At 60.9% G+C, this 57,671-nt stretch carries 47 protein-coding genes, 1 tRNA gene and 7 pseudogenes (1 of these 55 running past the window's edge); 30 read left to right on the top strand and 25 right to left on the bottom strand.

All coding sequences use genetic code 11. From position 1 onward, the window contains the following. On the top strand, positions 1-495 hold the final stretch of the coding sequence (locus AB7535_RS26605) for a peroxidase family protein (protein WP_439037171.1). The gene continues 1,389 nt to the left of window position 1, outside the view; only the last 495 of its 1,884 coding nucleotides appear in the window; its start codon lies off the left edge, out of view; its stop codon occupies positions 493-495. Between the two features lie 87 nt (positions 496-582). Here the strand turns inward: AB7535_RS26605 and AB7535_RS26600 are convergent, their stop codons facing one another. After that, on the bottom strand, positions 583-1,800 hold the full coding sequence (locus AB7535_RS26600; RefSeq protein ID WP_135214161.1) for an SMP-30/gluconolactonase/LRE family protein: 1,218 nt from the start codon (positions 1,798-1,800) through the stop codon (positions 583-585). A gap of 305 nt (positions 1,801-2,105) precedes the next feature. Here AB7535_RS26600 and AB7535_RS26595 point away from each other — a divergent pair, with 305 nt between their 5' ends. The 7 genes from AB7535_RS26595 to AB7535_RS26565 all read left to right on the top strand — a co-directional run bounded on the left by AB7535_RS26595 (position 2,106) and on the right by AB7535_RS26565 (position 16,539). Beyond that, the gene (locus AB7535_RS26595; protein WP_028152088.1) at positions 2,106-2,351 is read left to right on the top strand and encodes a hypothetical protein; all 246 of its coding nucleotides are present in this window, start codon (positions 2,106-2,108) and stop codon (positions 2,349-2,351) included. A gap of 477 nt (positions 2,352-2,828) precedes the next feature. Continuing rightward, positions 2,829-8,132 (top strand): beta strand repeat-containing protein, encoded by a 5,304-nt coding sequence (locus tag AB7535_RS26590; protein WP_439037170.1) that lies wholly within the window; start codon positions 2,829-2,831, stop codon positions 8,130-8,132. A 768-nt stretch (positions 8,133-8,900) separates the two neighbouring features. Next, positions 8,901-10,463, top strand: a complete 1,563-nt coding sequence (locus AB7535_RS26585) for a 2-isopropylmalate synthase (RefSeq protein ID WP_063981681.1) — start codon at positions 8,901-8,903, stop codon at positions 10,461-10,463. Between the two features lie 173 nt (positions 10,464-10,636). Continuing rightward, positions 10,637-14,239, top strand: coding sequence for a beta strand repeat-containing protein (locus AB7535_RS26580; protein ID WP_354115125.1), 3,603 nt, complete (start codon positions 10,637-10,639; stop codon positions 14,237-14,239). 222 nt (positions 14,240-14,461) lie between these two features. Beyond that, positions 14,462-15,475: a TRAP transporter substrate-binding protein gene (locus AB7535_RS26575; RefSeq protein ID WP_354077009.1), complete on the top strand. Its 1,014-nt coding sequence runs from the start codon at positions 14,462-14,464 to the stop codon at positions 15,473-15,475. Between the two features lie 199 nt (positions 15,476-15,674). Further along, positions 15,675-16,283 (top strand): Spy/CpxP family protein refolding chaperone, encoded by a 609-nt coding sequence (locus AB7535_RS26570; RefSeq protein WP_354077007.1) that lies wholly within the window; start codon positions 15,675-15,677, stop codon positions 16,281-16,283. Positions 16,284-16,463: 180 nt separating this feature from the next. Then, positions 16,464-16,539, top strand: a tRNA-Lys gene (locus tag AB7535_RS26565). A 61-nt stretch (positions 16,540-16,600) separates the two neighbouring features. Here AB7535_RS26565 and AB7535_RS26560 read toward each other — a convergent pair. Then, a complete protein-coding gene (locus tag AB7535_RS26560) occupies positions 16,601-17,623 on the bottom strand; it encodes a tyrosine-type recombinase/integrase (protein WP_439035459.1) in 1,023 nt (340 codons plus the stop codon). Between the two features lie 1,223 nt (positions 17,624-18,846). Here AB7535_RS26560 and AB7535_RS26555 point away from each other — a divergent pair. Next, entirely contained in the window at positions 18,847-20,091 is a 1,245-nt protein-coding gene (locus AB7535_RS26555; protein WP_439037169.1) for an IS110 family transposase, read from the top strand. 539 nt (positions 20,092-20,630) lie between these two features. Beyond that, a pseudogene (locus tag AB7535_RS26550) lies at positions 20,631-21,281 on the top strand (ParB/RepB/Spo0J family partition protein); the annotation flags it as partial. On the opposite strand, the pseudogene AB7535_RS26545 reads toward AB7535_RS26550, so the two are convergent. Further along, positions 21,263-21,337, bottom strand: a pseudogene (locus AB7535_RS26545) (SOS response-associated peptidase); the annotation flags it as partial. The pseudogenes AB7535_RS26550 and AB7535_RS26545 overlap by 19 nt on opposite strands. Positions 21,338-21,583: 246 nt before the next feature. On the opposite strand from AB7535_RS26545, the gene AB7535_RS26540 reads away from it, so the two are divergent. The 3 genes and pseudogenes from AB7535_RS26540 (at position 21,584) to AB7535_RS26530 (ending at position 23,728) form a co-directional block, all read left to right on the top strand. After that, positions 21,584-21,931, top strand: coding sequence for an alpha/beta fold hydrolase (locus AB7535_RS26540; protein WP_439037168.1), 348 nt, complete (start codon positions 21,584-21,586; stop codon positions 21,929-21,931). A 73-nt stretch (positions 21,932-22,004) separates the two neighbouring features. Beyond that, positions 22,005-22,362: pseudogene (locus AB7535_RS26535) on the top strand (DUF427 domain-containing protein). A gap of 397 nt (positions 22,363-22,759) precedes the next feature. Then, complete coding sequence (locus tag AB7535_RS26530) at positions 22,760-23,728, top strand: ABC transporter substrate-binding protein (RefSeq protein WP_354112609.1); 969 nt, start codon at positions 22,760-22,762, stop codon at positions 23,726-23,728. 177 nt (positions 23,729-23,905) lie between these two features. Here the strand turns inward: AB7535_RS26530 and AB7535_RS26525 are convergent, their stop codons facing one another. From AB7535_RS26525 to AB7535_RS26500, 6 genes and pseudogenes are all read right to left on the bottom strand, one after another. Next, a complete protein-coding gene (locus AB7535_RS26525; protein ID WP_354112610.1) occupies positions 23,906-25,696 on the bottom strand; it encodes an adenylate/guanylate cyclase domain-containing protein in 1,791 nt (596 codons plus the stop codon). A 330-nt stretch (positions 25,697-26,026) separates the two neighbouring features. Next, the gene (locus AB7535_RS26520) at positions 26,027-29,413 is read right to left on the bottom strand and encodes an AAA family ATPase (RefSeq protein ID WP_439035451.1); all 3,387 of its coding nucleotides are present in this window, start codon (positions 29,411-29,413) and stop codon (positions 26,027-26,029) included. 822 nt (positions 29,414-30,235) lie between these two features. Continuing rightward, positions 30,236-30,559 carry a hypothetical protein gene (locus AB7535_RS26515; protein WP_354112613.1) on the bottom strand — a complete coding sequence of 108 codons (324 nt, stop codon included), beginning with the start codon at positions 30,557-30,559 and terminating at the stop codon, positions 30,236-30,238. Positions 30,560-30,677: 118 nt separating this feature from the next. Beyond that, the gene (locus AB7535_RS26510; protein ID WP_354112656.1) at positions 30,678-30,959 is read right to left on the bottom strand and encodes a hypothetical protein; all 282 of its coding nucleotides are present in this window, start codon (positions 30,957-30,959) and stop codon (positions 30,678-30,680) included. A gap of 60 nt (positions 30,960-31,019) precedes the next feature. After that, a pseudogene (locus AB7535_RS26505) lies at positions 31,020-31,193 on the bottom strand (HEAT repeat domain-containing protein); the annotation flags it as partial. 411 nt (positions 31,194-31,604) lie between these two features. Further along, complete coding sequence (locus AB7535_RS26500; protein WP_354112614.1) at positions 31,605-31,865, bottom strand: hypothetical protein; 261 nt, start codon at positions 31,863-31,865, stop codon at positions 31,605-31,607. Positions 31,866-32,155: 290 nt separating this feature from the next. Between AB7535_RS26500 and AB7535_RS26495 the strand changes: the two genes are divergently transcribed. Beyond that, a complete protein-coding gene (locus AB7535_RS26495) occupies positions 32,156-32,575 on the top strand; it encodes a CopG family transcriptional regulator (RefSeq protein WP_135217238.1) in 420 nt (139 codons plus the stop codon). A gap of 5 nt (positions 32,576-32,580) precedes the next feature. Beyond that, the gene (locus AB7535_RS26490) at positions 32,581-33,756 is read left to right on the top strand and encodes an extracellular catalytic domain type 1 short-chain-length polyhydroxyalkanoate depolymerase (protein ID WP_439037167.1); all 1,176 of its coding nucleotides are present in this window, start codon (positions 32,581-32,583) and stop codon (positions 33,754-33,756) included. 14 nt (positions 33,757-33,770) lie between these two features. Here the strand turns inward: AB7535_RS26490 and AB7535_RS26485 are convergent, their stop codons facing one another. The 3 genes from AB7535_RS26485 to AB7535_RS26475 all read right to left on the bottom strand — a co-directional run bounded on the left by AB7535_RS26485 (position 33,771) and on the right by AB7535_RS26475 (position 36,280). Beyond that, positions 33,771-34,862, bottom strand: a complete 1,092-nt coding sequence (locus AB7535_RS26485) for a sensor histidine kinase (protein WP_439035773.1) — start codon at positions 34,860-34,862, stop codon at positions 33,771-33,773. 29 nt (positions 34,863-34,891) lie between these two features. Then, positions 34,892-35,683: an alpha/beta fold hydrolase gene (locus AB7535_RS26480; protein WP_439037166.1), complete on the bottom strand. Its 792-nt coding sequence runs from the start codon at positions 35,681-35,683 to the stop codon at positions 34,892-34,894. Between the two features lie 369 nt (positions 35,684-36,052). Further along, positions 36,053-36,280, bottom strand: a complete 228-nt coding sequence (locus tag AB7535_RS26475; protein ID WP_041959901.1) for a hypothetical protein — start codon at positions 36,278-36,280, stop codon at positions 36,053-36,055. Between the two features lie 444 nt (positions 36,281-36,724). Here AB7535_RS26475 and AB7535_RS26470 point away from each other — a divergent pair, with 444 nt between their 5' ends. Next, the gene (locus AB7535_RS26470; protein ID WP_354112617.1) at positions 36,725-36,886 is read left to right on the top strand and encodes a DUF2934 domain-containing protein; all 162 of its coding nucleotides are present in this window, start codon (positions 36,725-36,727) and stop codon (positions 36,884-36,886) included. Between the two features lie 758 nt (positions 36,887-37,644). Next, entirely contained in the window at positions 37,645-38,229 is a 585-nt protein-coding gene (locus AB7535_RS26465) for a phosphatase PAP2 family protein (protein WP_041959903.1), read from the top strand. Between the two features lie 774 nt (positions 38,230-39,003). Here the strand turns inward: AB7535_RS26465 and AB7535_RS26460 are convergent. From AB7535_RS26460 to AB7535_RS26450, 3 genes are all read right to left on the bottom strand, one after another. Next, the gene (locus tag AB7535_RS26460; protein ID WP_439035448.1) at positions 39,004-39,867 is read right to left on the bottom strand and encodes a transglutaminase family protein; all 864 of its coding nucleotides are present in this window, start codon (positions 39,865-39,867) and stop codon (positions 39,004-39,006) included. A gap of 236 nt (positions 39,868-40,103) precedes the next feature. Further along, positions 40,104-40,286 (bottom strand): hypothetical protein, encoded by a 183-nt coding sequence (locus tag AB7535_RS26455; protein WP_439037679.1) that lies wholly within the window; start codon positions 40,284-40,286, stop codon positions 40,104-40,106. A 92-nt stretch (positions 40,287-40,378) separates the two neighbouring features. After that, a complete protein-coding gene (locus AB7535_RS26450; RefSeq protein WP_071915852.1) occupies positions 40,379-40,867 on the bottom strand; it encodes a YciE/YciF ferroxidase family protein in 489 nt (162 codons plus the stop codon). A 208-nt stretch (positions 40,868-41,075) separates the two neighbouring features. Between AB7535_RS26450 and AB7535_RS26445 the strand changes: the two are divergent. Next, positions 41,076-41,288: pseudogene (locus AB7535_RS26445) on the top strand (DUF2252 family protein); the annotation flags it as partial. A 93-nt stretch (positions 41,289-41,381) separates the two neighbouring features. On the opposite strand, the gene AB7535_RS26440 reads toward AB7535_RS26445, so the two are convergent. The 3 genes from AB7535_RS26440 to AB7535_RS26430 form a co-directional block, all read right to left on the bottom strand. Continuing rightward, positions 41,382-41,537, bottom strand: coding sequence for a hypothetical protein (locus tag AB7535_RS26440; protein WP_439034296.1), 156 nt, complete (start codon positions 41,535-41,537; stop codon positions 41,382-41,384). Between the two features lie 117 nt (positions 41,538-41,654). Continuing rightward, positions 41,655-42,926, bottom strand: coding sequence for a hypothetical protein (locus AB7535_RS26435; RefSeq protein ID WP_354112621.1), 1,272 nt, complete (start codon positions 42,924-42,926; stop codon positions 41,655-41,657). Between the two features lie 29 nt (positions 42,927-42,955). Beyond that, complete coding sequence (locus AB7535_RS26430; protein ID WP_439034298.1) at positions 42,956-44,134, bottom strand: zinc-dependent alcohol dehydrogenase; 1,179 nt, start codon at positions 44,132-44,134, stop codon at positions 42,956-42,958. A 125-nt stretch (positions 44,135-44,259) separates the two neighbouring features. Between AB7535_RS26430 and AB7535_RS26425 the strand changes: the two are divergent. Then, a pseudogene (locus AB7535_RS26425) lies at positions 44,260-45,012 on the top strand (SDR family NAD(P)-dependent oxidoreductase). Positions 45,013-45,214: 202 nt separating this feature from the next. Further along, a complete protein-coding gene (locus AB7535_RS26420) occupies positions 45,215-45,337 on the top strand; it encodes a hypothetical protein (protein ID WP_354112623.1) in 123 nt (40 codons plus the stop codon). Positions 45,338-46,075: 738 nt separating this feature from the next. Here AB7535_RS26420 and AB7535_RS26415 read toward each other — a convergent pair. Next, positions 46,076-46,414 (bottom strand): hypothetical protein, encoded by a 339-nt coding sequence (locus AB7535_RS26415; RefSeq protein WP_439035446.1) that lies wholly within the window; start codon positions 46,412-46,414, stop codon positions 46,076-46,078. Between the two features lie 204 nt (positions 46,415-46,618). On the opposite strand from AB7535_RS26415, the gene AB7535_RS26410 reads away from it, so the two are divergent. Further along, positions 46,619-47,101, top strand: a complete 483-nt coding sequence (locus AB7535_RS26410) for a low affinity iron permease family protein (RefSeq protein ID WP_085971541.1) — start codon at positions 46,619-46,621, stop codon at positions 47,099-47,101. Further along, positions 47,098-47,628: a DUF1003 domain-containing protein gene (locus tag AB7535_RS26405; RefSeq protein WP_354112630.1), complete on the top strand. Its 531-nt coding sequence runs from the start codon at positions 47,098-47,100 to the stop codon at positions 47,626-47,628. Before AB7535_RS26410 ends, AB7535_RS26405 begins: the two co-directional genes overlap by 4 nt. 907 nt (positions 47,629-48,535) lie before the next feature. Here AB7535_RS26405 and AB7535_RS26400 read toward each other — a convergent pair. Together AB7535_RS26400 and AB7535_RS26395 are read right to left on the bottom strand one after the other, a co-directional pair. Further along, entirely contained in the window at positions 48,536-48,760 is a 225-nt protein-coding gene (locus tag AB7535_RS26400; protein ID WP_259258560.1) for a hypothetical protein, read from the bottom strand. Positions 48,761-48,875: 115 nt separating this feature from the next. Then, positions 48,876-49,130, bottom strand: coding sequence for a DUF2934 domain-containing protein (locus AB7535_RS26395; protein WP_354112632.1), 255 nt, complete (start codon positions 49,128-49,130; stop codon positions 48,876-48,878). A gap of 567 nt (positions 49,131-49,697) precedes the next feature. Between AB7535_RS26395 and AB7535_RS26390 the strand changes: the two genes are divergently transcribed. The 6 genes and pseudogenes from AB7535_RS26390 to AB7535_RS26365 form a co-directional block, all read left to right on the top strand. Continuing rightward, a complete protein-coding gene (locus AB7535_RS26390; RefSeq protein ID WP_354112633.1) occupies positions 49,698-50,090 on the top strand; it encodes a carbohydrate porin in 393 nt (130 codons plus the stop codon). Further along, a complete protein-coding gene (locus AB7535_RS26385) occupies positions 50,045-50,761 on the top strand; it encodes an AAA family ATPase (RefSeq protein ID WP_354112634.1) in 717 nt (238 codons plus the stop codon). The genes AB7535_RS26390 and AB7535_RS26385 overlap by 46 nt, the downstream gene beginning before the upstream one ends. Then, positions 50,758-50,940: a hypothetical protein gene (locus tag AB7535_RS26380; RefSeq protein WP_354112635.1), complete on the top strand. Its 183-nt coding sequence runs from the start codon at positions 50,758-50,760 to the stop codon at positions 50,938-50,940. The genes AB7535_RS26385 and AB7535_RS26380 overlap by 4 nt, the downstream gene beginning before the upstream one ends. A 257-nt stretch (positions 50,941-51,197) precedes the next feature. Then, positions 51,198-51,710, top strand: coding sequence for a hypothetical protein (locus AB7535_RS26375; RefSeq protein ID WP_354112636.1), 513 nt, complete (start codon positions 51,198-51,200; stop codon positions 51,708-51,710). Positions 51,711-52,477: 767 nt separating this feature from the next. Next, positions 52,478-52,627 carry a hypothetical protein gene (locus tag AB7535_RS26370; RefSeq protein ID WP_354112637.1) on the top strand — a complete coding sequence of 50 codons (150 nt, stop codon included), beginning with the start codon at positions 52,478-52,480 and terminating at the stop codon, positions 52,625-52,627. Positions 52,628-52,639: 12 nt separating this feature from the next. Beyond that, a pseudogene (locus tag AB7535_RS26365) lies at positions 52,640-52,972 on the top strand (DUF4142 domain-containing protein); the annotation flags it as partial. A 1,051-nt stretch (positions 52,973-54,023) separates the two neighbouring features. Here AB7535_RS26365 and AB7535_RS26360 read toward each other — a convergent pair. Continuing rightward, positions 54,024-54,449 carry a hypothetical protein gene (locus tag AB7535_RS26360; RefSeq protein ID WP_028154089.1) on the bottom strand — a complete coding sequence of 142 codons (426 nt, stop codon included), beginning with the start codon at positions 54,447-54,449 and terminating at the stop codon, positions 54,024-54,026. A 204-nt stretch (positions 54,450-54,653) separates the two neighbouring features. On the opposite strand from AB7535_RS26360, the gene AB7535_RS26355 reads away from it, so the two are divergent. Then, entirely contained in the window at positions 54,654-54,857 is a 204-nt protein-coding gene (locus tag AB7535_RS26355) for a cold-shock protein (RefSeq protein WP_354112638.1), read from the top strand. A 109-nt stretch (positions 54,858-54,966) separates the two neighbouring features. After that, the gene (locus tag AB7535_RS26350) at positions 54,967-55,134 is read left to right on the top strand and encodes a hypothetical protein (protein ID WP_247458048.1); all 168 of its coding nucleotides are present in this window, start codon (positions 54,967-54,969) and stop codon (positions 55,132-55,134) included. 376 nt (positions 55,135-55,510) lie between these two features. Here AB7535_RS26350 and AB7535_RS26345 read toward each other — a convergent pair whose 3' ends face one another. From AB7535_RS26345 to AB7535_RS26335, 3 genes are all read right to left on the bottom strand, one after another. After that, positions 55,511-55,690: a hypothetical protein gene (locus tag AB7535_RS26345; RefSeq protein ID WP_038960078.1), complete on the bottom strand. Its 180-nt coding sequence runs from the start codon at positions 55,688-55,690 to the stop codon at positions 55,511-55,513. Positions 55,691-55,763: 73 nt separating this feature from the next. Further along, positions 55,764-56,087 (bottom strand): hypothetical protein, encoded by a 324-nt coding sequence (locus AB7535_RS26340; RefSeq protein ID WP_354112639.1) that lies wholly within the window; start codon positions 56,085-56,087, stop codon positions 55,764-55,766. A gap of 1,206 nt (positions 56,088-57,293) precedes the next feature. Continuing rightward, on the bottom strand, positions 57,294-57,626 hold the full coding sequence (locus AB7535_RS26335) for a hypothetical protein (protein WP_354112640.1): 333 nt from the start codon (positions 57,624-57,626) through the stop codon (positions 57,294-57,296). Positions 57,627-57,671: the final 45 nt, after the last annotated feature.

Here is a 57,671-nt window from a genome sequence, read left to right as displayed (position 1 = left end):
GATAAGCAGACCCTGAATGAGATAAAGAACACAACGCTGTCGGACCTCATTCTGCGCGACACCGATACCACTGCGATGCAGAGCGATGCCTTCGTCGCCACCGAGCGGCACAGCGGTACGCTGGGCGGCGTAGACCCGACCGGAGAAGAGGCTGCAGCAGGCATGGCGCAGCTTGTGGTCGGATCTCCCGGCAGGGATACCCTGACTGGCGGAGATCTGGATGACACGCTGGTCGCCGCGGGCGGCCGCATGACCATGACCGGAGGTGCCGGTGCCGACACATTCGAATTCGACCTTGGTGTTCTCGCAGGTAAGCACAACACCGCGGTCATCACCGACTTCGATCCCAAACAGGACAAACTGCAATTTTCGAACGACGTTCACGTCACGAAATCATCTGACCATCATGGCGGAACGCTGTTGCAGGTCGGCTCCGAGACCATCGACCTGCTGGGCGTAAAGCCGCATGAGATGCATCTTCACGAATGGGGATAATGCTGGGTCGCTTCAAACGAGCAATACAGCATCATTCGGCGCCGGCGGGGCACGCCGGCGCCGTGTCGTGATCCTGCTCGTCCCGCGTCAGCCTGGGCCGGCGCCTTGCGTCGCCGTGTACACGGCGTAGAGCGACTGGCTCGCGGCCATGAACAGGCGGTTGCGCTTGGGGCCGCCGAAGCAGACATTGCCGCACACTTCCGGCAGGCGGATGCGGCCGAGCAGCTTGCCCGCCGGCGACCACACCGTCACACCGCTATAGCCGACGGCGCGCCCGGCGTTGCTGGAGGACCAGACATTGCCGTTGACGTCGCAGCGCAGGCCGTCGGGCCCGCACTTCACCCCGTCGATCACGCAGTCGCTGAACTTCTTTCCATTGGAGAGCTTGTTGTCGGCGCCGACGTCGAACACGAAGATCTCGCCCTTGCCGCCGGGCCCGGTGTCGCCCGGTCCCTTGCCGGTCGAGGCGACGTAGAGCTTCTTGTAGTCCGGTGAGAAGCATAGGCCGTTGGGATCGGGCACCTGGTCCTCGGTGACGACGAGGTCGATGCGGCCACTTGGATCGATGCGATAGCAGTTGGTGGGCAGCTCGCGCTTGCCCGGCACGAAGCCGGCCGGCTGTCCGATCCGCGGATTGAGCTTGCCGCCTGCGTTGCTCGGGCCGCCCGCGACGTCGGGCTCGCCTTCATAGAGCTGGCCGCCATAGGGCGGGTCGGTGAACCAGTAGCTGCCGTCGGGATGCGCGGCGACGTCGTTCGGCGAGTTCAGGCGCTTGCCCTGATAGGAGTCCGCGAGCACCGTGGCCGTGCCGTCATGCTCGTAGCGCGTGACCCGCCGGGTCAGGTGTTCGCAGGAGAGCTGACGGCCCTGGAAGTCGAACGAGTTGCCGTTGGAATTGTTGGAGGGCGTGCGGAACACGCTGACGCGGCCGTCGTCCTCGGTCCAGCGCATCTGCCGGTTGTTGGGGATGTCGCTCCAGAGGAGATAACGGCCCTGCGCGCTCCAGGCCGGGCCCTCGGCCCACAACAAGCCGGTGTAGAGGCGCTTGATCGCGGTGTTGGGCTGCGCCAGATCGTCGAAGGACGGATCGACGGTGATGATGTCGGGGTCCGAGAAATAAGTCGTCGGCGCGCCGTTGGGGCCGAAATCGCGCGGCGGGGTGGTGATCGTCGTTGGCGGTGCGGCAGGTCCGGTCTGGGCCAGCGCGGGGCCGGCTACGGTCGCCGCAGCGCCGAGCGCAAGTCCCCGCACGAGTGTTCGTCGTGAAAGCGCAGCATCCTGGTCACGCTGCTCTGGGCGTTTCATCGCGTCCTCCCGGTTATGTTCGGCTGGCCGGTTGATCCGGCCGAGCGGGCGGAGGTTAGTCCGGTCCGCGCCCGGTTGCGAGGGGCAGGTACGCATCCTCCGCGCGATGGCAGGCTTGGGAAGGCTGGAACGCGGCGGCATTGCGGCGAGGCGAGGGCAGAAGCGGCAATTGGTCCCTGTCTCGTCGTTCGGGGCCTGTCGTCGGGCTTTGCGCGGTCAACCGGTGCGGTTTTTAGGACCTGTCAAGCCTTGACCTCACGCGCGATGATGGCAGAACGTTTCCGGGGTATCAGCCGGAGTTCATTGTGTTAGCCGTTGTCGCACTGGTCATTGCGCTCGCCATCGCGTTCGCCGCCGGCTATTTCACCCGCGATCTCGCCTCCCGCAAACGACGCGCGGAGGCGCGCCGCTGGCGCGAATATACCGAGCCGGGCTGGCTCCGCGCCGCCGCACCCGCCAACACCAACGAGGCCGCCCCCGTCGCCACCGGCGAGCTCGGCCAGATGCTGGACCGTTGGGAAAGCAGGGCCCGCGCCCGCCGCGCCGGATAGCCCGGCCGGCGATCAGGCCGGCACTCCACCCGCATTCCGATGAGCGACTTGTCCGCCTTGGCTCGAAGAGCGAAGGCGAAAGCGATATCCGGGACGGCTGATCCCGCAGATCGCTCCGTTTCCGATCACTGCAATCCGTCAAGCTGCCCCCCAAGACAACAGGAGCGCGGTGAGCGTTGTCGCCGCGTGTGCATTTGTGCGGAGTCCGCGCTCGCGGCGACGCGATGGGCCCGTGGATCGTGCGTGCGATGAGAAGGTCGGCGATCCAGCCGCTGGCTTTCCAACAGTCATTGGACGCGCGCTGCCCGGCTTTCATGTAACGGACATATCATTATGCAACATGAATTATGATATCAGGTAAGTTTTCCTAAAATCGGAATTTCTACGCCGTCCGCGCGGCGCTGATCCCCGGAAATCCTGCCTCGTGAATTCTGGATTCTCCGTCCGCGAGCAGGACGGCAACAAGGAAGAACAACCATGACCGATACACTCACCGCCGGCTCCATCGCTTTCACCGGCTTCAACGCGGACGGCGACGACAGCCTTGCCTTCGTATCGTTCTCCGACATCAAGGCCGGCACTGTCATTCACTTCACCGACAATTTGTGGAATGGCACGAGCTTCGCCTCGGACGAGAACGTCTGGAGCTGGACCGCGACCAGCGACGTCGCCGCCGGCACGGTCATCAGCATGACCGGCCTCGGTGCCGGCGGCAGTGCATCTTCCGATGTCGGAACCGTGGCGTTCGACACCGCCAACACGCGCGACATCGCCGACCTCAATGAGGTCGTCTACGCCTACACCGGCAGCGCGGCGGCGCCGGTGTTCCTGACCGCGATCACCAACGCCATATTCAATGCCAGCCTCGGACGCGGCACGCTCAATGGCACCGGCCTCACCAACGGGGTCGATGCCAAGCAGCTGAACGGCAGCCCCGACATCGCCGCCTATGTCGGCGACCGGTCGAGCCTTGCCAGCATCGACGACTACAAGGCCAACATCTACGCCACGGCCAACTGGGTGCTGCAGGGTGGTAACGGCGACCAGAGCCATGACGGCACCGCCCCCGACCTGCCGTTCTCGACCCAGGCCTTCACCGCCGACCCGACCGCGCAGAAGATCGAGTTCGCCTCCGTTACGGCGAGCGTCACTGAGGGCGATAGCGGCGATACGGTGGTGACGCTGACGCTGAACCGCATCGGCTCGACCTCTGGGGTCACCACCTTCTCCGGCACACTGGCCAACATGTCGGGCATGTACGGCTACGCGGACGCCGACGATTTCGGCGGCACGTTGCCGGCGTTCAGCGGCAGCTTCGCCGATGGCGCCTCGACCGCGACCGTGACGTTCCATATCAGCGGCGACACCACGTACGAGCCGGATGAACACTTCTTCGCCCGCCTCGATACGGTCGCGAGCGACAGCGGCCTTGTCTATATCGGCGACAAGGCGACGGCCGACGCCACCATCGTCAACGACGATCCGGTCCAGTTCTTCGGCTTTGCCGAGAACTCGCTGACAATTTCGCAATCGGAAGGCAATGCCGGCGACGTCAAGACCTTCACCTTCGTGGTCGAGCGGACCCACGGCACCGACGGCGATCTTTCGTTCAGCGGCGTGATCTCGTCTGGCTCCACTGACGCTGCTGACTTCGGCGGCACGGTGCCGTTGACGTTCTCCGGCGTCATCAAGGCCGGCGAGAGCACGGCCACCGTCACGATCACCACCACCGGCGATATCACGCTGGAAGGCAACGATAGCTTCAGCCTGCATCTGACCAATGCAAGCTCCAGCAACGGGATCACCATCGTCAACACCTACACCGACGCCACCGGTATCATCGTCAACGATGATCCGCTGCACATCGGCGCCGGCGAGAGCGTCACCTCGCCGCTCACCCTCGCCGACGGCGACCACCTCACGGTCGACCAGGGTGGCGTACTCGCCGTTCCGGAGCCGCAGGACGGTAGTGAGGTCAGCGCGATCCTCTGGTCAGGCGGCACGGTGACCGTCGACAATGCCGGTGGCATCGGTGTCGATGGTACGAACTATCACGTGACGAGCGCCAACGGCGTGACCGGCTCCTTTACGTTCAACAATGCCGCGACCGGCGCCACCTGGGGCAGCATCGGGGTTCGCTACCTTGGTTCCGGGTCGGCCGTCACCGTGAACAATGCCGGCCTGATGAATGGCGGCGTCGGCTACGCGCTGGATTTCACCGACGTCGGCAAGGTGTCCACGGTGATCGTCAACAACCTCGCCGGCGGCATCATCACCAACAGTCAGGCCAATGCCGACGTGGTGCGCGGCGGCGCCAACATGGTGCTCAACAATTCCGGTATCATCCGGTCGGTCGCGGATGACGCTGCCAACGGATATTATGGCGGCGATGCGGTTGACTACAGCGGCAGCGCCGGCGGGGTCGTGCACAATTTTGCCGGCGGCGTGATCGAAGCGTCCCGCCACGCCATCACCAACAAGAAGGGCATCACCGTTATCAACGATGCCGGCGCGACCTTGTTTGGCCGTAACGGCTCCGGCATCAATATCGACAACGATGCGACCGTCGCCAATATCGTCCATGTCACCAACCGCGGCACGATCGTGGGTGCGTCCGCCGGATACGATGACAGCGACGGCGATGCGATCGACACCGACGGTCTCGTCAATCTCGACAATTATGGCCTGGTCCAGGGCATCGGCGCCAACGGCTATCACAACGGCGAAGTCAACGTCTCCGAGGGCGCGGCCATCGGCGGCGGCGTGATCAACAACTTTGCCGGCGGCACCATCTACGGCTACGGGCGCGCCATCCAGGTGGATGATTCCAGCAACGGCGCGGCGCTCGGCGCGACGACGATCTACAATGAGGGCGTGATCCGGGGCGACGGCCATGGCCCGGAGGGTGTCGATCCCGCCGACGCGGCGGCGATGAACGCGAAAATCCTCGGCCGCGAGGCGATCGACATCCTCGGCAGCTTCGCCGACACCATCACCAACAAGGGCACCATCGTCGGCGGCATCTTCACCGACGGCGGCGCCGACACGTTGAACAACAGCGGCCTGATGGTGGCAATGGGCGGTCCCGCGGTCGATCTCGGCGACGGCAACGACAGCTTCACCAACAGCGGCATCGTCTCCGGCGACGTGTTGTTGGGCGCCGGCGACGACACTATCAACCTCGTCGCCGGCTCGACCATCAGCGGCACGCTTGACGGCGGCGATGGCACCGACACGCTCTATCTGTCGGGCAACGGCCTGGGCACACTCTCGAACCGGGTGACCAATGTCGAGAGCCTGGTCGTCGCCGGCGGCATCTGGACTGCGGAGTTGAACGGCGACGGGATTCGCCTTCCGCTGGCCCGGTCATGGAGTGCGGATGCAGGACAGAGCGGCTATACCTCGATCACAGTGAAGAGCGGCGCGACGCTCGGCGTTTCGCGGTCCGAGCTGCTCGAGATGGGCAGCGCGGCCGGCCAGGAGAAAAACGACCATCTCGTCGTCGAGGCCGGCGGCAAAGTCGGTGCTCTTGTCGGTGCCGTACAACTCGGGACCGGTTCCACCACGATCGACAATGCGGGAATGATATCCGGCATTTCGATGGGAACGGACTCGGGGAAGGCCACCTTCGTGGTCAACAACGCAGCCACCGGACTCATCAGCGACACCGTCTCCGGTCCCGGAGACCTCAATGGCGGGAGCCTGACGATCGTCAACGATGGCACCATCTCCGGCGCCAAGGCCATCGACCTGGAGAATACCCGCAACGGTTCGGTCAAGATATTCAACCACGCCGGCGGGATCATCTCGGCGATCGCCAACCAGGACGTCATCCGTGGCGGCACCGGCACCGCGATCGAGAATGCCGGGACGATCAGGTCCCGCGGCGATGACGGCCAAAACATCACGGGTGGTGACGCCATCGACTACAAGAAGAACGGCGGCGGAGCCGTTCATAACCTCGCCGGGGGCGTGATCGAAGGGTCGCACCATGCCGTGACCGGCAAGGTCGGCATCACCGTCGTCAACGACGCAGGCGCGACGATGATCGGCCGCAATGGTTCGGCTGTGAATATCGACAACAATGCGTCCGTCGCCAACACCGTCTATGTGACCAACCGCGGCACGATGATCGGCGCGTCCGCCGGTTACAGTGACAGCGACGGCGACGCCATCGACACCGATGGTCTGGTCAAGCTCGACAATTACGGCCTGGTCCAGGGCATCGGCGCCAATGGCTATCATAACGGCGAAGTCAACGTCTCCGAAGGAGTCGCCATCGGCGGCGGCGTGATCAACAACTATGCCGGCGGCACCATCTACGGCTACGGGCGCGCCATCCAGGTCGATGATTCCAGCAACGGCGCGGCGCTCGGCGCGACGACGATCTACAATGAGGGTGTGATCCGGGGCGATGGCCATGGCCCGGAGGGCGTCGATCCCGCCGACGCGGCCGCGATGAACGCGAAAATCCTCGGCCGGGAGGCGATCGACATCCTCGGCAGCTTTGCCGACACCATCACCAACAAGGGCACTATCGTCGGCGGCATCTTCACCGACGACGGCGCCGACACGTTGAACAACAGCGGCCTGATGGTGGCGATGGGCGGTCCCGCGGTCGATCTCGGCGACGGCAACGACAGCTTCACCAACAGCGGCATCGTCTCCGGCGACGTGTTGTTGGGTGCCGGCGACGACACCATCAACCTCGTCACAGGCTCGACCATCAGCGGCACCATCGATGGCGGCGTGGGTACCGACACGATCAATCTGTCCGGCACCGGCAATGGAACGCTGGGCAAGGCGACCGGTGTCGAGAAGCTCGATGTGCGGAGCGGCGCCTGGGCGATCAACAGTGATGCCAGCTACGCCAACGTCACGGTCGAAAGTGGTGCCGGCCTTGTGGTGCGGGGCGCGGTCACGGCGGTGACGGTGGAGCAGGGCGCCACGCTCTCCGTCTATGGCAGCACGGGCAACACCACCGTGTTCGGCGAGCAGGCCATCCAGGCCGGCGGCGTTGCAACCGGCACGACGATCGGGGCGGGTGGTGAGCAGCGCGTCATCGGCGGCGCTTCGGCGAGCGACACTACCATCGAGGGCGGCACCCAGCATGTCTACGGCTCCGCCGATGACACCGTGATCGACGCCGCCGGGCTCCAGCACGTCCATGGCAGCGCGACCGACACCACCGTCAACAGCGGCGGCGAGCAGAATGTCTACGCGTCTGCGACCGCCACCGGCACGACGGTGAATGCGGGTGGCATCCAGATCGACTGGGGCAACGCGATCGCCACCACGATCGACGGAGGCAGCCAGTATGTCTACGGCACGGCGGCCGATACGGTCATCCTGTCTGGCACGCAGTACGTCGAGGCCGGCGGCGCCACCTACGGCACGATGATCGGCAGCGGCGGCACCGCCCACGCCTTCGTCGGAGCCTCGGTTCACAACGTGACTTTCGCAGGTGCTGATGCCACGCTGGTGCTGGATCACGCCTCCGACTTCAGCGGCTTCCTCTCCGGCTGGCAGGACGGCAACCATCTGGATCTCTCCGATATCCAGTTCGCCGCAGGCACGACGTTGGCCTACACCGCCAATGCCGGCAACAGCGGCGGCAAGCTGACGGTGTCGGACGGCTCGCATACGGCTTCGCTGGCGCTGCTCGGCCAATACACGGCGGCGGACTTCGCGCTGTCCTCCGACGGCCATGGCGGCACCATGATCAGCGATCCCGGCGCCGGGGTCCAGCAGAGCGCGCTCGCGTTGCCGCACGCGGCGTAAGGATCGGTCGGGATCGGTGAAGCGGATGCGCCGGGTGCCAGTTGGCGCCCGGCCTTCCTTGCGCCCTCTCTGTTGAGGGCGTGAAGCGGAGAGCAAGACTCGGGCGGACCACGCCGCGAGCGGGTGGGTGTGTGCCTGCTGTTTGGCATGCAGAGCTGATGCCGCCGCGCGCGTTTATCGATCTCCGTCACCCTGATGAAGTGGCCGCTTCTTCAGAGGCCCTCGAAGGGCGGCGTCCCCGCGGCACCAGCTCGGCCGTGCATCCTTCGAGGCTCCTCGTGTGCTGCTTCGCACCGCACGCCTCGCACCCCCAGCGACAACCGCTTCGCGGTTGTCGCTGGGATGACGGGGCCGATGTGGTCGTCATTGCGAACCAATGGGCGAGGCGCCACGCCCCCTGCAATCAGGTCAGTCCTCCTGACCATCTTTTGGCGTTGCGGTTGCGGCCATTTCTCGTCTAGAAACGGCGCATCGAGCCTCCCGGCAACCAACCGTCAACGGTTTTGACCGAGGATTTGAGGGCTCAAAAGGGTCTGGCAATGCTGATTCGCGGCCAAATCGATGGGATTTCGGGGGAGGTGGCTCTGGCCGCCGCCACGATCCCGGCCGCGCTGCTGCCCACCCTCCTGATTGGCGGCCTTCTTCTTACTTGCCCCTGAGGGCCGGCTGGGCGCCATGCGCCTGGGCGCTCAGGGGTTGGTCGAGATCACCGGACACCTCAAGCGCCCAGCAGACTGACGGCGCAAAAAGCTCAAAAGGAATTTTGCAATGGCCCCCGTGAACAAGTCCGATAAGGACCGCGTCATCATTTTCGACACCACGCTGCGCGACGGCGAGCAGTGCCCCGGCGCCACCATGACGTTCGAGGAGAAGATCGAGATCGCCGAGATGCTCGACGACATGGGCGTCGACGTCATCGAGGCCGGTTTCCCGATCACCTCCGAAGGCGACTTCCAGGCCGTCAGCGAGATCGCCCGCCGCTCCAAGAACTCGGTGATCGCCGGCCTGTCGCGTGCCAACCCGAAGGACATCGACCGCTGCGCCGAAGCGGTGAAATTCGCCAGGCGCGGCCGCGTCCACACCGTGATCGCGACCTCGCCGCTGCACATGCGCGTCAAGCTGAACATGACGCCGGAGCAGGTGATGGAGCTCTCGATCGCCAACGTGACCCGCGCCCGCAACCAGATCGACGACGTCGAATGGTCGGCCGAGGACGCCACCCGCAGCGAGATGGACTATCTCTGCCGCATCGTCGAGGCCGTGATCAAGGCCGGCGCGACCACCGTCAATATCCCCGATACCGTCGGCTACACCACGCCCGAGGAATATGCCCGTTTCATGCGCACGCTGATCGAGCGCGTGCCGAACTCCGACAAGGCGGTATTCTCGGTTCATTGCCATAACGACCTCGGGATGGCCGTGGCGAATTCGCTGGCCGGCATTGCGGGCGGCGCGCGGCAGATCGAGTGCACCGTCAACGGCATCGGCGAGCGGGCTGGCAACGCTTCCCTCGAGGAAGTCGTGATGGCCATCAACGTCCGCAACGACGTGTTTCCGTGGTGGAACAAGATCGACACCACGCAGCTGACGCGCGCCTCGAAGGTCGTGTCGGCCGCAACCTCGTTCCCGGTCCAGTACAACAAGGCGATCGTCGGCCGCAACGCCTTCGCCCATGAGAGCGGCATCCATCAGGATGGCGTGCTGAAGGACGCCTCGACCTACGAGATCATGCGGCCCGAGATGGTCGGGTTGAAGCAGTCGTCGCTGGTGCTCGGCAAGCATTCCGGTCGCCACGCCTTCGTGCACAAGCTGGAGGAGATGGGCTACAAGCTCGGCGCCAACCAGCTGGAGGATGCGTTCACGCGGATGAAGGCACTGGCCGACCGCAAGAAGGACATCTACGACGAGGACATCGAGGCGCTGGTCGACGAGGAGATGGCGGCCTCCCACGACCGCATCAAGCTGACCTCGCTGACCGTGATCGCCGGCACCCACGGCCCGCAGCGCGCGACCATGAAGCTCGACGTCGACGGCCAGATCAGGATCGAGGAAGCCGAAGGAAACGGGCCGGTCGACGCGGTCTTCAACTGCATCAAGGCGCTGGTGCCGCATGAGGCAAAGCTCGAGCTGTATCAGGTCCATGCGGTGACCGAAGGCACCGACGCGCAGGCCGAAGTCTCGGTGCGGCTGTCCCATGACGGCCGTTCCATGACGGCACGCGCAGCGGATCCGGATACGCTGGTGGCCTCGGCAAAGGCCTATCTCGGCGCGCTCAACAAGATCGTCATGAAGCGCCAGCGCGATACGGTGACGACGGCAGCGGCGAGCTGACGCTTCATCCTCTCCAGTTCATCGGCAAACGCGGCGCCCTCGGCGCCGCGTTTTTCGTTTGGCACACGATCCCGTCATGTGGGGGTGCATCGCAATAAATATGTTATTAACATGTCATGTTAACATTCCATTAACCGGCAGCGTCGCGCGCCCTTGCTGCTGGAGAATTTGGAATGCCCCTTTCCGCTGGTTCGATCGCCTTCACCGGTTTCAACGGTGACGGCAACGATAATTTGTCCTTTGTCGCCCTGACCGACATCCCGCAGGGCACTGTCATCAATTTCACCGACAGCAACTGGAACGGCTCCGCCTTCGCAACCGGCAGCAACGCCGAAAGCACGATCGCCTGGACCGCGACCGGCGCGATTCCCGCCGGCACCGTCATCGACATCAACAACATCGGCAAGGGCACGTTCGGCACCAGCGCCGGCTCGGCCACCTTCACCAACGCCAACAATACCGGCCTGTCCAACGACAGCGAGGTCGTCTACGCCTATGTCGGCACCTCGACGGCGCCGACCTTTCTCGCCGCGATCTCCAATGTCGGCTATGCGACCTCAGACGGCACGCTGACCGGCACCGGCCTCGTTGCCGGCCAGACCGCGGTCAGCTTCACCGGCGGCCTCGACATCGTCGGCTATAACGGACCGCGCTCGGGCTTCGCCAGCTTCGCCGACTACCTTGTCGCGATCGGCAACACCGCCAACTGGGCCACCCAGAACGGCAGCGGCGACCAGAGCACCGACGGCACCACGCCCGACGCGCCGTTCCCGACCACCGCCTTCACCGTGGCCGCGCCCGCCACGCAGACGATCTCGTTCTCGTCGCCGAGCGTGTCGGTTGCCGAGGGGCAGAGCGGCACCAAGACCATGACTTTCACCATTGCGCGCACCGGCGGCACCACCGGCGTACTCAGCTTCTCCGGCAGCTTCGCGGCCGGCACCACCGATGCGGCCGATTTCGGCGGCACGCTGCCGGCCTCGACCTTCAGCGGCAGCTTCGCCGACGGTGCGACCTCGGCGACCATCACCATCACGATCTCCGGCGACACCACCGCGGAGCCCGACGAGAATTTTACGCTCACGCTCACCAGCGCCAGCAATCCGGGCGCGGCGGTTACGATCGGCACCGCGACGGCGACCGGCACCATCGCCAATGACGACGGCACTCTCGTCTCCGGCAACTCGTCGAACCCGATTACGCTGGCGAACAACGATCATCTGACCGTTCTCGCCGGCGCGACCCTGTCGGGCTCGACCCCGGTCACCTGGATCGGCGGCAGCACCTCGCCCGGCGCGGTGGTCGACAATTCCGGCACCATCACCGGCACCAGCCGCGCGATCGCCACCAGCGGTTCGACCAGCGGCAGCTTCACCATCAACAACAAGGCCGGCGCCACCATCACCGCGACCAAGGATGCGGTGAAGATCTCGAACCTGGTCTCGGGCAAGAGCGGCACCTTCACCGTCAACAACGAGGGCACGATCTCCTCGACGGGGACCGGCAGCAATGCCGGCCAGGCGCTCGATCTCGACGACATCAATTCGAGCGGCGCCAATACCGTCATCAATAATGCGGCAACCGGCGTGATCTCGGCGGCCGATGCCGACGCGATCCGGCCCGGCGCCAACGCCACCATCAACAATTACGGCCAGATCGTCAGCCACAATGCCTCGGCGGCCTCGTCCGGTAACGACGCGATCGACTTCCAGTCGGTCAACACCGGCGGCGTGGTCAACAACTATGCCGGCGGAATCATCGACGGCGCCCGCCACGCCATCACGGGCGACCAGCCGATCACCGTCAACAATGACGGCACCATCACCGGCCGCAGCGGCTCCGGCATCAACATGGACAGCGCGGCTAACACGACGACAACAGTGACCAACCGCGGCACCATCACCGGCACGGCGGTCGGCGGTGCTGACGCCGACGGTGTCGATGTCGACGGTCTGGTCTCGATCGACAATTTCGGGACGATCGCGGCGGTCGGCCTGACCAGCGGCGCCAACGGCCTCAACGAGGCGCTCGCGATCGGCGGCGGCTTCGTCCACAACGAGGTGGGCGGCCTGATCATCAGCGATCAGCGCGCGATCACCGTGGACGACAGCAATGACGGTAGCGCCTTCGGCGTCATGACCATCATCAACGACGGCACGATCCGCGGCAACAACGGCGAGGCGATCTCGATCGTCGGCGCCTTCGGCGACACCGTTACCAACACGGGCGGCATTTTCGGCAGCGTCGCCACCGGCGGCGGCAACGATACGCTCACCAACAGCGGCTCCATCATCGGCGACGTCTCGATGGGCGCAGGCGACGACAGCATCAATCTCGCCACCGCTTCGATCGTCACCGGCACGATCGACGGCGGCGACGGCGTAGACACGCTGGTGCTGTCGGGAAGTGGCTCCGGTTCGCTCCTTGGCACCGTCGTCAATGTCGAGAAGCTCGACGTCCAGAGCGGCGTCTGGCGGATCAAGGATGCGTCCGGCTATTCCGACATCCAGGTCGAGAGCGGCGCGGCGGTCGTGCTGGAGGGCTCGGCCAATGGAATGGTGGTTGCCGCGGGCGCCGCGCAGCTGGTGTTCGGTCTGGCCTCGAACTCCGTGATCTCGGGCAATCAGTACATCCAGATCGGCGGCTCGGCCGACGGCACGACGATCGAGGCCGGCGGCGACCAGGATATCCTCGGCGGTGGTATCGCGACCAACACCACCGTGGACGGCGGCACCCAGAACGTCTTCGGCGTTGCGATCCAGACCACGGTCGCGAATGGCGGCTTCCAGCACGTTCACAACAATGCTTTCAACACCATCGTCAATGCCGGGGGTGAGCAGAACGTCTACATCGACGGCAGTGCGACCGGATCCACCATCAATGCCGGCGGCATCCAGATCGATTGGGGCTTCACGATCATCACGACGATCAGCGGCGGCGGTCAGTACGTGTTCGGCTCGGCGAGCCTCACGACGATCAATTCGGGCCTGCAGGCCGTCGAGAGCGGCGGCACGGCCTCGGACACGACGATCCATGGCGGCGGGCAGGACGTCTATCTGGGTGGAACGGCGATCAACACCACCATGGATGGCGGCGTCCAGTCGGTCTATGGCGGCACGGTGGTCCAGACCACGATCAGCAATGGCGCCCTCCAGTATCTCCACGGCAACGCGTCGATCACGACGGTCAACGCCGGCAGCCAGCAGAGCGTCTACGCCGACGGCACGGCGACCGGCACCACGATCAATGCCGGCGGAGTCCAGGTCGATTGGGGCGCCGCCAACGCCACCATCGTCAACGGCGGCGTGCAATATGTGTATGGCAGCGCGACCGGCACGACGGTCCTGTCCGGCACGCAGCACGTGCAGGCCGGTGGCAGCGCGGATGACACCACGATCGGCTCGGGCGCGCTCGCCTTTGTCCACGCGGGCGGCACGATCGACGATGTGATCTTCGCCGGTCCCAATGCCTCGCTGGTGCTGGCCCAGGCGTCGGCCTTCACGGGAACGATCTCCGGCTGGCAGGACCATGACAGTCTCGATCTCGGCGACATCCTGTTCAGCGACAGCCTGACCTCGATGGCCTATGCGCAGAACAACGACAACACCGGCGGCACGCTGACAGTCTCCGACGGCACCCACGTCGCGACGCTGCACTTGCTCGGTCAGTACAGCGCGGCCGACTTTGCGCTGTCCTCGGACGGGCACGGCGGCACCCTGATCACCGATCCGGCGGTCGCGCAGCAGGCCCAACTCGCGCCGGCGCTGCACGGCTGAGGTTGCGAGAGGCGGCAGCGGCGATGGCAGGGTTTCCCTGCCATCGACCTGCGTGAGCCAGTCCAGCAGATTTCGCCTCCGGATACCGCATTTTTGCAAGCCGCCCCCTGCTAAGGGGCAATGGCGCCTGTGTCCGCTTCCCTATAATCCTGCCCTCAAGTCTTGAATCTAGGGCTTGGGGGCGACGGTTCGTGCCCCACCAAAAAACGTGTGGGAGGAAGCATGCGGAAACTCATTTGGGCTGCGGCATCGGTTGCGGTCTTGACCGGGGCGTTGGCCCTGACCGGGCCGGCATCGGCCCAATCGCCGATCATCATCAAGTTCAGCCACGTCGTCGCCACCGACACGCCGAAGGGCAAGGCGTCGGAGAAGTTCAAGGAGCTCGCCGAGAAGTACACCGGCGGCAAGGTCAAGATCGAAGTCTACCCGAACTCGACGCTCTACAAGGACAAGGAAGAGCTCGAGGCGCTCCAGCTCGGCAGCGTGCAGATGCTGGCGCCGTCCAACTCGAAGTTCGGCCCGCTCGGCATCCGCGAATTCGAGGTGTTCGATCTGCCTTACATCCTTCCGGACCTGAAGACGCTGCGGAAGGTGACGGAAGGCCCGCTCGGCCTCCGGCTGCTCAAGCTGCTGGACTCCAAGGGCATCACCGGCCTTGCCTATTGGGACAACGGCTTCAAGCAGATGAGCGCCAACAAGAAGCTGGTCACGCCCGCCGACTATCAGGGCGTCAAGTTCCGCATCCAGTCCTCGCGCGTGCTGCAGGCCCAGTTCAAGTCGCTCGGCTCGCTGCCGCAGGTGATGGCGTTCTCGGAAGTCTACCAGGCACTGCAGACCGGCGTGGTCGACGGTCAGGAGAACACCTGGTCGAACATCTATACGCAGAAGATGCACGAGGTGCAGAAGTACATCACCGAGACCAATCACGGCTACATCGGCTACGTCGTGATCGTGAACAAGAAGTTCTGGGACGATCTGCCGGCCGACATCCGCGACCAGCTGTCGAAGGCGATGAAGGAGGCGACCGACTTCAACAACGCGCAGTCGCAGAAGGAGAACGACGACGCGCTGGCCGAGATCAAGAAGAGCGGCAAGAGCGAGATCATCAAGCTCACGCCGCAGCAGGACGAGGCGATGCGCAAGGCGATGGAGCCGGTCTACAAGGACGCCGCAAGCCGCGTCGGCCAGCCGCTGATCGACGAGTTCCTCAAGGAATCGAAGAGCACGACGAACTGATCAGGATCGACCATCAATGAAGGGGCTTCCGTGCAGCCTGCGCGGAGGCCCTTTTTGTTGCAAAACATTTCAGTCTGCATCTGAATGGACATTCAGGGGAGTTACATCTTCGTAAGAACGCTCTCTCTGTCCAAGTTGTAAGTTGCGCGTCAGCCGTCCGGCGCTCATCCTCACCGGCATCCTTCCAGAGGAGGTCCGTATGAGGAAGTTCACCATCGCCGCCATCGCCGTGCTCAGCATCGCCGGCTCGGGCGCGGTCTATGCCCAATTTCATCGCCCGTGGATGGAGCACTTCCGCCACGTCCGCATGAACCCGGAGGACCGTGCCGCCTTCGTCGACGCGCGGATCGCCGCCGTCCATGCCGGGCTGAAGCTCAACGCCGACCAGGAGAAGCTGTGGCCGCCGGTCGAGGCTGCCGTGCGCGACTTCGCCAAGCTGCGCATCGACCGCGCCAACGCGCGGATGAATGCCGGCCCGGGCGACACCGGCAAGAACGCCGACAAGCCCGAGGATCCGGTCGCCCGCCTGCGCCAGCGCGCCGAGGACATGGGCGCGACCTCCGCCGCCCTGAAGAAGATCGCCGATGCGGCCGATCCGCTCTACAAGACGCTCGACGAGGGCCAGAAGCGGCGCCTTGCCGTGCTGACCCGCCACCGTGGCCCGTTCGGCGGCGGTGGGGACGGCCCGTCCCGACACTTCATGGAACGGGGCATGGACCGCATGATGGAGCGCGGCATGGACCGCTTCCACGGCGACCGTTTCGACCGTGACGGCGGGCCAGACCGGGATCGCGAGGGCCGGCTCTGAGCCACCCCGTATTTCCCGAGGAATTAACCCCGGGATTGGCCTTGGCGAAGCCGCTGGAATCCAGCGGCTTTTCGCATTTTCGGGCCTGTGGAAGAACCTTGGAAAACATGCGCCACATCGCTTGCCATACCCGGATCGCTTTGCTAAACGACCGGCCTCGCAAGGCATTGACCGCCTTTCGGGCGCATAGCTCAGTTGGTAGAGCAGCTGACTCTTAATCAGCGGGTCCCAGGTTCGAGCCCTGGTGCGCCCACCATATAAATCAAGCACTTAGCATCTGGCTTGGTAGAGTAGGCGACCTCATTTTACAGGTCGTTTTACAGTTTTGTTCTCGCTTCGAGCTTGAGTACCGCAGCTTCTGCAAGCTGAATGTCGCGACCAAGATAGTGCGCGTCCAGAATGGCCTCGACGTCCTTTAACGAGTGGCCGGTCACGGCCGCGATCTGCGGTACGCTGGCGCCAGCGATCGCCAGCCGAACCACTGCGGTGCCCCTCAAATCGTGAAACGTCAGGTCGCCAATGCCCGCCCGTTCGCAGGCCTTTGCCCACGATGTTCGAAAGCCGTCGGAAGTCCAGGGCCGGCCGAGCGTGTTCGTCAGGATAAGAGGTCCCCGACGCTGCGTGGTGTCGAGCAGAGCTCTCAAGGGAGTGCCGGCAGGCATCACTACGCGGCGCCCGCCTTTCGACTGGCGGAGACGAATATGAGGGCTCTCGTAGGCTGACCAAGGTAAGCGCAAAAGGTCGCCTTGTCGTTGACCGCTCCATAAAGCCAAGATCAGCGCCAACCTGATCTCTTGAGATGCAACTGATAGAACTGCGGCAATGTCCTGCTCGGTCCAGATCTTGTCTCGGCGGTCTGCGACGTAGAGCCGACCACCACGCTCGCAAGGATTGCTGGTGATAATGCCGCGATCTTTCGCGAAGGACAGAATGCGCGCCAACACCGTCCAGGCGAGATCAGCCTTGCGCGGCGTGTTGGCGAATTTGTCGCGCCAGCCTTTGAAGTCGCCGCGAATCCTGCGATCGGCGAGAGCGGCGATCGGCAGGTCAGCGAATTCTTCTTCAATGAGTTTGATGTACCTCAGATAATCGCGGCGAGTGGACGCTGCGATCTTGGTGAATTCCGGCGCCGCTTTGTATCGTGCGATGACTGACATGAAGGTGCCGCCGCGTGGCTGCCGTAAGTTCGAATGCGCCTCCTGGTATTGCTGGATAAAGTCTGGCGTGCCTGGCTCTGCTTTGATCTGGGGACCGCCGCGATAGGCGTAATAGTACGTCTTTGGTTCGCCGCTTGAGAGCGTCACCTTTACTTTATGAATCCCTTTGAGATTGACGCGCACGCTTTGCTCTCCACTCGTCCAGCGCGGATGTCGCAACGTCCGGAGTTTGAGTTCTGAGTAATCCACTCAGCGAGTCTAACGCGAGATCGATCGCTTTCAAGTCCCATCGCGACGTGCCAGAAAGAGCAGAGGGTAGTCTTCCGATTTTTACCCAGTTCGAGAAGGTGCTGACTGACAGACCACAGTATGAGGCAGCTTGGTCACGCGACACCAGGCGCTGGCCAATACCGCCCCGAACAGAATCCATCGGAATTATCCAGTCGTGACAGCACCACGCCGAGGTAATTGGAAGATCGCACTTTCGCTGGCTGGCGCAACTGCAAGCACCGGCACGGAGATCAAGCTGCAGCCTTGTAGGAATGCGATCACGCAAGAAGAATCAAGCCAGATCAGGCGGCTCACATTGTCTTGAGATGCGACGAAATCCGTCGATCGCCGAAGATGGCGATCCTGGATCGGCTCACTCTCCCCGCCGCTGTCTCACTGATTCTGATTTGGGTGCGCGTGCGGCTGTCGCCGCATCGGGCTCTCGTGAACCGAGCGCGTTGCGTCTCGGCCATTCGGCTTCGATCCCTCACGCAAGCAGATATAATGTGTCGCTCGCCGGAGGCACTCGCACGAAGGGCTGCCGCTGCGCGGCACCGCTATCACTGCCCGTCGCGCGGGTGCCTTGTTAACCGGTCTCGCGACTGCACTCGGTCCCGGGTCCCGCCGCTACGCGTCGGCGCTATGCTGACCCTCCTGCGGGTGCCTCTTTTGATTTTCTCACTTTTGCTCTTGTTTTCGATCTCTTGTTTTGGCCTGCGCTGACTTGCTCAACGTTCTAACGCTTGAGATCTCAGGGGCTCCGCCCCTCGCGCGCGCCAGGGTAAAGCGCCGGCTGGCGCCGGCGCCGACCCGAGCGGTCTCCCCGGTCTTCCGTGCTTTCGAACGGGCGTCACCTTCTCGAACGGCCGACATGCGCCGTGCAGACCCGCTTCTAGCGAGCGGCCCTTGCGGGCGGGCGATCCCTGTTCCAATCAGGATGCTCCTCACGGGGCTATCGTTGGCCTACGGGCTGATTCGTTGGGAGCCACCTGGTGATCCTGCGCCGTGAGCGCCCAGAGGGGACGAGTGCCCCGACGGATGAGCTGCGTTCGACGCCCCGTGGGGAGTTGCGCCATTGAGCGCCAGAACAGGGCCGGCGAAGATCGCAGCTGCCCGACTGCGAAGGAGGGAAGGGAATGAATGAAGACATAGCTGCCTACGTGGGTGTCGATTGGGCATCGGCGACACACTACGCTTACGCATTGGATGCCCAAGGCGCAAAACTCGGCCATCGTTCGTTCCAACATAGCGGTGACGGGTTGGCTGAACTGGCAGACTGGATCCAGCGCACGACGGGTGCTGAACCAGGCCGGATCGCGATTGGCATCGAGGTCCCGCATGGGCCCGTCGTCGAGAGCTTGATGGATTCGGGCTTCCTGGTTCATGCGCTAAATCCAAAGCAGCTCGATCGATTTCGAGATCGCTTCACCATGGCCGGCGCCAAGGATGATCGGCTCGACGCGTTCGTGCTCGCTGATGCTCTGCGGACCGATAGCCGTTTCTATCGATTCCTGGAGCCAGTGCATCCGACGATCATTCAGCTACGTGAGTGGTCGCGCATGACGGAGGACTTGTCTGCCGAACGCAATCGCCTGGCCAACCGCTTTCGTCATCAGCTCTGGCGCTATTTCCCGCAAATGCTTGAGCTCGCGGAAGACTGGTCGCAGCAGTGGATATTGGATCTTTGGGATCTGATCCCCACGCCGGCAAGGGCACGCGCCGTGAGGACGTCGACGATCGCAAGGCGCCTTAAGGAGAGCAGGGTAAAGAGGTGGACTGCGGACACCTTGCTCAATCATCTCCGCAGCACGCCGATATCTGTTGCATCCGGTGTGACGGAGGCCTGCGTGGCGCACTGCGAGCTCATTCTAGGCCGTCTGCGGCTGGTTATGCAGCAGATGAAGCTTGCCATGAAGGAACTCGAGCGCCTGTGTTCGGCGGTGGCCGAACTTCCATCAGCGACCGGCATCGCGCCTCACGCCGATCCCGAGGTCTTGCGGTCGATGCCTGGAATCGGAACGATCGTCCTCGCGGCACTTCTGTCCGAAGGACACGATGCGATCGTTCGCCGAGACGCTCAGGCGCTTCGGGGATTATCGGGCGTCGTGCCCGTCACGCGACGCAGCGGTAAGCAAATTGTCGTGGTCATGAGGCAGTCTTGTCCGCACCGTCTGAGGACCGCTGTCTATCATTGGGCACGCGTTGCGGTGCTGCATGACTTCCAAACGCGCAATCGATATGCCGCCTTACGCAAGCGCGGGCATTCCCATGCTCGCGCGCTCCGATCAATCGGCAGCAGGTTGATTGGCGTTGCTTGTGCCATGCTCAGGACCGGCGAACTCTTCGACAACGGCCGACCGCCGCAGTCCGCTGCGGCCTGATCCTGTCGTCGGCGAGACGCGAAGCTTCCAAATTGCGTAGCGTCGCGACGACGACAGGCCCGGATGTAACCAGTCGTTTCTTCACATCTGCGAGCGATGACACTTATGAGTGTTGTTGCCGTGCCGGCGTTGTTTTGCGCGTCGCTGCGCTCCCGCGGCGAAGGCTTAGGGCTCCGCCCTCAGCGCGCTGCGGAGTGCCTTCCGCCCAGCTTCGGTCGCTTCTCACTGACGCGATCGGCGACAGATATCCACGCTCCCTGCAGCCGGTTCCCCGCGAAGGCACTCGCTCCGCTTGCACACCCGCTGCTCGCCGCGAGGCAGGGCTTCGAGCGCGATGTTGCGCTCTTCACCCTGCCCAAAGGTGAGAACGGGAAGCTGCAAATGTTTGAGCGAACTTGCGAGAAGAAGGCTCTTGCAAAAGGTGGGGAGTCCCCTCCGCTCGGGTCGCCCTGGCGCTTGCTACCCCCGGTCTCGCCGACGGGCAGGGGTGCAGGCGCGGAGTGCGCGCTGCACCCATGGAAGTAAAAGGAAGAATGATCATGTCGGCCAAATCAGTTGAAATCATTCCCGCGAGCGGGACGGAGACTTTGATCCCGCTCAATAAGCTCAAGAAGTCCCCGAACAATGCGCGCAAGACGCCGCACAGCGAGGCGGCGATCGAGGGTTATGCGGCGAGTATTGCCGCCAAGGGCATCCTGCAAAATCTGGTGGTTGAGCCCGAGTTCGACGGAGCGGGAACGGCCACGGGGTTCTATCTCGTGACCATCGGCGAGGGCAGGCGGCTTGCACAGCTGCTGCGGGTGAAGCGGAAGGAGATCAAGAAGACCGAGCCGATCCGCTGCATCATCGACACCGCGAATGACCCCCACGAAATCAGCCTGGACGAGAACGTCACCCGCGAAAACATGCATCCCGCCGACCAGTTCGAGGCGTTCAGGAGGCTTGCGGAGGAGCGTGGCTTTGGTGCGGAGGAGATCGCCGCGCGCTTCGGGGTGACGCCGCATGTGGTGCGGCAACGCCTCCGGTTGGGTGCGGTTTCACCCAAATTGGTGCAGCTGTATCGCGATGGCAATCTGACCCTTGAGCAGTTGATGGCCTTTGCCATCACCGACGATCAGGCGCGGCAGGAAGGCGTTTATGAGCGCCTGTCCTACGACCGCGATGCCAGCACGATCCGGCGTCTGACGACCCGGAACAGCGCGCTGATGGCGGCTTGGTTCGTGGTGATCGAGTAGAGATTGCACATCGTCAGGTCTCCGGAGCGGCCTGGCGCGGGCGCTGCGCCAATTGTAGCAGCGTCGCCGCCGGGCGGCGATTCGCCCTCGCGCACTTGCTGCATCGGAGCCGACTCGCTAGGTCGTGGACAAAAGTGGTCGGCGGATGGCGCAGCGCGGCCAAGTGTCAATCGGCCTGTAAAATATTGCAGGCCGAATGACACGCAGGCCTCGCCTTTCTGGAACGCAAGCTTTCCCGCGACGATCGCGACCCAGAGGTGAGCGGAGAAGCTGCATCCGCGCAGCGCGAGGCCATCGGCAGGTACATCGCGCCGGCCGAGAGCGTCTTCGACCGTCTGAAAAATATCCGTCAGCCGACGCTGATCGTGCAGGGCAGTAACGATGTCATCATACCTACGGTGAACTCTTACATCCTGCAGCAAAACCTGCCGAATGCGCAGCTGATCCTTTATCCGGATGCAAATCACGGGTCGTTCTACCAGTACCCGGAAATCTTCGTGTCGCAAGCCGACCGGTTCCTCAGATCGTCACTTCAAGGCGACGATGCTAACCTGCAACCCGCCGAGCGGCTGCCATTCCCCTCCATCGTCTCGGAAGGAAGTTAGCTGGCTGGGACACGGAGCCAGGACATGGAAACGCCGCCCAAGACCCCGTTTCCAACTGAAAAGGATGCAAATCATGGCAGACAAAGTGGTGAAGATTCCGGGGGCTGATCACCCGATTTCGATCGAGGTGAACCCGTCGCGTATCGTGGTCAAGATCGGCGGAAAGACCGTCGCAGACACAAGCGCTGCGCGAGGCGTCCTATCCGCCCGTTCAGTATATCCCCCGTCGGGACGTCGATATGACCGCGCTCGCGCGGAGCGAGCATACTTCGTACTGTCCCTACAAGGGCGACGCCTCCTATTACAGCATTCCGGTTGGAGGAGATCGTTCGGTCAATGCGGTGTGGACTTATGAGACGCCGTTTGAAGCGGTGGCGCAGATCAAGGACTACGTCGCCTTTTACCCGGACCGGGTCGACGAGATAAGTTAACCGGAGCGGTCTGCTGATGTTCGGCGACAGGTTCGTAGATCGATCTTGATCGCGACAGAGCGAAGGCGGCGAGCTACACCGTGAGCGATGTGATGGAGAAAGTCACGACGACCGGTGCGAACAGGAACTAAGAAACACCCAAGGTTCGCGGCATTTATGGTGGTAAGGGGGTGCTAAAGGCATGACCGCAATTGGCCCCAAGCGGCCGACACGGCATGTCCGCTAGACGTCTGTTCTCTGGGGGTGAAGCGGACTCGACATACTCAACCTGAGTTCTTCCGCGTGTGACCCATCTCGGACATTTGGACGCAGCGACCGGGCCGATTGTTCTCATCGGCGTCCCGTCTTGAAGTGCTAGACTTCGACATGGACGAGGCGTTTTCCATTGGGGGTTCCAATGAGACGGCGCGGTTTCATCACGCTTGTCGGCGGCGCGGTGGTGGCGTTGCCGCTCGCAGCGCTGGCCCAGAAAACGGGACGGACCTATCGCCTGGGTTGCTTGTCTCCGCATCCTCGCGACATTCAGTTTAACGTACGTTTTTTTGACAACCTACGGCGCGCTGGTTTCATTGAAGGCCAAAACCTCACGATTGATTACCGCGCCTTTGCACTTCATATCGATCTGCTTTCGCAACATGCGGCGGAGCTGGTCATAGCCCAACCCGAGGTCATCTATGCTGCTGGAAACGAGGCAGTTGACGCCGTGCAGCAGGCGACCAAGAGCATTCCCATCGTTGGGATCACAGGCGATATGGTCGCGGAGGGATTGGTAAAATCATTCGCCCGGCCCAATGGGAATATCACGGGGATCAGCATTTTTGCTCCTGAGCTTGACGGCATGCGACAGGACATCCTGATCGAAGCCGTGCCTGGAATTCGCCGCATGGCGGCTCTCGCCGATACCAGCTTGACTGAGGCGAAGACGCGCGCTCTGCAAGAGGCGGCGCGCGCAAAAAACGTCGAGCTTTCAATCTATCGCGTCACCAGAGCTGAGGAGATTGCAGCGACTATCGATGGCGCAGAGGCATCGGGGGCCACAGCGCTAAATGTTCTTAGTTCCGGGATGCTCGACGGCAATGGTCCGCTGATTATGGAACGAGTTGCAGCACTGCGCCTTCCAACCATGTATCAGTGGGGAGTGCGGGCCGAGCAAGGTGGCTTTATCGGCTACGGCCCATCCTCCGATCACTTGGCAGACCTTACTGCCCGATTTGCGGCGAGCCTTTTGCGCGGCACGATGCCTGCCGATCTGCCGGTCGAACAGCCGACGAAATTCGAGCTGGTGATCAACCTCAAGACCGCTAAGGCGATGGGTGTGACGGTGCCCGAGTCTCTGCTGGCCCGCGCCGATAAGTTGATCGAATGAGATGATGGGTTTGCGGCACCGCATGAATCTGGAAATGGCCCGCTCGAGACCGATCGATGGGCCTCATGATGTCTGCTCTTGGGGTTAGACCGGAAGCTCTCGGGTAGAAGGTGAAGCCGTCGCGAATAACCCATTTCGGACGAAAATGACGTCCATTGGCGTCCGACATGACGAACGCTACCCTTCCGGTACCCCCGCCAGCCGCATTCCCTCAACGAGGCGTTCGTGGACAGCAAGAAAAATCGGATTGTCGCTAGGTACGTGAGCGCGAAACCGACAGATGGTGAAGCTTGGATCAAGCGCAAGTCCCGCTCGTACCGTGGCGCGCGCCTGGTCTAGTTCGCCAAGCCACGCAAGCACTGCCCCGAGAGGGAAGTGGGCGAACGAATGGTTGCGGTTTGCATCGAGGCCCCGACGCATCCAGATGACCGCCTCGTCATCAACACCGAGCTGCGCCTTGGCAAGGCCAACATACCCCATCCAACGAGCGGCATAGGTGTCGCGAGGAGAAAGGCGGAACGCCTCGTTTATGTGAGTTTCGGTTTCTGCGCCTCGACCAAGGAAGAACTTGGCCAGGCCGATGAGAGCATGAGCGCGGGCTAAATTGCGATCCAGCGCCAATGCCTGCTGGCACTCCGCGATGCCTTGGACTGCGCGTTTCGTAAATATTTGCGAGTTGCCCAAAGTCAAGTGAGCCAAAGCGTGGTTTGGGGCGAGGGATAGTACCCTCATTATGGTTGTCTCCGCCGCAGCAAGCCGCGCTGAATAGTCATCGGCTATAAAGGAAGCCCCTAGTGAGGTATCGACCCGCGCCAAGCCGACCATGGCCTCAATGTTTTCGGAATCGAGCACAAGGGCTCTCTCGAAAAAACTGCGCGCTCGTGTCAGGCAATCGGGGGTCTGCCCCTTGTTGAACCAGCTGCTGCCTTGGAACACCAAGTCCATCGCGTCTGGACGCAGTGAACACTCCGCCCGCCGTGCCTCCGCGGCAACAAGTTCGGCATCAAGCTCGTTAGCGAGTCTCGATACGATTTCATCCTGCATGTCAAGGAGGTCGGCAACAGGCTTGTCAAAGCGTTCGGCCCAGAGGTGATTGCCTGTATTGGCGTCAACCAACTGCACGTTCACACGGAGGCGGTTGCCGCTTCGCTGCACAGAACCTTCGAGCACATAACGGACGTTCAGCTCACGTCCCAGCTTCCTTACGTCCAGGGCTTTGCCCTTAAACGTGAACGCGGTGTTGCGCGCAATCACAAACGCGCCACCGATGCGCGATAAGTCTGTAGTGAGGGTCTCGGTCACCCCATCCACGAAGTACTCTTGCTCCGGATCACCGCTGAGGTTCGTAAAAGGAAGCACTACTATGGAAAGGTGAGGCGCTGAAGCCGTGTCCCACTTTGCGCGCATACCGTGGGTCGCGGGGCTTTGCTCTTCCCAGACGATAGCGAAGGCCCGGACCGGGCGGGCGATGTTTTTAAGGCTCTGCTCACCCATGTCGGCGAACTCGACGCCAACTTTGCCTCGGACGTGATCATACGCAGACAGCGAGATGCAGATGCCGCCGGGCTCTGCGATCGTCTCAAGCCGCGCCGCGATGTTTACGCCATCGCCGAACATGTCATTACGCTCGATGATTACGTCTCCAATGTTGACTCCCACCCGGAAGGCTATGCGACTGTCCTCCGCGTCTCCAATTGTAAGTTCTCCAACTCGGATTTGGAATCGTACAGCAGCTCGGACTGCTTCAACCGCGCTCGGAAATTCTGCCAAGAACCCATCGCCAGTGTTCTTCACGATGCGGCCACGATGCTCCGCGATCGCAGGACCGACAGCTTCCGTCAGGAGCGTCGTAAGTTTGGTATGAGTAATTTCTTCGTTGTCATGCATTAGCCGCGAATAACCAACCACATCGGCGGCCAATATTGCCGACAATCTGCGCTCAACCCGGACTGGCCGCTCTTGCACCATGGCCCGCATCCGACCCATGGTACACCGTACACCGGATCATAGTGCCAGCCAAACCCGGCTATGAACGGCTGCCGGCTGACTATTGCTTGTTGGTCATTGAAATGTCAGCCGCGCTGACCGATGCTGCGAAGGTTTCGAGGACGTGCCCATATGTCGCTGAAGGTCCTTAGTTGACTCTCGTCTTAAGCGCGTGAACGTCGGGTTTCCGGCCGCGAGCGCACTAGGTGTGAACAGCGTCGGTAAGACCGCTTGTGACCAATTCGGACCTTCAACGCTTCGGCGCGTTGATATCATCGTGGTGTCAATTGGCTGATGCTGCTTCCGGGCAATTTACGAGTTCGGGCCGCCCATTTCACGCAGCAGTGTTTGGGCCTCCCGGAGGTCGAGGGTATCAAAGCCTTCGGTGAACCAGCCGCAGATTCCTGTGAGGAGATCCTGCGCATTGCGTCGCTCGCCGCGCTCGGCCCACAGCCGGGCGAGCGAGGTCGCGGCGCGGAGCTCGAGGGACCTGGCTTGCTGATTGCGCGCGATCGCGATCGCCGTTCGAAAGCAAGTCTCACAGGCCGAAACGTTTACAGGATTGCACCGGAGCAGCAACGCGCCCCTAAGGCGATGCAGCTCGGCCTCGTAGAAGCGTTCCGCCCGTTCCTGGACGATGCCGAGTGCCTGGTCGAGAACCGTGAGCCCCTCATCGAGGCGGTTCGCTTTGTCACATGCTTCGGCAATCAGGGCGAGGAAACATGGCTGCCAGAGTCCAGCGCCCGTCGCCCGGAGATCGGCCATCCCCTGCCGCATTTGCGCGATACATTCTTCCGGCTTCTGTCCGCTCTCGCTTAGCGCCCAACCGTGCAAAATGGTTCCCATCGCCCTCCAGAGGGGATAGCCGTGCTCGCTACAGAGCCGGATGGCTGCCTGCGCCATTTCTTCTGTGCCGGGCACTTCGCGGCGGAACTGGCGGAGCCACGCGGCCCACACCAGAGCTAAGGCGCGGCTGTGAGGATGTGAGAGTTCCTCAGCCAAAGCGAGCGCCCTCTGGCTCCTGTCGAGGGCCTGGTCGGCAAAGCCCAGAAACCACCAAGCGAGAGCTGCATAGGAGAGACACACCACGCCAGGGTCAATGCCGTAGGTATTGGCATGCGATCGCAGCAGCTTCGCATCGTATAGTGCTGTCCCTTCTTCCAGTTTGGCGCGGGCGAGAGCCACCTCTCCAAGCCAGAGCAAGGGTACCCCAAGGGCCCGGTTGGCCTCCACGAGGAGGGTCTGATCGCCCAGACTCTGCCCCAGCTCGGTGAGATGCTCCCCGACCCCCCGCGCCGCGATCAGATCGCCGCGGACGTGATAAATCCTGTACAGGCCATGCAGCACTGGGAAAAGCCGGGGTGTGAGATCGATGTGGCTACACAACGCCCTTGCCCGAACGTAGGCCTGCTCCACCTCCGGCGCGGCATAGCCCTTAGTCGCCATCAGCGCGGACCCGAGCGCCAATTGCAATTCCAGCTCGCGTTGCGCGCGTTCGGTGGTGTCTGAAGAAGCCTCGAGCAGCTCCAATCCGCGGGCCAAATGACTGATCGCCTCAAGGTAGGCCGAGCGCTCCAGGGCTCGGACGCCGGCCCTCTGGAGGTAAGCGACGGCCTGCTCTTTCAGGCCCGCCTCCGCATAGTGATGGCCGAGCAGCTCGGGCTCCGTCTCAGCAGATTCCGGAAAATGCTCTTCCAGAACGGTGGCAATCCTCGCATGAAGCTGCTGGCGACGGCTCCGGAGCAGGCTCCGATAGGCCACCTCGTGCACGAGCGCGTGCTTGAAGCGGTAGGTCGCGTTCGGCGGTGTGCCTCGGCAGAACACAAGTTCCGAAGCACACAGTCCCTTGAGTGCATCTTGCAGTATGGCCTCACTCAGAGGGGCGGTCATGGAGACCAAGTCATAGGAGAACTCCCGACCGATGCAGGAGGCGATTTGTGCCACTTGCTTGACGGGAGCGAACCGGTCGAGGCGAGCCATGAGGCTGTCGTGCAGCGTGGCTGGGATTGCGAGCGGCGGCAGGGGGCCGCCGAGAATGTAGCGGTCGCTTTCTTCCGCCAGCATCCCGGACTCCAAGATCGCCTTGGTCAGTTCCTCAACGAACAGCGGCACGCCATCGGTTCGGGCCAAGACCTGCGCGAGCACTTCTGCAGGCAGTGCCTTGCCGCCCGTGAGCTGCTCGACCATGGATGCGCCCTGCCGGCGCCCGAGGCGGCTGAGGGTCAGTAGCGTGAGATGCGCGTGGCCAGTCCAGCGCGGGGAAAACTCGGGACGGCAGGTAATGAGCACGAGAATGGGCAGGGTCTGCACGCGCTCGATCGCCGACTCCAACCATTCTAGCGTGGATGGATCAGCCCAATGCACGTCCTCATACACTGCCAACACCGGTCGGTGCGCGGCCAGTCCGGTCAGTTGATCCACGAGCGCATCGAAGGTGCGCCGCTTCTGCTGCTCGGGGCTCAACTCGAGGGGCGGGTAGCGGGGGGCGGTCGGGACCGACAACAGCGCTGCGAGCAGCGGCGCGGCCCCAGCGACGTCTCGGGTCGCTACAGCGATGAGCGCTTCCAGCTTATCGAGCTTCTGCAGTGGCCCGTCATCCCTTGCAAAGCCAGCGCCTCTTTCGAGCAGATCGATCACGGGATGGAGCGGACTCGTTTGGTGGAATGGCGAACAGAAGTGACTCAACGGCGTGTAGGTCTCTCTGGCCAGGCGCTCGCGCAGCGCGCGGACAAGGCGCGACTTGCCGATACCGGGCTCGCCAGACAACAGAACGACCTGCCCCTCGCCGTCACGGACCCGTGCCCACCGGTCGAGCAATAGCGCCAACTCCTGCTCACGACCGACGAGCGGCACCAAGCCTGTCCCGTGCAAGGCCTCGAAGCGATCCTCCGCTACGCTTGGGCCTAGGAGAAAGATGCGCAGCGGCTCGTCGAAACCATCCAGGGCTCGCTGGCCCAGGTCCTCAACCTCGAACAGCCTGCCGAGCAGTCGCCACGTGCTTTCGGCAATCACGACCTGTCCGGGTCGGGCAAGCGCCTGCAATCGAGCGGCCAGATTCGGGGTCTCTCCGATCACGTCGCGCTCCTGAGCCTCCCCCGAGCCGACCAGATCCCCGACAACGACGAGACCGGTCGCGATGCCGACGCGCGCGGCCAACGGTTGGCCGTCCGGAGATGTGAGCCCAGCTACGGACTGAGTGACGGCGAGGCCTGCCCTGGCGGCCCGCTCCGCATCGTCCTCGTGCGCCTTAGGCCAACCAAAATAGGCCAGGACCCCGTCACCCATGAACTTGGCTACATGCCCAACGTAACGCGAAATCTCGCCCGAGACCGTGTTCTGATAGGCGCGAATGACCTTGCGCATCTCCTCCGGATCGACCCGCGACACCATTGCAGTCGAACCGACCAGGTCGGCAAACATCACCGTGACCTGGCGCCGCTCCGCCTCCGAGAACGGCAGGGCTGTCCCGGGGACCGCGGCTGGTGCTGTCATGCGAGGGGTGGTCACCGGAACTGAGCCGGTGCGCAGAGCGGCGATCGCCGCGAGCAGCTTGCGGCGATGGCCGATCGAGGTGACTCCGAGCCCGATCAAATCCTCCGCCGTGAGATCGGCGAGGACCTCGGCGTCGACATCGTTCTCGCGGAACGACTGCTCGTACTGTCCCAGCCCCAGATCACGCAGCCAGGCCGCGACGTCCATGGGCTCCTCCCGGCTCCGCTGTTCTCAGAGGCGCAGGTGCTCTAGCGTACCTCAAAATGGCTCACGGGGGGCGCGGTGAAACGTCACGAGCTGACTCCGGAGGAAGGCAGCTTTTGGCCCTTAGCGGACCGTCACCATCGCCCACTGACACTTCGGCTGGCCGGCGACGTGCGGACTTCGCGCAGAGCGGCCGCCATCGGCGGCTTTTGACCCTCAAGAGACGTCGCTGGGTTGACTTTTGTCTGGCGTCGCTCCGGTTGCGGGTGCACACTGGGTCGATCACCGCACCGCACCGCACCGTGCTTTGATCAGTGATGAGAACGCCGGTTGCGCTCCCTCCCAATTCACGCAGGGAAAGGAGAGTGCCATGAGACGACACCCACAATCCCACATTAGCGACAACTTGAATGCGGAACGAGCACGCATCATAGCGGAGCTGGAAAATACGCAGCCAGAACCGCAGCGTGATCTTCTAGAACGCAGACTGCGCCAGCTCGAAACCGAGTCCAACATAGACGAATGGCTGACGTCGTCGGGTCTGCAGCCCCCTGAGCTATAAGGCCGTCTCAGGTCGACCGACCGCGTAGGGAGCAGATGCAAGAGTATCGCGCAAATATCATGGGCCTCGACGGGCATATCGAGCTTCGCATGGTTCTAATATGCAAGGACGAAACCGAAGCCAAGAAGCGCGCCAGATGCTTGGCAGACGGCTACGACGTAGAACTATGGTTTGAAGATCGAAAGATCGCGGAATTTAAGAGCGAGTAGACCAGTCTCAGCTGGCAGCCTGCTCGCCATCCCGCTACCGCACGGGAGCGTCCGTCACTCGCGGAGATTTTTGGCAAACTCGAAGCCCGGCGGATAGCCGTGTTCCTTTGCGGTTTGCGGACCCAATCCATATTTGGAGACGAATACAAGAACGCTTTTGCCGCTATGTTCTCTGGTCTTGCCAGCGAGCACAATGTGCTGTTTTACCCGGCTTTTGATGATGCGTTTGTTGACAATGCTCAGCTCAAGGCGCTGGACGGTCTGCACCCCAACGCGGCTGGAAACGAAGCAGTCGTCACGCGCATGTTGCCAACCGTCGAGGCCCTGATCGGCCGAGCACGTCGCAGAGACCGTTGAACCTGCAATCTCGGCGGACAACGGTATCGCCAATGCCGCGATGAAAATCCAACGGCCCACTTCGGCTAGTGGCCCATCAGCGAAGTGGCGACATCTTTCATTGAGGTCCGCTTGGTGGGGTAGAGCGGACTGACTTTGCTCACTCTGAGTTCTTCGCATTTTGACCCGTTGCCGACTTAGCGAGACTGTCAGCACCTGTTGTACCAAGCCTCGGCTTGGTCCGCCTGTAGATCGGACCTCCCGGCACATACCATCCGGCTTTCTTGCGAACGGTTGAATTTTCATCATCTTGCTGGGCAGCGGAGATTGCCGCAGCGGCAAGAGCATTGGTGTGAACGAATTGTCCGACCACTTCTATCGCCATTGCGCGGACGTGCGCATCGGGGTCGCGCGCAAGCAATCTCATTGCCTTGGGAAGCACTTCACCTTCCTCGGGCTTGCAGGCCCCTTCCTTACACCGGTCGCATGCTAGCGTGTGCAAAGCAGAGCACCTGACGCGCTCATCGGCATCGTTCAGCATACCCATCAGATCGGCGAGAGTGTCGGGCGATAGATATCGGTCGAGAAACCTGCAGCAATGCAAGCGAACATCAGCATTGTCATGCCGCAGCCCAGCGCGCACTGCAGGAACCGCTTGCGTCCCAATATTGAGCAACGCCCGATAGGCGTCTGGCGCCCTGTATGGGAATGCAAGCTCTTCGATGATCTTGTGAGTTCTGCCAACATGTCAGCGACCCGTTGGGTTGTTGCGCGTTGCCCATTTTAGAACGCCACCGCGTTTCTCGCCATATAGCCATTTCCGCTGATGGCCCTTAGCGGACCTGCGCGACGACCCCGGTTGATGTCCGCCTTTGACCCGTTTGCGACATCGCAGCCAGCCCTGACGGTGTCCATTCTTCTGGTCTCGCCCTATGGTTCGCACGTCGGCGTTGAGATCTAACGTGACGACCGCGTTGCAGGCTCCATGCTCACAAAGCTGAAGACCTACCGGATCTCGCTGGGCTTCTATAATCTGGCGATCTCGGCGCGGCGAACCCGGCGCGTGCGCCCACTTGCGCGCTCAGTGTTAGGGCGTGCATTCCGGGCAAGTGTCGCCAATTGATCCGAGCACGTCGCCGATCTCCGTGACGGCCTCCTCCAGTGAGACACCAGGCGGCGGATCCAGGCGGGCGATGTCAAAGACGCGTTCTCGGGCATGAGGATCGGCACGATCCTGCGCCCAGCCGTGCGCCTCGCATTCGCGGATTGCGCCGGCCTCTTGCAATACGGCGAGCGCCCAGCCTCGTAGCGTTCGGATCGCCGGGTGTCTCTGTTTCGTCGTCAGCATCTCGTCGCTCCTGCCCGGACGAATTCCTCCGCCCCTCGGTCGTTCCGGCCGGTTAGCGCGGGACAGGGATTCAGAATTGGCAGGGCGGACGACCGTCCACCTGTTCCACCCGACTGTGCATAAGCGCAGGCAATCAGCCTTCCTTGGCGGTCAGCTTCGTCGCGCCATGTTCTTTGCGGATCGGGAGATCACTTCGGACATAATTTCTCCAAAAGTTCCATCACGTACCCCTCTTGTAAGGGGCGGCGCTCCATCCATATACCATCCATACAGATGGCGAATGGATGGCGATGCCCTGGAATATTCAAGAATTGAGGCCCAAGCCTCCGGAAACCGAAAAGATCACCATCAATCTCGGCTTCGTCGATCTGGGCCACGTCGATCTGATGGTGAAGGACGGGTTCTATTCGAACCGCACGGATTTCATCCGGACGGCGATCCGCAATCAGCTCGAGCGTCACGCCGACGTGGTCAAGCAATCTACCGCCCGTAAAGGCTTGGATCTCGGCCTCCGGAATTACACGCGCGCGGATCTCGAAGCGGCGCAGCGAGCCGGCGAGATGCTGCACATCAATGTGCTTGGCCTTGCCAGCATCGCGCAGGACGTCACGGCCGAACTCGCCCGCTCAACTATCGGCTCGGTTTCCGTGCTCGGAGCCCTCCATGCCACCCCCGCGGTCAAGGCCGCTCTCGCCGACAGAACAAGGTGAACACGATGTTGAATCACGACACGCTGCGCGAAGCCACGCGGTTGACGCGAGCGGGGCAACTGACCGAAGCCACGGCGCTGCTGCAGCGCATGTTCAAAGGCGAGCATGCGCCCGCTGCGGCATCGCTCGTCCCGCAGCTCGTCGGCCTTCCAGACGGCGTTCCGCCCACCATTGACCTCAAGTCTAGCCGCCTCGGCTGGGCCGACCTCAAAGCTCCGGCTACCACGGCACGTTTGCACCGGCCGCTGTTCGATCGGGCCAAGGACGGCACCTGGCTGGGTCTGCGGGGTGCCAAGCACGCGCCTGCTTCGATCACCGACATCGCGCCGGAAGGAACGAAGTTTATCGATGGCAACTACAGCAACGAGGCCGGAAGCCGGAGCTACAAGCTGTTCATCCCCTGCGGCTACCAACGAGGTCAACCGCACCCGCTGGTCGTCATGCTGCATGGCTGCACTCAGTCGCCGGACGATTTCGCAGCCGGCACCAGAATGAACTTCATCGCAGAAGAACAGAACTGCCTGGTGGTCTATCCGGCACAGCATGGCGGCGCTAATCCGTCCAAGTGCTGGAACTGGTTTCGCGCGACTGACCAGCGCCGCGACGAAGGCGAGCCCTCGCTGATCGCCGGCATCACTCGCCAAGTCATGCGTGACTACTTAATCGATCCAAAGCGCGTCTTCGTCGCCGGCCTCTCGGCTGGAGGCGCCGCTGCAGCAATCATGGGAGCCACCTATAGCGATCTATATGCTGCGGTCGGGATCCATTCCGGCCTCCCTTGCGGAGCCGCTACCGATATGCCCTCGGCGTTCACCGCCATGCGGCAAGGGGGCAAAGGCGCTCGTCCTGCGGCGACCGGCCCGATGATCCCGACCATTGTTTTTCACGGCGATCGCGACACCACCGTGCATCCAGGCAATGGCGCCCAGGTCGTCGAACAGACTATCGGAGCGACCAAGACGCAGAAGAAAGTGCATCGCGGGCAAATTCCGGGAGGGCATGGATATACCCGAACGACCCACGTCGACGGCCAGCGGGAGATTTTGGAGCACTGGAACATCCACGGCGCCGGCCACGCTTGGTCCGGAGGGAGCCCCGCCGGATCCTATACGGACGCAGAGGGGCCGGATGCCACGAAGGAAATGCTGCGATTCTTTCTGGAGCGTCCGCACGCCGGATGAATCTTGAAGCGGAGCTACTCCGACGGCATCGTGAATGTGAAGCGCGTCTCCTTCGGCGACGACGAGACGGTCAAAGAGCCGTCGTGCGCCTTCGCGATCTGAGAAGCGATATATAGCCCCAATCCGAGTCCTTGCCTGCTTGCGCGGGCCTCGGAACGAAAGAACGGCTCGAACAGCTTCTCCATCGCCGCTTCCGGTATAGGCTGGCCGGCGTTGGCGACCCAGAGCTCGAAAGAACCGCCGTGCGTTTCGGCGTGAACGACGATCGGCTGGTCAGAGGTGCCATGCGTCAAGGCGTTGCCTAGAAGGTTGGAGAGTAGCTGACCAACACGCGTCCGGTCGCAATCAACCGGCCGGTCGATCGCGAAGTCCGCAAGGATTTCCCTCCCGGGCGATCCCATACGCAGTTCGTCTACGACCTGCTCGAGTTCAGGTTGAAGTGGCTTTCGGGTGTCGCGCCGCAGGGTGATGCCACCGCCCAGCCTGCCACGCGCGAAGTCCAGCACGTTGTCGATCATCGCGCTCATCCGGATGACGGTCGACTGCAGCATCGCGGTGACCCGGTGCTCCTGCTCGCTCTGTACCGTCCGATCGAGGATACGGGCGCCGGCGCTAATCGAGGCGAGCGGATTGCGCAGATCGTGACCGAGAACGGCGATGAATTGTTCGCGAAACCGCGACGTCTCATTTTCCAGCCGCAGCACCTCCTGCGTGGCCTTTTCCGCCGTCACGGCCAGATCCTTGGCCGACAGAAGCTCCGTTTCGTACCGGCGCCGGTCGGTCGCCTTAATCAGCGCGATGCGGATGCCCAGCGCGTTCCCGTTCGGATCGCGGCGCTCATTGGCGTTCGCGATGATCTGCAGCGGATCGCCCGCGGCCGTAAGCATGTCGATCGCGAACTCGTTGAAGAAACCCTGCATCCGGAGTAGGGGCGCGATATGGGTTTCGAAATAGATACGCCCGGGAAAGGTGAGGAAATCACTGAAGCGCTTCCCGAGCATCGCGTCCGCGTCGTGACCGGTCCATGCGAGGAACGTCCGGTTCACGTGCTCGATGCGCGTGTCGGCGCGCAGCGTGATGTAGCCGCACGGCGCATTTTCGATCATGTCGTCGAAGTCGAGACCGGCGACGCTCACTAGACGAACGTTCTCATGGCGTCGACCACCTCTTTAGGGGCGCTGAGATTCGGACAGTGTCCGGTCGCGTCGAGGACGATCATCCGGCTGCCCGGGATGTTGCGGTGGACGAACTCGCCGACCTCAAGGGACGCGATGATGTCCTCCTTGCACTGGAGGATCAGCGTTGGAACGGCGACGCCGTCCAGGTCCTTGCGGTTGTCGGAGGTGAAAGTGACTCGGGCGAACGCCTTGGCGATCTCCGGATCGGTTCGGCAGAAGCTGTTCGTCAGTTCTTCGCCGAGTTCGGGCCGGTCGGGATTGCCCATGATCGCGGGCGCCATCTGGGTCGACCAGCCCATGTGGTTGGACTCGAGGAACTGCAGCAATTCCTCGATCTGCGAGGCACTGAAGCCGCCGACGTATTCGTCATCGTCGATGTACCGGGCAGAGGGGCCGACTAGGACCAGCTTGCCGAACATGCCGGGAGCCTTCTGAGCGGCAAGTACGCCGATCATGCTGCTGACGGAGTGGCCGACGAAGATTGCATCCTCCAGTTCGAGTTCGCGCCCGATTTCGACAAGGTCGTCGGCATACCCCGATAGGCTGGAGTATTTAGTCTTATCGTAGGCGGCGAGATCCGACCCGCCTGCGCCGACCTGATCGAACGTTACCGTCTGGAAGTCGTTCTCGAACGCCGGAGCCACGAACCGCCACATGTTTTGGTCGCAGCCGAACCCGTGACCGAACACGATAGCCCGGTCCCCGGCTCCTCGAACATTCACGTTGTTCCGCTCGATTACGCCTGACATCGAATACCTCAGAAATTACGGCGCGATGCCGCATCTGCACCTTACCCGGGATCAGGTCGAGCTTGCGAGTCCTTAGCGCGGAACCCTGTCATTTATCGCTGTTCGACGGACCAGTTCGATCCGACTGACGCTGGCCAGGTCTCCTTGCCGTCGTTGAGTGCATCTACAAACCGAGTTGTGGCCCTACCGGCTGTCATCCTGGCGGCCGAGGTATGACCTTTGAAAAGTCTGGCTGTTCGAGCCCCTCGGCCTGCTGACATTCGCACGGCATTCCGGCGCCGCATTGACAGCCCTTCTCATTCCAAGCTTGGAAAGGGTGGTTCTCGCACACCCAGCCCAGCCCAAAGCAGATCTGGCAGTCGGGATCTATCAGGTGACTAACTCCAACGAACAGTCGGCACACAATCTCTTGTAATCGCTGATGGCTGTGTTCGAGAGCATCAAGACACGGTGTTCACCACGCCTAACCATTGCTTCCACCGACTCCAGCAGCACCTTGCTCGCAACCTCGGGATCACCGAGGTTGCCCGTCCGCTCCAGGTAATCCCAGGCGATCTGGATCGAGTTTTCCATGATAACGGGCAGGGGCTCACTCATGCGAGGAAACGACCCTAATAAGCTTGGCGAGTTCCTTGCGTCTCCGTGCTCTCCGATTCGTGGTGCCCGCACCGGCAATTTAGGCAGCCGCACCTATGGTGGCTCTGCGCCACGACGGCGGCCGACGCCGAATGAGGGCGTTCTTCCGAAGAACAGCGGCCGAAGTCGTCTGCGACCAAATAGACGGTCTCGTCACCGTTCGGGGCGATCGACGTAAGCCGTCGAGACTGACGCATAAGCAACTCACACGACGGAACCGGGATTCAATTTGTCGACGTCCGATTTGTCGCTGTTACAGTGCGTACGCAGTTGGAGCGCAACACAGAGTCGGCAAAACAGCGCGACGGCCTGAACAAGAGGCTTCTTTGGTTCACAGGCAGCTTTATGGGGGATGACCGGATTAGTAACCCCTCCGATTGCCCCTAGTTGGGCTGGAGAAGGCCCATGAATAGGCGAATCGATGAAGCCGTTGCGGCCCGCGCCTACGAGTTGTGGGAGCAGGCAGGCAAGCCGGAGGGCCGAGAAGAAGACTTTTGGCGCTTGGCCGAACAGGAATTGCTCAAAGAGGATCAAGGCTCACCTCGACGCACACCGGATACGCTTTAGGCGAGGAGCTACCCGTCATACCCGCGCTTCCCGGCTATCATCTGTCCTGCGTGACGCTTAGGTAATTTGGCGGGCGGTCTTTCGAAGACACAAGGCAGAACCGGCAACGGACTGGCCGCAGACGGATCGCGTCATCCCCATCGGGAAGCCAAAGGGTTTGGAACGCTTTCCGTACAGATCTTTTGATTTAGTCGCGGTTCAAGCGCTTGTTCGGAGGGTTGCGGCACCCTGATAGAGAGAAGATCGAGTTAATGGCTTCCGTCAAAGCGGAATTGGATAGATACTTTGAATTGCTCCGGCGACGGGTGCCTACGAAGGTGTCGGCCTTCATTCTGTGGCTACGAGAACCATCCTCGTTTTGGGTCCGTGTCGTTGTCGCCGGGTTGCTCATCCTAGGAGGCGTCTTCAGCTTTCTGCCTATCTTCGGCCTCTGGATGCTGCCTCTAGGCCTTCTTCTTATCGCACAGGACATCCCTATTCTACAGAAGCCTCTTCTCATGGCTTTGAGGTGGATCGAGGCCAAGTGGGAGCAGCTGAGAGCGCTCTTTAAGAAGAAACCATCAGGCTGATGGACATGATCCGGCACGCTCACTCTATCCGGAGCGTCACCCGATAAGCGGGCGCCAAACAACTGCACGTCCTGCGTATCGGTGCCGCACAAGTCACCTTGCCGCGCGGTGAAACACCTCGCGATGACACACAATGAACTTGGAACCTGCACCGGAGTTAACGATGGCAGATCGCAGAGTGACGAGGTGATGGCAGCAGTCAGGGTCAAACCCACGAAGCCCGACGTGGTGATCGCGCGGACCGTGTCGCGCAACACCAATCATCGTACCGAGATGGTCTCGCGCGGGCTGACTTGGGGCGCCGACGAGAAAATCCTTCTGGCGCTCGCGACCGTCGGCTGGTTTGCGACGCGTGGTAGGTCGGAGCAGCTGCAGCGGGCGGGCAATCATGCGCTGCTCGTTACGGTCGTGGTCTCGCTGATGCCTCATGGTATGAAGTCGGTATTCGATCAGACCCGCCCGGACCGCAAGACTGTGCTGGGTCACATGCACGGGGTCTCATTTTCCGGAAAGCGCGATGACGCGTTTCCCTCGGGACACGCCCTCCATATGGGCGCGCTGGCATCCGCCGCCGGCACTTTAACGCCTCTCCCGCGGAGAATGATTCGAGCCTTAGCGATCGCCCTTTCCCTGACGCGGATAGTAGTGCTGGCGCACTGGGCTAGCGACGTGGTCGCGGGCTTCGCGCTGGGTGCCATCATAGAGCGGCTGCTGCGCTTGTGGACCGGCTATCCGCTTTGGACATCGGAGAAGAGCGACCGTGTCCATTTTTGAGAACGTCAAGGAATACATGCAGCGCGCGACCGGCCTGCGCCGTCCAGGCAGGAAGGAAGCTCCGGAACTCGCTTGTGCCCGAAAGCCTCACACGGTCCGCTTCAAGGATGACGGCTCGTACCCAATCACTTGCGATGGCCGTTCATCATCTACCGTGGCGCCATCGATTCTGGCGACGGGCACGACCCGGCGGCCGTGATGGAGGATCTCTTCGAGGCCAACAGCTGGGGCGACACTTGGCGCGACGGTATCTACAGCTACGTGCATTATCACTCCCGAATTCATGAGGTGCTTGGCATCGCCCGCGGCAGGGCCGGGTACGCTTCGGCGGCAACAAGGGCCGGATATTCACGCTGAAGGCTGGCGACGTCGCGATCCTGCACGCCGGTACCGGCCATCAATGCCTGTTCGCCGAACAGGACTTCCTTGTCGTCGGCGCCTATCCACCGGGACTTACGACGAATGCACGAAGGTCGAGGATCGGCCGCGCGCGCCGAAGGGCTCTCGACCCGCGGAGATCGATCTGAAATGCCGGAGGATGTCGCGCCTACATCCTAGTCCCGGATGGCCTAGTTAGCAGCTTGTCGATCTCCCCTTGAAGAGGCCAAGGAGCGGGCCGAAAGGCTAGTGGACGGCCACGACGTACCGCCTGCAGGATTTGCGATCTCAAAGCCGAAGAGTAAGGCGCTGCCATTTACTCTGCCGATACTGGACTCGGGGACGACCCTTGCCGTGCACTCGACGTATCGATCGGTGGAATAATCCGGAGATGCGTTAGGCGGTGACCGAGACAGTCACGCCCATGCTCAGGAAGCTATCGCTTGGGCCAAAGAAGCTTCCTGATACTGGTATGCACTGGCTGATATCGCGGGCAACTGCGACGGGGATCAGATTTCGACCACCGACGCTGCGGTTCGTCGGGTCGAAGGTGACCCAGCCCGCACCTGGTAGGAACACCTCGGCCCAAGCATGGGTCGAGCCAGCATCGCCCGAACCTAGGAGCTGATGGCTCGGGTCGTGGAGGTAGCCGGAGACGAGCCGCGCGCCGAAGCCGAGCTTTCGTGCGGATTCGGCGAACAAGACTGCAAAGTCGCGGCACGATCCCCGCCCGCGGTCGAGTGACTCCTCGGGAGATTGCGTGCCCTCGATTTCACGGCTCTGGTACCGAACGCGCTGGGCGACTCCGGCGTTCAGGTCTTTGAGCAGTGAAAGCGTATCGGTTGGGTTGCTACGTATAAACCCTCTCGTCCAGTTTTGCAGTCGCCCGCCCGGATCAGGGTATTGGGCAATAGTTAATGCGCCGAGGTCGGTCCATTCTTCGTCGGAGTAGCGGAACGGGTATGAAATGGCCGAGGCAGCGATATCGAACACCGGCCAATCGACTGCATCGAGAAGAATATCGGCTTCGCTGCCAATAACGAGCGTCGGGGCTGTGTCTGCAAAGTTGATCAGGGCGACAGTGTTGCCAAACACATCCTGGGCCCACTTGGTCACAGCGTCCGGCGTGATCGTCAAGATGTGTGACATCAGCCGCAATTCGCGGCTTTCGCGAGGGCGTAGCATTAGGCGGTGTGGAGAGAGATGTACTGCCTCTCTAAAACGATAGGTGGTCGTATGGCGGATTCGTATCGCCGTCATCTCGGCCTCCGTTTGTCAGGCCCATGGATTCTACAGCGGCCTCGCGACCTGAGATCCCGTATCTTGCAGCAGAAAACGATGGCCGCGAGCGTGGCGCTAATCACGTTCGCGCCGACGATCATCCAATCGAATAACACCGTAGACGATCCAAAAACCCGAGACCGAGGGTCAGCGCCCAGAGCATGAAGAGCGAGAGATCCTCCGTGGACCCGCGTGGCCACGCCTCATACGGCCAACTAGACCAACTCGGCGTTAGGCGCGGCCTTTGTAGGCTGCGTGCTACTCACCGGGGTCAGAGCCGGAAAGCTGTCTTTCAAGCCTCTCTCAAGTTCATCGTCTTGCTTCTTATCACTGCGCATTTCCTGCTTGGAATCGGCGGCGTGTTTGTCAGTCGGCGCCGGATTGAACTTTTCACTCATGTGATTGTCTTTCTAAATCGAAACGAAACGCTGCATTGAGAGCCGGGAAGGGCCGTCCGGAGGGCGGCGCTTCCCGATCCTTACAGGGTGGTTCAGGCTGCTTCCGCGTTGACTGCCGTCTCAGCAAGCTTTGTCAGCGCATCGTCGGTCTTCTTCTCTTCGGCCAACGTCTGATCCAACAACTTGACCGCATCCTTCATACCAAGCTTCGTGGCCCAGCTCTTAAGCGTCCCGTACCTGGATATCTCATAGTGCTCGACCGCCTGAGCGGCAGCCAAGAGCCCGGCATCAAGTGCCGGCTCACCCTTGTACTCGTCCATGATCTCGGTGCCCTCATCGAGAATGCCTTCGATCGCGTCACACTTCTTTCCGCGCGCCGGCTTTTCGAGAAGCTCGAAGATCTGTTCGAGGCGACCGATTTGACCTTCGGTCTCATCGTGATGTTTTTCAAATGCCGCCCGAAGTTGATCGGAATTGGCGGCCTTCGCCATCTTCGGCAAAGCCTTATAGATCTGTTTTTCGGCGTAGTAGATATCCTTGAGGGTATCGAGGAAAAGCGCATTTAGATCTTTGTCGGCCATCGGAACGCTCCATAAGTAAAAGGATTGATGCACGGCAACATGAGGTTGAGGCGATTGTTCCTAGCCAAAAGCAGCCCGGCCGAGTCTGGCTGCAGCGAGCCGCTCTACGTCGCAAGAATGAAAAGCCAACGATACCATTGGGTTCAAAATTCTGGCCACTTGCGCCGGAAGAGACCAGCGATGTCAAAGGCTTTTCCCGAAAGCCGCGTTGCACCACCTGGCCGTATCACTGCGATCACGCGATGACGACGCCGATGTTGAATTCATTGACGCGGAGTACTGGATGAAAGGCTGCAGTTCGCTCGGAAAGCTGCGTCTCGCGGGTCTCTGCAGCTTCGGTAACGGCAGAAAGAGGGACTTGGCATTGATGGACGTGAAAGATGCTGTCAAGCTGGCGGCCCCCCCGGTATGTGACGAGAAGATGCCGAAGACAATTCGGAGCCGGTTGTCGAAGGCGCTACACACCTCTCGCCCATGCTCGGCAAACGGCGGCGCAATTCGGAGAGAACTAGGATCAGGCGGACGACGAATTCTTGAGGTTGCGCGCCTTCTCACGCAAATCGTCGATGCGATCATGTGCGCCCTGACGTGTGAGAAGCTCGCCCGACTTGTCCAGGATATCGGCCTCACGGCAGAGCTTCGTGATCTCGCCGCGCTGTTCGTCAGTCATGGGTCGTGATGGGCATTCAAGGTCATGCTGTATTATGTCCCCGTGGCCTTCCCGTGGAGGCGATTCCAGGATTGAAAGGCCAGTATAACGAGCCTGACCTTGACTGAGCTCTGACGCTCAGGATCGGGAAACTGAAGCAAGCCACCAGTCGCCGATCGCTCGCGTCAGATCGATCCAGAGGCTCGAGGGGAGATCAGGCACGGCGATGCGGACGCTGTAACGGTCGGTCGTCAGGTCGTGAAACCATTCGGTCGCGGCAAAATCAAAGCCGAAACTCCCAGCGTGACGGATTGGAAAGCCGACTTCGCTTAGCTCCTCGCTCATGGCTGCGGCCGCCTGCCGGGCTGCCGCTTCGTCGAGAGGTTCGCGAGATCCCAACGTGACGTATAGTCCGTGAACGGGCTGCAACTGCGACGGCACGCCTCGCAGCCTCAAGGCGAAATGCCGGGAGGAGAAACGACCGTTACGAAGGATCGAGGCCATACGCCTCCTCGTCAGGCGACGGTAAGCGGATGTGCCTACGAATGGCGGAAAGTGCGCGGGTAAGGCTGCGTTGCCCAGGAGCCTTATGGCGTTGCGCGTTTCCGCCATAAGCTCTTCGAGGCATGAGGAAGGAATCCGCTGTGTCGCGAAATCGCTGCGGATCAACGTAATGGAACCTAGCCGCCCGTACTCCGCACCCAACGAATCCAACTTATTGTGACTCCGGACCAGGATCAGCGGAACGCCCCGGCGCCTCGACCACCTGATTACCTGCTCAATACGTCCCGAACTTCCGGTGAAACATGTTGTGTCGAAGATGATGAGGTCGAAATGCAGCTTTCCGCAATTGACGACGTCGCCGAAATCGCGAGACGCGATGCATGAATCCAGCAACAGGACTCTGCGAGAGGTACTGTCCGTCGAGAAACTCTGGATCGACCCGATTACCAGGTGCAGTTGCTGCGCATAGCCGTCGATCAGTTCTAATGTTTCCCCGTAAGAGCCTGGCAGCGCAACGACCTCGCCACCTTTCATCGACTTGGAGAGTGCGAGGAGTAGCGAAGCAATCGCCCCCATTCCCGAAGCCGTGTAGATCGTTTGTCGAGCGTGCCGCTCATCGAGCGCATAGAATGACGGTCCTTCTACGGCCAGGTCAGCGCGTTGATAGTCGTATTGAAACTTAAAGGGCCCGCTGGATGGACGCGCGCTGCCCGCCCATGCGGTCTCGGTGGCGTTCCACTCCTGCGTCTCATGCGCGGCTCTGAGAGCTGCGGTCAGCTGAAATTTACGACGAATGACTTCGGCGACCGAATCAGGACGATCCAGTGATAGCGGTGCAGCCAGGCAGCTGTTCAGAAGCTTCAGTTCTTCCAGCTTGCGATCGAAATACGCGTCTGTGCTCTCCATCCTAATCCTGCTCGGATAGCCGACAGTCGTCAGGCTCCGAAAGGCTTCATCACAACTTTGATGCAACCGTCCTTCTTGTCCCGGAAGGTCTTGTAGAGTTCCGGCCCCTCCTCGAGTGTTGCCCGATGGGTGATGACGAAGGATGGATCGATTTCGCCTTTCTGGATGCGCTCCATAAGCTTCGGCATGTAATGCTGGACGGGGGTCTGGGCCATCCGGAAGGTGAGGCCGCGATTGATGGCGCTGCCCATAGGAATCTTGTCCAGATACCCGCCATAGACGCCGACGATCGAAACCGTGCCGAAATTTCGGCAGCACTCGATCGCCTGTCGAAGAACGTGCGGCCTGTCCGTTCCCATGAAGGTCGCGACCTTGATCCGGTCGATCACAGAGCCAATGCTGGCAGTGGTTTCAGGCTCGGTGCCGACGGCGTCGATGCAGGCATCCGCGCCGCGCCCGCCGGTCAACTCCTGGATGCGATCGTAGATGTCGTCGTTCTGGAAATCGAGTGTGATTGCACCCGATTGTCTGGCGAGTGCCAACCGTTCAGGAACGGTATCGATCGCCAGCACGCGCTCCGCCCCCAACAAAAAGGCGCTCTTGATAGCGAACTGCCCGACAGGACCGCATCCCCAGACAGCCACTGTTTCGCCGCCCTTTATGTTGCAGAACTCGGCGGCCATGTAGCCGGTCGGAAAGATGTCCGACAGGAACAGCACCTGTTCATCGGTGAGACCTTCCGGGACCTTGTAAGGACCGACATCGGCGTAGGGCACGCGCAGGTACTCCGCCTGACCGCCGGCAAAACCACCGAGCATATGCGAATAACCGAACAAACCGGCCGGAGAATGCCCCCACATCTTCTCGGCCATCTTGGCGTTGGGGTTGGACCGCTCGCATCCGGAGTAGAAGCCGTTCTTGCAGAAGAAGCATTCACCGCAGGAGATCGTGAAGGGCACCACGACGCGGTCGCCGACGTTGAGCTTGGTATTGTCTTTGCCGACGTCGACGACCTCGCCCATCGTCTCGTGGCCCACCACGTCGCCTTTTTCCATGCTCGGCATGACGCCGTCGAGCAGATGCAGGTCCGAACCGCAGATCGCGCAGGCAGTCACCTTGATGATGGCGTCACGTCCATGCTCGATCTTGGGATCCGGCACGGTCTCGCACCGGATGTCGCCTTTGCCGTGCCAAGTGAGAGCTTTCATGTAGGGAACCCCAAGCGAATGATGACGGCTAAGCTTAATTGCGTCTCGAAGTTCCTATCGCGTTAGGAACGGCGGCTGCCTAGCGCGATTAAGGAGGCGACCTGGGAGACAAACGGAGAGCCGAGATGGTCAGGCAATTTGCAATCGTGCCCGGCGCATCTACAGGGATCGGTTACGAGTATATGCGCGCGCGAAGGGTTTGACCTTCTAGTTGCCGCAGACGAAGTGGAGATCGAAAAGGCGGCCGCCGACCTGCGACGTGAGCCTGGCGCGGAGGTCGTCGAGGCGCGCCACCTCGACCTCGCCAAGCAGGAAGACATCGACAAGCTCCACGCGGCCATCAGGGGCCGTCCGATCGACGTGCTCACGGCGCCGGGCGCGGACTTGGGCATCCGTTTCTCGATCAGGGCCTCGCCCGCATTCGTGATGTCATCGACACGAATGTAACTGGGACGACTTGTCTGCTGCATCAGCTCGGAAACGACATGCGCAGGCGCAATCAGGGGCGCATTTTGATCGCGGGCTCGATTGCCGGCTTTACGCCCGGCAGCTTTCAGGCGGTGTACAACGCGTCGAAGGCCTATCTGAATTCACTGTCGTTTGCGCTTCGCAAGGAGCTTCGCGATTCCGAAATCAGCGTGACCTGCCTCATGCAGGGCGCGACCGAGACCGAGTTTTTCAAGCGCGCCGACATGCTCGACACCAAGGTGGGCTCAGAGGACAAAGACGATCCTGCCATGGTCGCGCGCCAGGGCTTCGTCGCCATGGTGAAAGGCGAGGGCGATGTTGTCCAGTCTGCAGTGGCAAATGTGACGCCCGCGGAGATGCTCGCAAAACAGCATCGTAAAATGGCGGAACCCGGCTCCGCCAAGCATTAGCCGGCAAACAGGAGGAAATGTCATGCTTACGAAATCAATGCTGGTTGGCGCCGTCTTGGCTGTCAGCTCAACTATCGCTTTCGGCGGCCCTTGCAATACAGCTAACCGCGATGCCGGCTCTGGACCCGTCACGACGGGCCAAGCGAGTACGAGCACGGGCACCCCCTCGCCAAGCGCCAAGGAGCATCCGCCAACTTCTGCCATGAACAAGTCGAGCGAGAACACCGCAACCTCGTCGCAGGACGCCCAGCGCCAGATGCAAAGCCAGCCGACGGCAGCTGAACAGTCGAAGACGACCACCGGCGCCCGCGACAACGATTGCTAGGCGGAAAAACTCCCAGGCCGAGCGCGAGAGGTTGGTGGTGGCCCTGCTTTCTCGTGCTCGACGTCTAGTAGAGGAAAGCCAGGGGATCCATATATTCTGCCGTCGCCGTATCGGCGCATAGGATCGTAGGGTTACACAGCGGTTGTCTTTCCTCGGCGTGGAGGGCGAGGAGTTCATTGATGGATGAAGCGGTGAAACGGACGGAACAACCAGTCGTGGGCCGACCGGCGCACGACTACGTGCGCGTTCGCGGTGCTCGCTGGTTCAGCTCAAGAGCTAGTTGCCAAAGGTACAGCGAGCACGCCGTGCGGCGCAGTACTTAGGATGTCGACCGACTATCAGCTATAGTCAATCGGGCCTCAGATTGGCGGCAATCGCCGTCCAAAAATGGTGATGACGGACATTGCTGGTTGAAATCCGAAGGGCCGCTGTCTCTGAGCAGCGGCCCTTGTTCATTACTAAAGCGCCCGGAGTAGTCGGTATAGTAAAGGTCGTGAACTGCTTTGCTGCACCATTACGCCTCGCATTCCACCGTGGAAGCAATCGCGGCGCCGCTGCCACTGCCTGAGGATGTTCCGAAGGCCGAGGACGCACTGGCCAGGCCGTACACTAGTTTGGTGGGTGGAGAGTGTTCGGTCAGGGACGCTGCCGAACACTCGCTCTAGGCGATCCGCCTACCGCTTGTATTGGTTCACCTGCCGCACGATCCAGCGGCGGGTGTGGCCTAGCTGTGGAATCTCAACAGGTCGTCCTTCGGGAGGCCGAGGCGCTCTGACGTGATTGCCGATCCAATGGCGATGGCGAGAGCGACAGCAGTATGACTAAAGCTGCTCGATTCGGACTCTGCTTTGCACCGCCCGAAGGATTGCCGAGCACCTCGCCAATATAGGTGACGGCAAACTTGATGCCGTTCTTGTCGAGGGGATTTGGCAGAAGGCCGAGGGTCGATTCCTGCACCGTGCTCTCGCCGGTATCGGGATCGGATGGCTTCAGATCGTCGGTCTTCTTGTCTTCCTGCGCGAAGGCGCTCTCTACAAGGCGCGCAACGAGCGTCAGTGCCAGCAGCCAAGCGCGCATCGTTCGACCTACCCCTCGGCCCGCATGTTGCAGTGTTCGGCGGGCCGCCACAAATCCTTTCGGCACCGCCGACCATCCTCGTGAGTTACAAAGTGTACACAGCCCGCAACCACCCTTTCTCAGATGCTCGTTTCGTAAGTGGAACCTTCGAGTTCCGCTCCCGTTATCTCGCGCAGGTTTTCGGAAGATCAGATGGGATTGATGATGTCGGCGGCGACCGAAAAACGCAGTGACAAAGGCTCCAGCGGTTCGGCGCGCGAGCGCGCCGGAAAGCTCTTTGGCGACATCGCCAACCGCACATCCCAGGCCGCCGGCCGCGCACTGACCTTCATGATTGCCGCCGCCGTTGTGATCATTTGGGCGATCACTGGCCCGATCTTCCATTACTCCGACACGTGGCAATTGGTGATCAATACCGGCACTACGATCGTGACGTTCCTGATGGTCTTCCTGATCCAGAATTCCCAGAACCGCGATAGCGCGGCAATCCAGGTGAAGCTGGACGAGCTCGTCAGGGTGAGTGCCGTGCACAATTCGTTCGTCGGGATCGAGCACCTGACCGACGATGAGCTCGACGAAATACGCTCGAAATGCGAGGTCCGGGCCAAGGCCGAAAAAGCCGGAGAGCAGACGGTGGAGAGTGCCAGGAAGAAGGCGCGTCGCGCCGCAGACCTCGTCACCGAATGAACGGTGAAGCCGATCATGACCGCGGTATCCGACACAGCGCGGTTTCGAGGAATATTGACTGCGTTGCCGAGCTGGAAAAGGAAGAGGAACGAAAACTATCGAGGTTTCACAGGGCTTCTCACATGGTCGGATGGTTCGTCGGGACCATTCATTTCGTGTTGCTTCAACTCCTTCTCGTCGTCGCATGGGTCGTTTGGAATACCTACGGGTCCGCTCGCTTCGATCCTTACCCGTTCAATTTCCTGTCGGCGGTCCTCGCGCTCGAAGCCGTGCTTTTGACGTCCTTCGTTCTGATCCGCCAGAACGCCATGGATCAACGCTCCGAGCAGCGTAATCACCTCGATCTTCAGATCAACCTCCTGGCGGAGAAAGAGGCGACCAGCATTCTCCATAAGTTGGATGCCATCGCTACGAAGTTCGGCGTGGAATTACCACAGGATCTCGAGGCCACAGAGCTTGCGAAGGATACCCAGGTGGAAAGCATTGCGCGCGATATACGCTCCAAGAACGACAAGACGTCCTTCTAACCTTTGGGTGAGGTGAAAGTCAGCTCTCTGGAGCTAGAAAGCTGAACGTGATGCCACCTCCGCGCAGCCAAAAAAGCAGCAAGGAAATCTAGGCACTGGGGGATCTGCCAATCAGGGGCACTCCAGGCGCTCTAATCCGCAATTGGATCGGCAGCCGGGAGCATTGGGGGCTGGAAAGCGAGCCGTGCCACGTTCGCCCTCTAACTGCAATCTCGAGCTTTGCTGAGCCGGCATTTTACGGAATTCCATTTCGGTACGGGATGTTTTATTGAAACAATCGGGGCGCGGACAAATTATCCGCTAGTCAGCAAAGCCTTAGGCCGGCGCGCCGCCGCGCTCCGGGGATTTCTCCGGGGGGCGCGCGCGAACTTCGCTTCCTCGCGCCGGGCTATTTTGAGTAATCGCTTTGCCTCCACCCGGAGCGCCTCCGCACGGCGAACAAGCCGATCAGCGGCCGCGCGCAGCTCCTTGATGCGAAACTTGCGGATCTCGCTAGACGTCTCTGTGAGCTTGCCCGACAGATCGCCAGAAACCGGCCGCCGACGCCTTATTTCGCCAGGGAGGTCGTCTGACCGCGGGGTGGGGGTGTTTGAACGCATGGGCAAAGCTCCCAGCGGGTTTCTGTCGCGGTGCTGATCGCAGTTGGCGTGCTCGGGCTGTTGGCTGTCGTCATGGAGGCCCAACAGCACGAGCCGGGAGTCGAATAGGGGCGCCCAGGTTAGACCGGACTTCAGCTGGCGCGGGCCTGACCCGGCCGCCCCACTAGCCTGCTCAGAGCGCCCTCCTCTGCTCGCCTCGCATGTATCGTCCTCGGCGCGAGTTGGGTAAAGGCTCCCCTTAGGACAATAAGCATTCTGAAACTGCGTACTTATGACCACAGCTTAGAGCGTAAGGATCAGCCAGACCATTAGACCTGCCGTAGCGGCTTGAGCATGCTGGGAATGAGAATGATGGACCTGGTCATGGCTTCCCAATCACCGGCACCGTTGAACGTTCCGGAATGGGTTGTGGGTGACTGCTTGCGTTCACCTGGATTAATGCGGGTGCTCTCGATTTCCTTCATCATGCCGGTGCCTAGTCGGTTTCCACCGCGCGCCTGCAACAGGGCGAGTGTTTTTGAGAACCTGAGCATGTTCCTCCAAGAGGATGCGAAGACCGCGGTCATTGATGGCGAAAGCGCAGCGCCCAGAATGGACGCCAGTGCAACTCAGATCGATCGTCGCCTGTCACACCACTCAACGCTCGGTCTACTCGCCCCGCGCGCTGATTTCCCTTTCCGCCTCAAGCCAAAAATCAAAGTCCTTCCCAGCGGGGCGCCCAGCCTGCTCCCACAGCTCATAGGCGCGCGCCGTGATCTGGCGCCGCTGGGAAGATGGGAATAGCTTCTGCCTCAGCTGATCTGCGAAACGTCTAAGCCTGCTCGCGGTGCTCTCGTCAGCGGTGCAGGCCGCTACGCGGGTAGCCAGTGCGATCTGGTGCTCCAGTTTTTTCCGGTCGTCCATGGTCGCCGCCTCCTTCCTCCTCTCGAGGGAGACGACTCCGGGGCCGCGCAATGGTTTCGAACGCAATCGCCCCGGGCCTAAATTGCGAGGGCTGCCGATCCCGCGTGATATCGTGCGTTCACTTCTGCACACAACATGCCTGGCAAGCCGCTGAAGACCTCGTCCTGGACTTGCGTCGGAAGATCAGGCAAGTCCTAAAGCACTTCCAGCATTAGGAGTTCCCGTGTCGCGGCCAAGGAGGGCATACCGGCAAGCGGCGCTTTCAATGTCGGTCGCTTTGCTCCTTGCAGCCAACGCCATGGCGCAGGAGGACAAGAAGACCGACGACGACAAGCCCGCCGATCCCGACACGGGCGAGAGCACGGTGGAGGAGAAAACGCTCGGTCTTCTACCCAATCCGCTGCAGAGGTACGGCGTGAAATTCGCGGCGACCTACATCGGCGAGGTACTCGGCAACGCTTCCGGAGGATTAAAGCAAGGCACGATCTACGAAGGCCGCCTGAACCTTGCCGTCGATGTCGATCTGCAGAAGCTTGTCGGGATCACAAGCTCACCTTTCATGCCAACATGTTCCAAATCCATGGCGACGGGCTGTCGCGCAGTAATCTGCAAAATTTGTTCGTCGTCAGCGGAATTGAGGCTCTGCCATCGACGCGGCTGTACGAAGCCTATTTCGAGAAGCAGTGGGGCGCGAAGAAGGTCTCGCTCAAATTGGGTCAGTTCGCCGCCGACAGCGAATTCTTCAACACCAAGTACACGGATGTGCTCACCAACGCCTCGATGGGCTGGCCGGCCATCACGTCGCTCGACCTGCCCAGCGGCGGACCGTCGCCGCCTTTGGCCGCCCTGGGAGCCAGGCTGCTCGTCAACGTGACGGACCAGCTTTCCGTGCTTGGCGGAATCTTCGACGGTGCATGTCCCAGCCGTTCGGAAGCATTGAAGTCGAGAAAGGGACCGTGATTCACGCGGCCGGCGAAAACCCGACCGACGTTCAGGCGCGGTGGCTCGGCGTGACTCAAGAGATGGGAATCGACCCGGATACCATGGACGTGCATTTCATCAACGGTGTGGTGAAGATTTCGGAGAACGTCGCGAACATCGAAGCCGAGGTGGCAACGAAGAAACTGCAACCCACCCTGGTCATCGTCGACACGGTCGCCGCGTATTTCGAGGGCGACGACGACAACGACAACGTCCAAATGGGCAACTATGCGCGATTGCTGCGGTCCATGACGAACCTGCCTGGCGGGCCGTGCGTGCTCGCCCTGGCGCATCCGACAAAGCGCGCGGCCGATGACGACCTGATCCCAAAGGGCGGCGGGGCGTTTCTAAATGAGGTTGACGGCAACGTTGCCTTGCGTCGGAACGGCCAAGTGATCGCCTTCGAAGCCCTCGGCAAGTTCCGCGGCCCGTCGTTCGAGCCGGTCCATTTCGAATTAGTGACCGTACAGCACCCTAAGCTCAGGGACACCAAGGGGCGCGCCATCCCGACCGTCGTTGCGCGGCCGGTCTCGGATTTCGGCATTGTGGAGCGTGAGCGGGCGAACGAGCGTGACGAGGACACGTTGCTGCGCGCTATCGATCAGCACCCCGCAAAAGCCGCCGCGACGTGGCGAAGCTGCTCGGAATGAGCGACAGCCGCGTGTACCGGATCGCGCGGAAGCTGGAGCAGCAAAAGCTGATCCGCGCGGAGCGTAATGGCTGGACATTGACCGGTGCCGGCGAGCGGGAGCTTAACGCCATGGATTCGCGTGGTTCAGGGGTGAACCAACCACCGCTGCCGCCAGCGCGATTTCCAGGTGCAAATTGAGCGAACCAAGGGGGGAACCAAAACCGAACCAACAGAGGCTAAAACCCCTTAGATATCAAGCTGGTTCACCTGAACCACTCCGTGAACCACGGACGATACGATGGGGGGCATTTATGCCCATCATCGTCTGGTTCGGTTCAGTCATATCCCTATAGGTGAACCAGTGAACCAACGAACGTTTGTCAATGTGCAACTGAACTGGAGTGCAAGGTCACTCGTAGTGCTATATAGACGGCTCTACCGAATGGGGAATGGTGATGGCAGGGCCGAATTCCTCTACTCAGCAGACCGCTCCAGTAACCGCTGGCGATATTGAGCTCGCAAAGCTCAAGGTCGAACAGACGAAGGCTAGATGGACAGGTCTATCAGTTATCGTGCCGCTACTCAGCGCGATTGTTACAGTTGGAGTGGGGGTTTATACGAACTACCAAACAAATAAAGCCAGTTTTCAGCTTGAGGTCGCTAAGTCAATTATGCAGGCGCCCGGTCCTGAAGAGGCAACTAACCGGGCAAAATTCTTTGCTGCGATTTTTCCCGGACGGCTTCCCGCGAATTTCTTGGCGACCGATGTCGATGCCAAGAAGCTGGGGATCGGTGACTCCGAAGGGGACGACAAGAGATATTTTCTCAAAACTATGATCGAGAAAGATATTGATCTTCGCACGCTGGTGGCGTCGTGGAAGGCACTGTTTCCTAAGGACAACGATTTCCTTAACCGTCCCGAGGTCGCAGAAGTATTGTCGCAGATCCCTTCAAAGCCGGGGAAGTGACGAGACTGATGTAACCGTGCCCATTGCGCCCACTACGCCCAGCGGTACGGCGTCGTCGGTGGACGGTTGTGCTCAACGCAAGCCGAAGAATGACAGAATGATGCCAATTACGACGACAAGTCCGACCAAGTAGATAATACCGTTCATGGCGTTGTCTCCCTGTGTTGTGAGAGTTCAAATCGAAACGTTGCCTATTGTTCCCACGGCGAGCGCGAGCATCAATCCGCGCCACATTTCCCGCGCTGTCGCGGCGCTCGGACGGCGCTATAGCGGATTGCATGTCTTCTCGCGCCCAGTGTGCAAACCAAGGAGGAGAGGGCTCAAGGCTAGCGAGCCCAACGAGCAGATGCAGCGCGATGCGGACAAAGGGATCAAGACCCGCAACTCCGGAGCGTCCGGTTACGTGGCGATCAAGAGAAGCCGGGCGCTTCTGCGCATTCTCCCGGCCAACCGGGAAGGGAGCAGACCACCGGTTCGGGTAGCCAGACCGGGACACCGAAATAGAGGCGTTCTCATGAGGCCGCCCACTGAGTGGCCTTTATCCACAGCGCCCTCCAACGGCTTCTCCTTCCACTGCGCTCGAGCTTCCCACTCGATGCGCGCCTTGCCATCTACGGTCATGTAAGTGGTCCGAAAGGCCACTAGTCAGGTGCTCTGCGGACGTTTGAATATTGCGATGCGAAACTTCCAATGTCGCCCCGTGCGCCTAATTGGAGCCTCCCGGGCTTCAGGCGTGTTCATCGACAGACAACCCACAGGAGTTGCCGATGAACAGAATGCTTATGTCACTCGGGACAGCAACCTTGATGGCAATCTCAATTGGCAGCGCATCTGCGAAAGATAAGCAAAGCGAAACGTTTCTTAAGAAGGCAATCGAGGGCAATTTCGCTGAAGTGAGCATGGGAGAGCTGGCGTAGCAGAACGGTCAAAGCGACGCCGTCAAATCGTTTGGCAGAATGCTCTCTACAGACCACGCTGCCGCCAATCAGAAGGCATTAAATGCTGCCCAAGCACTGGGAATGAACTCACCAGGCGGACCGAATGCGAAGCAAAAAGCTGACCATGACAAGATGTCAAAAATGACCGGCGCAGGTTTCGATAAGATGTTCGCTACCCACATGGTCGCAGACCACCAGAAGGATATCGCCGAGTACAAGAAGGCATCAAAAAGTAAGGATGCTTCTGGAGAATATGCTTCCGGCCAGATAGATACGTTGCAAAAGCACCTGGGCACCGCAAAATCGTTGAAAGCCGGTAATTAATCGGACGCCGGAATTGCGTCGACGTGGGAGCGGCAAGACAAATAATTTGCCAGAACGCCGCAATTTCGGGCAGGACCAGCAGGTCATAATTCGAAGCACGCAGACCCTTCTTGTCGTCAAGGACGGGGCGGGCTCACGTTTATCAATTCAGTCAGCGGTTCGTGCGAGCAGGCAAATTCCGTATGCCGCGATAATCAACAAACTCATCAGAAAATCTCCAACCCCGGCTCGTCGCAAGATCAGTGACTCTCAGGGGTCACGACCTGGCTCGTTCTCCACATCGAGAAAACGGGAGTGTAAAGTCATTTCATTCTGAGACCCGGCAAGCAAAACGCGAACGAGGTGGCGCGTTCCGCTAGATCCGCGAACAACGCCATGTCGGCCGGCCATTTCTGGGACCCGCCGCTGCGTTCACGATGATCCGTTACTTCACGAGATCATCAAATCGTCAACGCACGTAGTGTTGCGCGACGGAATTACGTTAGACGATCGTTTGGAGACAAATTGACCAAAGAGGATTTCAGCAGACAAAATCGGTCAGCTCAATCAAGCTTAAGCGTCAGCTCGCAACGGCGACCGAGCAGGAAGCATCAAGAGCATCAGCGAGTCGAGCGGCGGTTTGGGGGTCAAGGCGGAACAGCTTTATAGCCTTTGCGACACGGGTCGTAGGCGGCCTCATTGCTAAACTTAGGCCTTAGGCTCGTCCGGAAAATCGAAGCTGAGAAAAGTGAGGGCGACCGCTCCGACGATCAAGAGCACGACGCACAGCGCCGCGATTCCGTAGGGCCACACTTAGGTCTCCGTTGGAAAGAACGAAGCCGGCGCGCCGAGTATGATGGCACGCCGGCGTCGCCATGCTGAATCCGGACAGGGCAACTCGTCCGGTGACGACAGCGTAATCGGGCAACCGACGAGCGCAATCGAAGGCTGAAATTAAGCTTGAGCGGTAGGGTAAATGAGGGAGGAACTGCCCGACAAGCGAAGGCGTGTGCCAGAGGAAGAAGCCGATGACCTGTTCGACTAACTTTCATGTCAAGACGCGAGGATCGGACTAAATTACAAACGTCGTGCCAAGATTGAGGACCATCTTTACCATCCACTGGCCCTTGATCGTAAAGGTCATGGAGCTCGGGTTTGGTATCTCGAAATTAAAAAAGACGCTTCCGCTCTTATTAAACGCCGCGCCCGACAACGCATCAGGAAAAAATGACACGTTTTGCGTGACGTCACCTCGGTGGCCCTTGACGTCCTTCAATGACCATGGACCGCTGATGTTGCGCATAAGTTGCGAATCTAATTGGAAGTCCGTGTCCGAAACACCGCTTCCAGAGATTGGTCCGGAGCAACCTAAAAGTGCTGCGATATTAGCTACTCTACTGCCAATCTTAAACGATATCGATGCGGTGCCCGACGACGTGCGTACCCTCAGCACGTGCGCAGCAATAAACCAGTCGTCCGCCTTTGTGTCTGCTGCCACGGCCGCCTCCCGCTGTAACTGAAACCTCTCGCCAGCGACTGGAGATTAACCGTCCTGATGTCATACCCATGTGAAGAGGTTCACACGACGTAAAACGACATCCTCGGCTCGCGTACTTCCGGCGCATGAGCGCGGTTGCGACCAGCCTTTCTTTTGTCGAGATTCAGGCACTAGTTTTGGTTTTTCAAAGAATGGAGAAGCTAAGTGGCTATGGGGACGGTAAAGTGGTTCAACCCGACGAAGGGCTACGGGTTCATTCAACCTGACAACGGCGGCAAAGATGTGTTTGTCCATATCTCGGCAGTCGAGAAGGCTGGTTTCACCTCACTCGCAGAGGGAGCCAAGGTTAGTTTCGACGTCGTGAACAATCGCGGAAAGGACTCGGCGGAAAATCTGCGCGCCGGATGAGCCTGCCAAACCGCGACGCGACGGTTCCAAGTTAGCCGCTTGGGTCTATCGTCGAATATCCTCTGATTTCCTCGTCGACCATCCCGCGTTGGTTCGCTGGGTGAGTCGAATGATGAGCGAGGAGGAGGCGGATCGCTATCGAGTCGAAGCCGAGGAATGCCGCCGCATAGCCGAAAGGGCAATTAAACAGCCAGACAAGGAAGCTTGGTTAAGGCTTGCAGCTGATTGGATGAAGCTGGCCGAAGGCGCCAGCTTGGGCGATGAGCGTAAGAAGTGAGGCTTGTTGGTCAGCGCGTCTGTTTGCCAAGCATTCGTCAATGCGAAAAGGCCGCAGCGGCGAACCACTGCGGCCAGCCGGGTTAAAAATAAGACGTGAAATATTGAGTCCAGCCCCGGCGAGATAAAGCGTACAGCGCGGGTGCCTGGGCGCAATGTCGTCGATGTTACACTGTGGGACAATTAAATGCGTCAGCTCCGCTGACTGAGGTGGGACTCGCCGGGGCTGGCGAAGGCGAGCCCTCAACCCCAAGGCCGCGAAAGCTAAAAGCTCCGGCTGCCTTGACGGACGCAGTAGTCTGCACCTGATCGGCGCAGATGCGAGCGTTAAAACAATATCGAAATTTGGCGGCTCCCTCAACGAAGCCAGCGTCAATTTACCGCTGATGCCCCAGGCCGATACCCAACACGATCGCCTTCTGACGTAGCGCGCCCTCGGTTCGCTTGGTCATCTTGGCGATTTTGACGACCGGCGTGCGAGCCTTGGAGTGCGCCTTCAATTCTTTGATATTTTCCTTCGTCCACTCGCGGCGAACCAGCTTTTTCTTCTTGGCCAAAACGGCGCTCCTTCGATGTTGAAGGCGCGGTCTATCAACATGGCGCAATATACGCAACAAACGCTCTGCGCACTTACGGAGATTTAATGGCCGACAACGAACAGCTAGTTCTATCTATTTCGGCTGACACGCGGGAAAATGCAGAACCAGCAAGACAATCGAAACGGCGACTGAGGCGGTAGACGCCAAGACCACGACATCGAAGACCTTGCCGCTCGTTCTGCTCGGCACTTTGCGCCAGTGCATGGCAGTCTTCTCGCTCAGATTTTCGGCGCAGCACCAGCCCGGTCAAAGACCGGCACTTTTTCTTCGTCGTCAGGTGCTGCAGCAGATGGCGTATCTTCTGCCGCGTGCCGCAAAGCTTCAGTTTGAGCGTCCAGGCCATCGACAGTTTCATTCGCCTGACTGCCGGAGTCGTGCGGTTTCGTCGGAACTTGGCCCGCGCCGGAACCAGTAACGGGATCCATTGTGCTCGACCCACGTGGCGTCCGATTTTTCTGTGTCATCGGAACCTCCCTGACGAGTCAATTTTTTCGCTCGCTGCAGGTTCCAGCCAGCAGAGTCCGCTAGCAATCGCGGCTATGCCGACGCCGCCGGTTGAAGATCTACTGGCCGCGGGATGGCAAATTGGCGCGGATCGCGATGCGCGCAACGCGGAGGTGGATCTACTGCACATGATGGAAGTCCAGCAGCGCCGCCCAGCCAGCGATGGCCGGCATTACATAGGCGGCCATCGGTGCTGACGACGGTGACCGCGGATGGCGTGACGCAGCGCGCGGTGCATCGTTGGCGGGAGGATCGGGCGGGGAAGTCGGTGAGGCCGCAAGGAGAGGCGCGGAGGAGGGCGGCGTGAGGTGGATGACGCGAGCCCGTTTGCTAGCGCCGCTGTCGCACGGACCCTGTCGTTTTTGACAGGTGCGGACCTCCCGAGATGGGCGCATAATCGGGGGCTAAAGGACGGAGGACCGCGGCTATGCGTCGTTACTATTTCCTAATCTTCCACAACGGCGAGGCGCAGACGGACCAGGTTGGCGAGCTATTTGGCTCTGCTGAGCTAGGGTACGGTCGTAGTCGTGGTTGACGCCACCGGCACCGAGATCGCGCGGCAAGAGCTGATCGAGGCGCACATTGAGTTGGAGGCAAGATTCTGCCCGAGCCGGTAGAAGATTGGGCGGCTTGGCGGCGGCAGTTGAGGGGCGCGCGGAAACGGTGGAGGAGGGGCTTCGAGAAGTTCGCCTAGTTGACGAGCAAACTTCCAGACGGAAAGTTTGCTCCAAAGGATACCTGCCAGGGTTCGCGGAACGCTAGAGCGCTTCCTTTGGTGTTACGGCTCCACGCCACGCGAACGCATGCTGCGCCAGTAGTCGCGGATTGCTGCTTCAAACCAACCCTCGGCCTCGTACCGGGGATCACTACGTGATCGAAATGCCAAATAGTGATCGTAGTGCCTACTTTCGAGCCATGTCTTGAAAGCGCCAAAGGTTGGGTAGTGACCGGGCTTTTGACGATAGTTTGTTTCGTGCATCCACTCTAACGCAAGATGCCTGATCATTTGCTCGGCGTCGGCTTTTTTGTGCATAACGTAGTGCTCATTTCGCATTGTTTATGCCACGAGGGTTCTGACTTTCTCTTTCCATCCAACCGAATGCACGATGCGCGCCTTTTGGAGCGACGCATCTAAAATCTGCTTTTTTGATAGCCGAGAAGCCGTTTCCCAATCGCGTCCGAATACGTAAATCGCATTGTCACGCCGGATGCTTTCGAGCACGACCAACTCGTGAGACTTGAATTCATAAGCAATGTAATCGCTGAAGCCATTCACTCCGACGTATATTGTGGTGGGCCCAAGTGAAACTAGCGTCTCTTGCCTATCTTGAATGACCGCAGCGACGCTGTCCGATGCCTTGCGCAAGGCAAAGGTGAGGTGTGTCTTCATTCGGCCCCATGGATACTCGCCTGGTGGCAAAAATTTCCAATTGAT

Origin of the sequence: Bradyrhizobium sp. 956_D2_N1_4 (assembly GCF_052076025.1) — a bacterium.
Classification (GTDB): domain Bacteria; phylum Pseudomonadota; class Alphaproteobacteria; order Rhizobiales; family Xanthobacteraceae; genus Bradyrhizobium; species Bradyrhizobium barranii.
Note: the sequence above shows the minus strand (reverse complement) of the source record. Positions and strands in the feature narration are given on the sequence as shown.

Bases quoted from the DNA above. Each gene is read 5' to 3' on its own strand.
- AB7535_RS26455 (WP_439037679.1), bottom strand. From the start codon at position 40,286: ATGAGTGAAAAGTTCAATCCGGCGCCGACTGACAAACACGCCGCCGAT.
- AB7535_RS26450 (WP_071915852.1), bottom strand. From the start codon at position 40,867: ATGGCCGACAAAGATCTAAATGCGCTTTTCCTCGATACCCTCAAGGAT.
- AB7535_RS26340 (WP_354112639.1), bottom strand. From the start codon at position 56,087: ATGAAACTGTCGATGGCCTGGACGCTCAAACTGAAGCTTTGCGGCACG.
- AB7535_RS26415 (WP_439035446.1), bottom strand. From the start codon at position 46,414: ATGCGCGCTTGGCTGCTGGCACTGACGCTCGTTGCGCGCCTTGTAGAG.
- AB7535_RS26575 (WP_354077009.1), top strand. From the start codon at position 14,462: ATGCGGAAACTCATTTGGGCTGCGGCATCGGTTGCGGTCTTGACCGGG.
- AB7535_RS26520 (WP_439035451.1), bottom strand. From the start codon at position 29,413: ATGGACGTCGCGGCCTGGCTGCGTGATCTGGGGCTGGGACAGTACGAG.
- AB7535_RS26570 (WP_354077007.1), top strand. From the start codon at position 15,675: ATGAGGAAGTTCACCATCGCCGCCATCGCCGTGCTCAGCATCGCCGGC.
- AB7535_RS26335 (WP_354112640.1), bottom strand. From the start codon at position 57,626: ATGAAGACACACCTCACCTTTGCCTTGCGCAAGGCATCGGACAGCGTC.
- AB7535_RS26385 (WP_354112634.1), top strand. From the start codon at position 50,045: ATGTCCCAGCCGTTCGGAAGCATTGAAGTCGAGAAAGGGACCGTGATT.
- AB7535_RS26585 (WP_063981681.1), top strand. From the start codon at position 8,901: ATGGCCCCCGTGAACAAGTCCGATAAGGACCGCGTCATCATTTTCGAC.
- AB7535_RS26430 (WP_439034298.1), bottom strand. From the start codon at position 44,134: ATGAAAGCTCTCACTTGGCACGGCAAAGGCGACATCCGGTGCGAGACC.
- AB7535_RS26350 (WP_247458048.1), top strand. From the start codon at position 54,967: ATGATGAGCGAGGAGGAGGCGGATCGCTATCGAGTCGAAGCCGAGGAA.
- AB7535_RS26380 (WP_354112635.1), top strand. From the start codon at position 50,758: ATGAGCGACAGCCGCGTGTACCGGATCGCGCGGAAGCTGGAGCAGCAA.
- AB7535_RS26370 (WP_354112637.1), top strand. From the start codon at position 52,478: ATGAACAGAATGCTTATGTCACTCGGGACAGCAACCTTGATGGCAATC.
- AB7535_RS26400 (WP_259258560.1), bottom strand. From the start codon at position 48,760: ATGCTCAGGTTCTCAAAAACACTCGCCCTGTTGCAGGCGCGCGGTGGA.
- AB7535_RS26375 (WP_354112636.1), top strand. From the start codon at position 51,198: ATGGCAGGGCCGAATTCCTCTACTCAGCAGACCGCTCCAGTAACCGCT.
- AB7535_RS26390 (WP_354112633.1), top strand. From the start codon at position 49,698: ATGTTCCAAATCCATGGCGACGGGCTGTCGCGCAGTAATCTGCAAAAT.
- AB7535_RS26580 (WP_354115125.1), top strand. From the start codon at position 10,637: ATGCCCCTTTCCGCTGGTTCGATCGCCTTCACCGGTTTCAACGGTGAC.
- AB7535_RS26495 (WP_135217238.1), top strand. From the start codon at position 32,156: ATGCCCTGGAATATTCAAGAATTGAGGCCCAAGCCTCCGGAAACCGAA.
- AB7535_RS26530 (WP_354112609.1), top strand. From the start codon at position 22,760: ATGAGACGGCGCGGTTTCATCACGCTTGTCGGCGGCGCGGTGGTGGCG.
- AB7535_RS26475 (WP_041959901.1), bottom strand. From the start codon at position 36,280: ATGAGTGAGCCCCTGCCCGTTATCATGGAAAACTCGATCCAGATCGCC.
- AB7535_RS26600 (WP_135214161.1), bottom strand. From the start codon at position 1,800: ATGAAACGCCCAGAGCAGCGTGACCAGGATGCTGCGCTTTCACGACGA.
- AB7535_RS26525 (WP_354112610.1), bottom strand. From the start codon at position 25,696: ATGGTGCAAGAGCGGCCAGTCCGGGTTGAGCGCAGATTGTCGGCAATA.
- AB7535_RS26420 (WP_354112623.1), top strand. From the start codon at position 45,215: ATGAACAAGTCGAGCGAGAACACCGCAACCTCGTCGCAGGACGCCCAG.
- AB7535_RS26470 (WP_354112617.1), top strand. From the start codon at position 36,725: ATGAATAGGCGAATCGATGAAGCCGTTGCGGCCCGCGCCTACGAGTTG.
- AB7535_RS26440 (WP_439034296.1), bottom strand. From the start codon at position 41,537: ATGACTGACGAACAGCGCGGCGAGATCACGAAGCTCTGCCGTGAGGCC.
- AB7535_RS26500 (WP_354112614.1), bottom strand. From the start codon at position 31,865: ATGCTGACGACGAAACAGAGACACCCGGCGATCCGAACGCTACGAGGC.
- AB7535_RS26480 (WP_439037166.1), bottom strand. From the start codon at position 35,683: ATGTCAGGCGTAATCGAGCGGAACAACGTGAATGTTCGAGGAGCCGGG.
- AB7535_RS26460 (WP_439035448.1), bottom strand. From the start codon at position 39,867: ATGACGGCGATACGAATCCGCCATACGACCACCTATCGTTTTAGAGAG.
- AB7535_RS26405 (WP_354112630.1), top strand. From the start codon at position 47,098: ATGAACGGTGAAGCCGATCATGACCGCGGTATCCGACACAGCGCGGTT.
- AB7535_RS26395 (WP_354112632.1), bottom strand. From the start codon at position 49,130: ATGGACGACCGGAAAAAACTGGAGCACCAGATCGCACTGGCTACCCGC.
- AB7535_RS26435 (WP_354112621.1), bottom strand. From the start codon at position 42,926: ATGGAGAGCACAGACGCGTATTTCGATCGCAAGCTGGAAGAACTGAAG.
- AB7535_RS26485 (WP_439035773.1), bottom strand. From the start codon at position 34,862: ATGATCGAAAATGCGCCGTGCGGCTACATCACGCTGCGCGCCGACACG.
- AB7535_RS26490 (WP_439037167.1), top strand. From the start codon at position 32,581: ATGTTGAATCACGACACGCTGCGCGAAGCCACGCGGTTGACGCGAGCG.
- AB7535_RS26590 (WP_439037170.1), top strand. From the start codon at position 2,829: ATGACCGATACACTCACCGCCGGCTCCATCGCTTTCACCGGCTTCAAC.
- AB7535_RS26465 (WP_041959903.1), top strand. From the start codon at position 37,645: ATGGCAGCAGTCAGGGTCAAACCCACGAAGCCCGACGTGGTGATCGCG.
- AB7535_RS26410 (WP_085971541.1), top strand. From the start codon at position 46,619: ATGTCGGCGGCGACCGAAAAACGCAGTGACAAAGGCTCCAGCGGTTCG.
- AB7535_RS26555 (WP_439037169.1), top strand. From the start codon at position 18,847: ATGAATGAAGACATAGCTGCCTACGTGGGTGTCGATTGGGCATCGGCG.